The sequence below is a fragment of the Devosia subaequoris genome, from assembly GCF_014197055.1.
In the GTDB taxonomy this organism is placed as follows: Bacteria; Pseudomonadota; Alphaproteobacteria; order Rhizobiales; family Devosiaceae; genus Devosia; species Devosia subaequoris.
In genome coordinates this window covers 456,345-512,071 of the sequence record NZ_JACIEW010000001.1, presented here as the reverse complement: position 1 = coordinate 512,071, position 55,727 = coordinate 456,345, and the positions used below count along the sequence as shown (strand labels likewise).

Sequence of the window (55,727 nt, the reverse complement as noted above, 5' to 3'; positions counted from 1 at the left end):
GCGCCGAGGCTCACCCGGCCCGCGACCGCGCCACTATTGAGGCCCGGCTGCGCCAGCAGATCGCAGTGCTGCGCGACGATGCCAGGCTGCCACAGGACCGGCTGGCGCAGGAAGCCCTGCTTTTGGCCACCAAGGCCGATATCCAGGGAGAGCTCGACCGGCTGCGCGCCCACATTGCCGCTGCCCGCAAGCTGATCGAAGGCGGGGGCGCAGTGGGCCGGCGCCTGGATTTTCTCAGCCAGGAGTTCAATCGTGAGGCCAACACGCTTTGCTCAAAGGCAAACGCAGTGGAGCTGACGGCCATCGGTCTTGACCTCAAGGCGGTGATCGATCAACTACGCGAACAAATTCAAAACGTCGAATAGAGTGGGTCAGATGGATTTTCAGCGCCGCGGCGTCATGTTGGTGATTGCCTCTCCGTCAGGCGCAGGAAAGTCATCGATTTCGCGCTCCCTGTTCCAGCAGGATCCCAATATCCGCCTGTCCGTTTCGGTGACGACGCGTGCGCGCCGCAGCGACGAAGTGGACGGCACGCATTACCATTTTATCGACGTGCCCACCTTCAAGCGCATGCAGGCCGAGGACGGATTGCTCGAATCCGCGGAGGTGCACGGCAATTACTATGGCACGCCGCGCGCTCAGGTCGAAGAGCAGCTTGCCGCCGGCAACGACATCCTCTTCGATGTCGACTATCAGGGCACCCTGCAGCTCTATGAGAAGTGCCGCCACGATATGGTAACGGTCTTCATCCTGCCGCCTACAATTGAAGAGTTGCGCGCCCGGCTTGAGCGTCGCGCTCAAGATAGCGTGGGCACCATTGAGAAGCGTCTGCGCAACGCCCGCATCGAACTCGATCACGCGGGCGAATATGAATATGTCATCATCAACCGGGATCTGGAGCAGTCGGTCCAGAACGTCCGTTCGATCCTCGCCGCTGCCCGCCTCAAGCGCGAGCGTCAGGTGAATTTTGCAAGTTTTATCATAGACTTGCAAAGTCAGATTGACTCACTCTGAGAGGCAGTCGGATCGGTGGGAGAGGGCATCAGCTTGATCTTCCCGCCGGTGCCGGAGACTCCTTCAAAGCCCTCGGCTGTATCCGGGACAGGGGACCTAACCTTCCGCCCTCAACCTCGGCAAGGCCCTCGCCATGGCGAGAAAGGCTTCGATGGGCAAGGTTTCGGCCCGTTCGTCGCCCTTGAGGTCAGCGGCGGCCAGCAGGGACTCCACCGGCACGCCGAGTGATTTCAACGACTGCCGCACCATCTTGCGGCGCTGACCGAAGGCGGCCTTGGTCACCTGTTCGACTTGTCTGACCGGCAATCCCTCTTCCACGGGCTTGGGGACGATATGCACCACCGCCGAGGTAACGCTCGGTGGCGGCACGAAGGCCTGCTTGCCCACATTGAAGGCGATGCGTGCTTCACTCCGCCAACCGGCAAGGACGCCGAGGCGGCCATAGTGATTGTCACCGGGCCTGGCCACGATTCGCTCGGCTACTTCGCGCTGGAACATCAGCGTCAGGCTTTCGAAAAAGGGCGGCCAGGGCTCCATGGTGAGCCAGCCGGTGAGGAGCTGCGTACCGATATTGTAAGGCAGATTGGCCACGATCCGTGTGGGGCCGTCGGCCAGACGGCGATAGTCCATCTCCATGGCATCGCCGCCGATTACGGTCAGTCGGCCCGGATAGGCGTCGGACACTTCGGCCAGGGCCGGCAGGGCGCGGGCGTCTCGCTCAATGGCAATGACCTCGCGGGCGCCTTCGGCGAGCAAAGCGCGGGTCAGCCCGCCGGGACCGGGACCGACCTCGACCACCCGCACGCCCTCGAGCGAACCGCCGACACGGGCGATGCGCGCGGTCAGGTTGAGATCGAACAGAAAGTTCTGTCCCAGTTCTTTCTTGGCGCGCAGGCCGTGGGCGTTGATGACCTCGCGTAGCGGGGGGAGATTGTCGATCTGGCTCATGCTTTAGGGGCCGTCATGATATGCGCCATGGCCAGGGCCGCGGCAAAACTGGAAACAGAGGCCTTGCCGGTGCCGGCCAGGTCAAATGCGGTGCCGTGGTCGGGCGAGGTGCGCACGATGGGTAAGCCGAGCGTGACATTGACGCCGGCATCGAAGGCGACGGTCTTGATCGGGATCAGCGCCTGATCGTGATACATGGCCAGCACCGCATCATATTGCCGCCAATGGGGCGGATGGAACAGCGTGTCGGCGGGCAGGGGACCAACTGCCGCAATGCCATCGGCCTGCGCGTCTGCAATCGCGGGCGCAATAATCTCCACGTCTTCGCGGCCAATCGAGCCGCCCTCGCCGGCATGGGGATTGAGCCCCGCCACCGCGATGCGAGGCCGTTCAAGATGGAAGCGCTGCCGCAGATCATGTGTCATTACCCGCAGCGTATCGAGGATCAGCTTGCGATTGATCAGCCCCGGCACATCTTTGATCGGCACGTGAATAGTCAACGGCACAGCGCGCAGATCCTCGTGCGCCAGCATCATAATCGGCAGTGGAGGCCTGCCGCCCATGGCGCAGAGATCGGCCAGGAACTCGGTATGTCCGGGATGTTTGAACCCGGCATGGTAGAGCGCGCCCTTGTGAATGGGGGCCGTCACCACGGCCCGGCAATGGCCGGTCATCGCTGCATGGACGGCCTCGGAGATCGCATTGATTACCACGGGTGCGGCGCGTTCATCGGCTACGCCGGGCAGGTCGGCCACCATGCCCTCGATATGCGCCACGGGTAGCGCCTGCGCGAAGGTCTCGGCTGCGGCATCCGGACCGGCGGTCGCAATGGCGACATCAAGGCCAAGGCGCTTTGCGCGGGCCTTGAGGAAATTGGCATGTCCGTAAACAACGAAAGGGGGAAGACTGAGAGCCTTGCGGCGCGCGTAAAGCGCCAGGATCAGGTCTGGGCCGATGCCAGCCGGCTCCCCCATTGTGACGGCCACAGGCGCGGTCATGCTGTCCCCCAAAGGCGAGGCGGCCGCAAGACATTGCGGCCGCGAAATGGCCCTGGAGTGGGCCGCTGTTTAGCGCGCGCGCCTACTGGTAGAAAATCTTGGCCTGGCTGCGCAGGCGTTCAAGATAGGCTTCAGCTTCCTTGGCCAGGGCGTCGCCACCGACATCTTCACGAAGGCCGCCTTTGACGAAGGTCAGGTCTTCGGCCTGCACTTTCTCGCAGACAGCCAGCATGGACAGGCCCGCCTCGACCGCGCGGGGCTTGCTGATGCCCCCGACATTGAGGCCAGCCAGTTCCTTGGCAATCGCGTCAGGCATCTGCGTGGCGTGTCGGCGACCGATATCGACGACGGCAACGTCGTTATAGGCCAGCGAGAGTTCGACAGCCGTATCGCAGCCGGCAAAGCTGGAACGGAAACGATTGGCCTGGCCAGACCGGCCACCGCCCCCCACAAAGATGACCTCCTTGAGGATATAGTCGAATTTCTGGAAATCGGCGATCTGCTCGGCGGCGCGCTGATCCAGTTCAAGCTCGGAAATTTGCACCTGCGGGGTGATCGCGGCTTCGGTCACGGCATTCCAGGCAATGGCGGCGCGCAGGCGGTCCTGCAGGGTCTGGGAACTGACACCCCCCTGTTCCAGCATCTGGGTCAGCCGGTCGCGGCTGACATTGAGATTGCGGGCAATCTGGAGAAACGCGTCATCGACCTGCGCATTGGACACATTGATGCCCAGCCGCTTGGCCTCCTGAACCTGAATAGCCTCGTTGATCAATTGCTGGGTAGCGCCGCTGCGGCCGGTATTATTGCCTTCCATGCGGAACAGCCGGAGGCGCTGATCAACCTGAATATCGCTGATTGGCTCGCCATTGACCGTCACCACGGTCGCTGCCACGGCGGGGGCAATGCCACCCAAGGTGAGGGCAAGTCCGATGAACATCGCGCCAAGGGCGCGCCGAAATTCAGCAAAGGTCATGGTCGGGTCCGCTTGTCTTGTGACGCCTTCAATGCGGCGTCGGAGCCAGTCTTGTCAATTGGGCGATGATTGAGGCCAAAATCGGAACGGCCCGAACCGGTCAGGTCCAGCCGTCCTCCTTGCGAAGCAACACTGTCACACCGATGACGATGGCGACAAGGGCCGGGCCGATGGCGGCAAAGAGCGGGTCCAGCACGCCGGTCGCGCCGGCCCGATCTGCCATTTCGGTGATGATGAAGACGACAAAGCCGAGCACAATGCCATAGAGCACCGCCGGCCCAACCTGCGCATGGCGGCTATAGCCGGCGGTAAAGGCAAAGCCGATCAATAGGGAGCCCGTCAGCACCAGCGGCAGAGCGAGCAGCTTGATCAGCCGCATCGAGGTCGAGGCATAGATCGAGGGGTCGCTGACCCCGCGTTGCAGCAATTGGGCCAACTCAAAAAACGTCATGTCCTCGGTCGAGGCCAGCTTGAGGCTAATTTCGGCCGCGGTGGATTGGGTCGGCACACGAACATTCTGCTTGATCTGTATCGGGCCATCCGGCGCGCGCAAACTGGCTTCGGGAAAGATCCAGAAGCCTCCCTCAAGGATGGCTTGGTCCGCTTCGATACGCGGCGTTTCGCTGGGGCCCAGATGAAACAGCGTCACATCAGCCAGCCGGGAGCCGCCTTGCGACATGCCGCGCCCCATCAAGACATAGTGCACGTTGTCGCCGCGTTGCTCCAGCCAGACCTCGCCTGGCGGGGTCAATTGCGTCACTTGGCCCGGCGGGGTAGGGGCCAGTTCGCGATTGATCGTGGTGCTGATGGTCTCTGCACCGAGGGCAATCACCAGGCTGGCGACAAATAGCACCGCGACGGGTGCTCGCAACACGCGCCAGATCGAGAGCCCACTGGCTTTGATCACCGTCAACTCATGCCGCATTTTGAGGTCGATCAACCCCAATATGGTGCCCATCAACACCGTCACCGGCAGGGTCTTGATGGTCCAGCGCACCGCGCTCATCGCTACCATGACGATGGCCATGTGCACGCCGCGCTCGTCGGCCACATGGCTGAACCGCCAAGTATCAAGCGATTCGACCAGTGCGATCAGCCCGTAGAAGATGAAGACCGTGGCGGCGATACGGCTGGTGAGGCGGGCGATGATGACCCTGTCGATATGGCTGATCATGCCGGTTTCGCCTCCATCGGGCGCCGCGGCCAGAGCCGCATGGCAAGGATGATGCTGCCGGCCAGGATCAGCAGGATTGCGCCCGTACCGCTGCCCAGCGGGCTATAGGCGCTGATGCCGCGCTCGCCAAACGCCACGAGCAGGACGAAGGCCTCGAGCGGCAGCTTGATGCGCATGCGGTTGCCATTTGGGAAGCCGGCCAACGCGACGACCAGCAGCACCAGCCCCAACACTCGCAACCCTTCGGCGGAACGGTCGAGCAGGCGCTTGACGATTTCGGGAGACCAGCCGGCTTCGAGCCCCTGTGCGATCAGCCCGAAACTGTCGGTCTCCGAAAGCACGTCGACATAGGCAATTTGCTGGGCCAGGCTTTCCACGCTCACATCGTAGCGGGAAAAGCGGATCTCCGAATAGCGCCCATCGGCCTCTGTGTGCTGCAGCGTGCCGTCGCGCAATTCGAGCACGTAGTCCTCGCCGACGCTGACCACGCGGGCGGAGGCCGCGATATAGGTGCGGCGCGTTTCCGGATCGCGTCGGTCATCGGCAAAGAACTCGGTGATTTCCCCGCCATCGGCGCGCCCGCCGATCAGCAGCACGACGCCGGGCGTGACCTGGGTGAACCGGTTCGGCTTGAGCGTCGAACTGACAAGGTCAGCGGCCACTTCCGCCGACAGCTTGTTGAGCTGTTTGTTGGCGAGCGGCTCCACCACATGGGCGAGCAGCAGCACCATCGCCACCGCGACGCTGCAGGTGACAATGCTGGCCCGCCAGAGCCCGCTCAATCCGTTGCTGGTGTGGATAATATGCAGCTCGTGGCTGGTCTGCAGGGCGCTAAGTGCCCGCACCACGCCAATCCCCACGCAGATATAGAAAAACGACAGGGCAAGCGGCGGCATGGTGTAGAGCGCCTGCAGCGCCAGCGTGCCGAAGCCCTGACCCTTGACCGAGACCACGTCGAAGGAGCGCAGGCAATTGACCAGCCAGAGCAGAAAACACATGATCCCGAACAGGATCAGCGCATCGCTCGCAAACAGGCGCGTCAAATAGCTGGTCAGTCGTCTCATATGGGTCCGAGGCTGGCACCCGCGCAGATTAGCGTGGGATGAATCGCGCCGCACCTTGCGGCAGTTCCTGGTTCGGCACAATCTCCCATTCCGTCACAGATGAGCCCACGCATGCCAGCTTGGCGCGTGGCGAACTGGTGCCGCCAGCATGCGGCAGATATTGTGGAGCCATGGCCGAAGTCCTGTTTTATCATCTCGAAGCCCGCCCGCTCGAATCCGTGATGCCGCTGCTGCTCGAAAAAACCATCGAGCGGGGCTGGCGCGCCGTTGTCGAGGTCGGCTCACGCGAACGTGCCGAGGCGCTCGACGCCCATCTCTGGACCTATCGCGATGACAGCTTTCTGGCGCATGGTTTGGCCGGTGAGGAAATCGACGCCCAGCAGCCCATTCTGATCACCACCGAGACCGACAATCCCAATGGCGCCACCGTCCGGTTTTTTGCCGATGGCGCGGTGCCCCAATCGGGCGAGGGCTATCAGCGGCTTGTATATCTCTTCTCGGGACACGATCCAGAGGCTGTGCAGACTGCACGCGACGCCTGGAAGGCCCTGCGGGGCGGCGCTGATACCCTGACCTATTGGCAGCAGGACGCCACCGGCCGCTGGGAAAAGAAGGCGAGCGCATGACGCCTGACCTTTCGACGCCCAGCCAGCACAAGCTGCACGAAGACCTTTTCGCCATGCTGATTGGCACAATGCTGGTGTCGCTGGGCATTGCCTTTTATGCCCAGGTCCAGCTCACCACCGGCAGCAGCGCCGGCCTTGCGTTGTTGCTGCAATATATCACCGGCATCCCGTTCGGCTGGCTGTTCTTTGCCATCAACTTGCCATTCTACGCACTGGCCTGGTGGCGCATGGGCCTGCCCTTCACTCTCAAGACCATCGCCAGCGTGGCCATGGTGTCCTACTTCACCAGCCAGATTCCGGCTTGGATCGGCATTGAACGCATTGACCCGCTATTTGCCGCGCTGGTCGGTGGCGGGTTGATGGGCCTGGGTATTCTCTCGCTGTTCCGCCACAAGGCGAGCGTCGGCGGCATCAATATCCTGGCGCTGTTCCTGCAGGAAAATTTCGGCATTCGCGCCGGCTATTTTCAGCTCGGCGTCGATGCGGTGATCTTGGTCATCGCCTTCTTTGTGCTGCCGTTTGATCGGGTGCTCTATTCGATCCTGGGTGCTTTGGTGCTCAACATGATCATCGCCCTGAACCATCGTCCAGGGCGATATGTCGGTTTCAGCTAAGCGCCGGCAGTGGGGTCACTCTTGTCCGGTGTCCTCGCCGGTGTCCCCCCAGCCGGCAATATCGTAGACGTAAAGATTGAACATCTCTGCCGCCAGTTCGTAGCAATAGGTCACTTCGCTGGCTGACGGATCGTAATAGGCGTTGGCTTCGCCGCACTGCGTCGCCCGAAACGTCACTGGCTGTGGCAGCGCATATACATTGGTGATTTCCTCAGCGGCCCGTTCGAGCAAGCCCTCTTCCTGAAGCGCGACAGCAAAGTCTTCATAGTCTCCCGCCTCGTCATAGATCACCTCAATGGGCGCGCTCACGTCTCCGTTCAACTCGAACTGCGAGAGCAGGGTGCCCCATGAGACTGCGGCTTGTTCGTAGGTGTAGGAGCAATTTTCTTGCTGCTCGGCCGCCAGCTCGTAATTGTCGGCAGTTTCCCCAAAATTGTCGGGATCCTTGCCAACCATCAAACAAACCATGGCGTATGCGCGCTGAATGTCGAGGCTGTGCTCGTCGTAGTAAGAGAACTCATCGACGCCGGAGCCTGTGGAGTTGACCGCGTTGAAATACCAGCCGTCCGAGGCATCGATCAGCGCGTTGAAGGCGTAGTCCTGATCTTCATCATTGAGCAGCCAGAGGGTGGCCAGGGTGTCGACGGCGTCTTCCTCCTTGCCGAGCACCGGAATGCCCAGTTCACCCACCAGCATGTGCCCCACTTCGTGGTAGATGGTGAAAGCGGCGTCGTGCATGGCGAAGGCCATGGCGTCGTTGAGGACTTGGTTTTCCTCGTCCTGCGCGTGAGTGGCGACCGGGATCATAACCGCGAACGCAATCAATGCGGTCGCTGCCGTTGCTAGCTTATTCATGAGATTTCCATTGCGCGGCTTACCGCCGCTCCCCCGACCATGCTTCAATTGCCGCTGGGTTCTGCCCGCTGGTCCAGATGAAGTTGCATGAAGTCCTGCATCAACTCATAGCAGAAGATAATTTCAGTTGTCGCGGGGTCATAGAATGCATTGGGTTCGCCGCAGCGTCTCGCCGTGAACCGTACTCGACCCTCCAGGCGGTAGGCGCGCCGCAGCTCCTCGGCGACATCATCGAAAATGCCACTGCCACGGAAGGCACGCTCGGCCAGGCGGAGCCGTCTGCCGCCATCGTGGTAGGTCACATTGACCTGCGTGCCTGAATTGCCCTCGGCAATCAGTTCGTCGAGACTGCGATTGACCAGTTCATAGTCGAACAGGCAGGTGTGCTGCCGCTCCGAAGGAATGTCATAGGCGCTGGCAATGGAGCGAAAGGCCGTGCGGTCCGCGCCGACCATCAGGCAGATAATCTGCATGGCCCGGTGCCGATCAGGACTATAGCCCGAGGCATAGTCCTCACCGCCGAAGTAATCGCCATAGCTCTGGCCGGTCAGCACCCAGCCAACCGCCGCATCTTCAAGCGTCTGATTGGCCTCGGGCGTATTCTTCTTGAGCAGGATCCAGGTGGCGATGTTGTCGGCGGCGTCTTCTTCCTTGCCCAGGACGGGTAGGGCCAGCTTGTCGATCAGCAGATGCGCTACCTCATGATAGAGCGTGAACAGGCTGTTGTTGACAGCAAAACGCAGCGTTTCGGCGCGCTCCTGCTTGGTAAGCCCAGACAGGTCCTGCGCCGCAGCGGGCAGCGGGCAGAAGGACAGGAAGAGCACAGTGATCAGGGCAGGCAGGCGTATCATATCTTGCCTCGGGAGGTTCAGCTTCCAGCAAATGCCAGCGCTGCGCGCCCGTCAACAACCTATGGCCCCAATGGTGAAGACACGGCTCCCTTATGCCCGCTCGGCGTCCTCGAGTTCTGCGCTGAATTCGAGCCAGCTTTCTTCAAGCGCTTCCAGATCGGTGCTGAACCGCGCCTTGTCCTTGCCCAGGGCGATCAACTTGTCCGGCGGGCCGTCATAGACCTTGGGGTCCGCAAGCTGGGCCTCGATCTTGTCGATCTCGGTCCTGAGCCGCTTCATCTTGTTTTCGGCGTCGGTGATCTTCTTCTTGAGCGGCGCCAATTCGGCCCGTCGCGCCGCGGCTTCCTGGCGGGACTGCTTGCGGTCATTGACGCCCGACCCGCCACCTGACTTGCCCTCCTTGTTCGAGGTGATGCTGCGCTGGTAGCTGTCCAGATCTTCGTCCAGCTCCCGAATGGTACCGTTTTCGGCGATCCAGAGCGTGTCGCAAGTGGCCTCGATCAGATGGCGGTCGTGCGAAATGATCAGTACGGCGCCCTGATAGTCGTTGAGCGCATAGACCAGGGCATCGCGGCTATCGATGTCGAGATGGTTGGTCGGTTCGTCCAGGATCATCATCGACGGCCCCGAAAAGGTGATCAGGCCCATCAAGAGGCGCGCCCGTTCGCCACCGGAAAGGTTCTTGGCCTTGGTGTCCATGCGCGAGGTGGTCAGGCCCATCTGCGCCAGTCGGCTCCGGCGCTTGGCCTCATTGTCGAGCGGCATCAGCGCGGTGACATGCTCCAGTGGAGTCTGCTCAGGTTTGAGCTTGTCCATCTGGTGCTGGGCGAAATGGGCGATATCGAGCTTCTTGTTGATCTTGAGCTGGCCATCCAGCACCGGAATGTCGCCGGCCAGAAGCTTGGCGAAGGTCGACTTGCCATTGCCATTGACGCCGATCAGCGCGATGCGCGCATCGGGATCTATGCGTTGGGTGATATTCTTGAGGATCACCGTATCGCCATAGCCGGTCGACACCTTGTCCAGCGTGATCATCGGGGTTGGCAAATCCACCTTGGGCTGCTGGAACTGGAACGGGGCGGCATGTTCGTCGAACATCGCCTCGGGCGGCTTCAATTTTTCGATCATCTTGACGCGCGCTTGCGCCTGCTTGGCCTTGGTGGCCTTGGCCTTGAAGCGGTCGACGAATTTCTGCAGATGGGCGATCTGGTCCAGCGTCTTTTCCCGGCTCTTGTTGTTGAGCTCCATCTGCATGCGACGGGTCTCTTCAAAGGTGTCGTAATTGCCCTTGTAGAAGGTCAGCTTGCGGTGTTCGAGATGCACGATCGAATTGACCGCCTTGTTCAGCAGGTCGCGGTCATGGCTGATCAGAAAGACCGTATAGGGATAGGTGGCCAGGTATTTCTCCAGCCACAGCGTGCCTTCAAGGTCGAGATAGTTGGTCGGCTCGTCGAGCAGCAGCAGGTCGGGCTGGCTGAACAGTACCGCAGCCAGGGCGACGCGCATGCGCCAGCCGCCGGACAGCTGCCGGGTCGGCGCATTCTGCCGGTCCTGTTCGAACCCCAGACCCTTGAGAATGGATGAGGCGCGCGCCTCGGCGCTATGCGCGTCGATATCGGCAAGGCGCATATGGATTTCGCCAATCCGGTGCGGGTCCGTCGCCGTCTCGGCTTCGGCCAGAAGCGCTGTGCGTTCCTTGTCGGCGGCCAGCACTACCTCGAGCACGGTCTCTTCGCCCGCCGGGGCTTCCTGCGCGACCGCGCCGATACGCGCCTTTTTGTTGACCTCGGTGGAGCCGCTATCGGCGCTGATATGGCCCTGGATCAGGTGGAACAGCGTGGTCTTACCGGTGCCGTTCTTGCCGACAAAGCCGGCCTTGGCGCCATCAGGCAGGACCAGCGAGGCATCCTCGAACAGGGGGCGGCCCTGAATGCGATAGGTCAGGTTATTGATCGTCAGCATGCCATAATCTCGCCGACCCTATAAGCAAGGTCAGCGGTCCATAAAGTCGTTTGCAATGTTGCTGTGCCAATACAGCGCGCCCGAGGAGATGTCTAATGCGCAAACCCTTCGCGTCCATATCGCTGGCGCTGGCCGCAACACTATGTTGCGGGGCGGTGCTGGCCCAGGAAGCGGCCAGCTTTACCCAGCTTTCCGCCTGCCGGATCGACGTCGAACGCGTCCTGTTGAAGGCGACGTTCCAGGGCAGTCCCTGCTGGGCGGTGGAGCCCGCGCAACTGGCAGAACCGCGTGGCACCACTGTTGCGGTGCATCTGCCCACGCTCAGCACTGCTGAAATCTGCACCATGAACATCGTGCCCGTCAGCACTGAGCAGGTGATCGAGGCGCCCGAGCCGACCAGCGACCTGGAAGTGAGGGCCGCCACGCCGCAGAACGACGTGATGGCGCGGGGGCTGATCGAGGTCAGCCAAGGGCAGGGGAACTGCCTGGAAGCAAAGGGCTGAGAAGGCGGCAACTTGCCGTCTTGCGCCTTACACACGCACCCGCTAAAAGGCGCCACCTTTCCAAACGCATCAAGCAGGAACATACCGCCATGGCGCTCGAACGCACCTTCTCCATCATCAAGCCCGATGCCGTCCGCCGCAACCTGATCGGCAAGATCGTCGCCAAGTTCGAAGAGAACGGTCTGCGCCCCGTCGCCATGAAGAAAATCCACATGACCCGCGAACAGGCCGAAGGCTTCTACGCGGTCCACAAGGAACGCCCCTTCTTCGGTGAACTGGTCGAGCAGATGATCGCCTCGCCGGTTGTCGTGCAGGTCCTGGAAGGCGAAAACGCCATCCTCAAGAACCGCGAAATCATGGGCGCCACCAACCCGGAAAACGCCGCTGAAGGCACCATCCGCAAGGAATTTGCCTTGTCCGTCGGTGAAAACTCCGTGCACGGTTCGGACGCTCCGGAAACCGCTGCCCAGGAAATCAAGTTCTTCTTCTCCGACGACGAAATCGTTGGGTGAGGCCTGACGGCTGGCCAAGGCCAGCCGGCAAATCGCTCCGGTGGAGCGATTTGAGGGACGAACGCCCTGGGGCCCGCGAGGGGCCGGGCCGATGTCTCCGCCACCACAAATTTCAGGCCGCCCGCCGGGCGGCCTTTTTGCTTGTTCGTGCTATAAGGCATTGAACACGACCCGGGTCACTCCGCCACAAGGGCGGAACCCCATTGCTAGACACCAATAATCGGTCGGAGCATCCCGTCGCATCGGGGCACGGCACGCATGGTGTAATCCGCTCCGAAAGAACTGCTTTGTCCCTACCCGATACCATTATTGCCCCCATCGCCCAGGCCCTCGTGGCCAAGGGCTATGACAGCCTCACCCCGGTACAGGCTGCCGTCATTGAAGAAGGCGCGGATGGGCGCGACCTTCTGGTTTCCGCCCAGACCGGCTCGGGCAAGACCGTTGCCTTTGGCATGGCGATTGCGCCGACCCTGTTGGGCGACGACCTCATCCTGCCGCCTCCCGGCGCGCCGCTTGCGCTGGTGATCGCCCCGACCCGCGAATTGGCCATGCAGGTTCGTCGTGAACTCGACTGGCTCTACGCCAATATGCACGCCCAGTCCGCCGCAGGCGTTGGTGGCATGGACCAGCGCACCGAGCGCCGGGCGCTGGAACGCGGCGCCCATATCGTAGTCGGCACTCCCGGCCGCCTGCGCGACCATATTACCCGCGGGGTGCTCGACACATCGGCGCTGCGTGCTGTGGTGCTCGACGAGGCCGACGAAATGCTCGACCTCGGCTTCCGCGAAGATCTCGAGTTCATCCTCGCTGCGGCACCGGAAGAGCGCCGCACCCTGCTGTTTTCGGCTACCGTGCCCAAGCAGATCGCTGAATTGGCCAAAACCTTCCAGCGCGATGCCCTGCGCATCACCGCCGCCAGTTCCGGCTCGCAACACGCCGATATTGACTACAAGCTGATGGCGGTGCCCGCTGCCGAGCGCGAGAATGCCGTCATCAACACACTGCTCTGGTACGAGAGCACCAATACTATCGTCTTCGCCTCCACCCGCGAAGCGGTGAAACACCTGTCGGCCCGGCTGCACAATCGCGGCTTTGACGTAGTGACCTTGTCGGGCGAGTTGAGCCAGGCCGAGCGCACCAGCGCGCTGCAATCCATGCGGGACGGGCGCGCCCGTATCTGCGTGGCCACCGACGTTGCTGCTCGCGGCATCGACCTGCCCAATCTCGACCTGGTCATTCACGCCGACCTGCCGATGAATGCCGAAACGCTGCTACACCGCTCGGGCCGCACCGGCCGGGCAGGGCGCAAGGGCACCTGCGTGGTCATCGCCCCGGCCCATCGCAAGCGCGTGGCGCTCTCCATCCTGCGCACCGCCAAGGTCGATGCCGAAAACATAGCCCCGCCCAGCGCCGCCGATATCGATGCGCGTTACCGCGAACATATCCTTTCGGCCGAGACGCTAAGCGCAGCGGCAACAGAGGACGAGGCGCCGCTGGTGAGCCAATTGCTCGAGCGCCACAGCCCCGAGGCGATTGCCGCCGCCTATGTGCGGCTGCAATTGGCGGCGCGTCCGGTTCCCGAGGATGTGACGGCATTGGCGCTCAATGAATCCGGCTCGCGCGAGCCGCGCAGCCGTGAGGCCTTTGTTGGTGGCAGTTGGTTCAAGGTCAATCTGGGCCGCAAGCAGCGGGCCGAGCCACGCTGGCTGCTGCCGATGATCTGCAAGGCCGGCGGTGTCACCAAATCGGCCATTGGCTCGATCCGTATCTTCGATACCGAGAGCATTTTTGAGATTGCTGCCGACAAGGTGGACAATTTTCAGCGCGCTCTGGGGAAGAATGGAACGGGCGAAAAGGGCGTGCATATCAACACCGTCGACGGTCCGGGCGAGCGCCCCGAGCGTCCACAGTCCAAGCGCCGCCCACCCGGCCCGCCGGAAAAATACGATCCGATGAAGGCCCGGCCCGAGCGCGCCGACCGCAAGGAGCGCTATGCCAGGCCGAAGGCGGACAACGACTTCGAAGCCATGATGGAAACCCCGCGTCCGCCGCGTGAGGCCAAGCCGGCAAAGGCCGGCAAGCCATTTGCCGCCAAGGGCAAAGCGCCGAAGGACAAGGGAAAGCCGCAATGGTCAAAGCCGGTTGCGGACGGCGAGGCCCGCCCGCCCAAGAAGAAGGCGGCCAAGGGTAAGGACCACAAGAAGAACCGCAGCGAAATCTAGCCGGTTGCAGGCTGGGGCCTTAACCGCCCCAGCCGCTTCCGATCCGCCCAGCAGGATTGAGACATTTCTGCCACGTTTCGGCGTCGCGTTTGCCGGACTGTCCTGGGCACATTTTGGGATGGCTTTTGTTGGTGGCTGGGGAGTTACTCGAGCAATTTCATTGCTTTGGGCGCGAAGCGTGAATCAAATTGGCAGGTCGTTGACTCACTCTGTCAGGCTCTTGAAACAATCCCCGAGCTCATCCCTGCCATCGCGCCCTTGTTATGGCAAAATTGTGAATGGCCAAATCACTTCGTTTGCTTACCCTTCGACGAAAGGAAATTTGCCGAGTTTGCGTCGCCGGCCCCGCAACATGGAGACTTACAGCGTGCCCTTGCGTTGGCAGGAAGTGGCTTTGCCGCTGATTACAATCACCCTTCTCATTGTCCTCAAATATATCCCTCTGACCGACCACCTGCCGCTGTCCCGGGCGGCCGGTGTGGTGGCATTTGGTTATGCTGCTTTTCTGGCGCTGCGGTTGGTGCAACCTGAGGAGGCGGTTACGGTTGACGGCGGCTGGGCCGAGTTGCGACCTTCCATGGTCGAATATTTCGCCTGCTACGGTGCCGCGGCGCTGGCTGCCATTCTGCTCTTTGCCGTGATCATCATGGGCCATGCCGCCGACACCACGCAGCTGATCGCCACCTATATCGCCGTGATTCTCCTCGCGGCCGGCTCACTTGGCATCGGCATAGCGGGCCTGTTCACCCAAACCCGGTGGGACCATCGCAATGTCACCCATCGCAATGCGATGGGCCGCGAGACCAGGCTTGAGTGGACCGAAGTGCGTTCGGTGCGTCCCAATTGGCGCGGCATCACCATCACCGGAACCTCTGGCCACATCACCTTTTCGCAGTTTCACGCCGGCGCAGCTCAACTGGCCAAGCATGCGGCCACCCGCGCGCGCCGCAATTCCGAATCCGCCGCCAAGGCTTTCGCAACCTGATCCTGGGGGCAGGGGCGAGCCATCACCGTCCCTGATCCCTCCTATAACTACATTGCGATTGTCGCGGAGCAGGGGCGGCGCTACCCTTGCAGGATGAACGCCCCCATTGCCCAGCGCACCATCCGCTCCGTCTGCCCGCATGACTGCCCCTCCGCCTGCGCGCTTGATGTCGACATCCTTGCCGATGGCACCGTCGGTCGCGTCCGCGGTGCCAAGGATGATCCCTATACGGCCGGAGTGATCTGCGAGAAGGTCGCGCGCTATGCCGAGCGCATTCACCACCCCGAGCGCCTGACCCATCCCCTGCGCCGCGTCGGGCCCAAGGGGGCAGCGCAGTGGCAGCGCATTTCCTGGGACGAAGCGCTCGATGAGATCGTGCAGCGCTTCCTTGCGATTGAAGCTGAGCATGGTGCCGAGGCCATCTGGCCCTATTTCTACGCCGGCACCATGGGCCATGTGCATCGTGACGGCATCGAGCGGCTACGCGCCCTGCGCGGCTATTCGCATCAATATGACACCATCTGCACCGGTCTCGCCTGGCCTGGCTATATCGCCGGCACGGGCCTGTTGGGCGGAGTCAACCCGGAGCAGATGGCCGAGAGCGATTGCGTCGTCATCTGGGGCACCAATGCGGTCCATACCCAGGTCAATGTGATGACCCACGCTATCAAGGCCCGCAAGACGCGTGGCGCCAAGCTGGTGGTCATCGATATCTATCGCAACGCCACCATGGAACAGGCGGATATGGGCTTGGTGCTGCGCCCTGGCACCGACGGCGCGCTGGCGGTCGCCACCATGCATGTGCTGCTGCGCGATGGTCTGGCCGACCGGGACTATATGGCCCGGTTCACCGATTTCTCGCCCGAGTTCGAAGCCCACCTCGCAACCCGCACGCCTGAATGGGCGGCCGGCATTACCGGCCTGTCCGTCGCGGAAATCGAAGGCTTCGCGCATCTCGTCGGCAATACGCCGCGCTCCTTCTTCCGGCTCGGCTTCGGTTTCTCGCGCCAGCGCAACGGTTCGACCGCTATGCATGCGGCACTTTGCATTCCGGCCATGACAGGAGCCTGGCAGCATCGCGGCGGCGGCGCCTTCCACTCCAATTCGGGCACCTGGGCACTCGACAAGTCACGGCTCACCGGCCAGCACCTGCAACAGGGCGCGCCGCGCCTGCTCGACATGTCCGAGATTGGACCGATCCTGACCGGCGACGCCAAGGCGCTGCAGGGCAGAGGGCCGGTGCACGCCATGATCGTGCAGAACACCAATCCGGCCAGTGTGGCGCCTGACCAGAAGCTGGTACAGCAGGGTCTGAGGCGCGAGGATCTGTTCCTTGTCGTCCATGAGCAATTCATGACCGAAACGGCCGAGCTGGCCGATATCGTGCTTCCAGCCACCATGTTCCTCGAGCACAATGACTATTACACCCGTGGCGGCCATACGCGCGTGCTCTTTGGACCCGCCGTGGTCGATGCGCCCGGAGAGGCCCGCTCCAACCATGAGGTCATCAACGCCATCGCCCGACGCCTGGGCAGCGACGATCCGATCTTCCATGCCAGCGACCGCGAAGTGGTGGCGGACACTTTTGCCCGCTCCAGTCTTCCGCCGCTCGAAGCAGTAGAGACGACCGGTTTCGTCGATCGCGGGCGGCCGGACGACGAAGCGCGCTTCGCCAATGGCTTTGCCTGGCCCGATGGTCGCTTCCGCTTTGCGCCGGACTGGCAGGCGGTCTCAGACAAGAAGGGCTATCGCTGGGTCTGCGACCCAGCCATCATGCCGCGCTTTGCCGACCATTGGGCCATTACAGAAGCAACGGGTGCGGACCACCCGTTCAAGCTAGCCACCAGCCCGGCGCGCGCCTTTCTCAACTCCTCGTTCAACCAGACCCCGGGCAGCCTCGGGCGCGAAGGCGAGCCGAGCGTCTTCATTCACCCGGAAGACGCCGAGCGGCTCGACATCTCCGACGGCACGCCGGTCGTGGTCGGCAATCAACGCGGCGCGGTGCAATTGACCGCCCGCCTTTCTGACGGGCTGCGAACCGGCGTACTGATCGCCGAAGGGTTGCATCGCAACAAGGCCCATCGTGGCGGGCAGGGGATCAACATGCTCACCAGTGCCGAACCTGCCCCACCCTTTGGTGGCGCCCCGTTCCACGACGCTGCGGTGTGGATCAGGATTACAGATTAGGCGCCCTTGTCAGGCGAAATACGCCGTCCAGAAGAAATATCCCGTCATCCCGATTCCATAGACGATCACGCCCATGCGGATCCACAGCGTCGGGATGAACTGCGCCAGCCGCGCCGCCGCATAGCCGCCAATGGTGACGCCCACCAGCGCGATCGAGCCATGGTACCAGTCGATACTGCCATTGAAGGCAAACCGCGCCACGGCCACTAGCGCCACGATGGACGAGATATAGAGCTTCAGCCCGTTCATGGCATGAATGTCTGTCATCCCCGCCATGGCGAGGAAGGCCAGCAGCAGGATACCGAGGCCCGCATTGAAGAACCCGCCATAGACGCAGACGGCAGCCAGCAGGGACAGGATCAGCACGGCTCCCAGGGCTTTCATGCCGCGCCGCTCGCCACCACGGGCCCTCAGCGCGGTATTGATCTGGTTGCCGAACACGAACAGCGCGACGGCAAAGGCCATCAGCCAGGGCACCACCAGCGAAAACTGTTCATCTGACACCACCAGGAGCAGTTCGGCGCCCACATAGCCGAACAGTGCCGAGATGATCCCATAGAGCACCAGCCGGTCCTTGTAGCCCGCCACGGAGCTCCAATAACCGATAGCGCCGCTGACATAGCCGGGCAGGGCCGCATATGTGTTGGACGCATTGGCCAGTACTGGCGGTACGCCGGAAAACAGCAGTGCCGGAAAGACGATAAACGAGCCGCCACCGGCGAGCGAATTGAGCGCCCCACCCAACAGGCCGGCAACAAACAGCAAAAGCTCGGTCATCATCCCCTCAATCGTGCGACGGACGTAATTAGCGCCCAAATGGGGCCGCGCCTAATGCAATTGTCTGATCACACCATCACCGCCAGTGATATGGCCGCCCTTGACTCGGTAGCGCTCGGGGCGCAATTACCCCAACGGTTGCCGGCGCCTGCCGCTCGCGGATCACGTGATCCATGGTGAAGTCCGGCTCGATGACGATGATCCCTTCGGTAGTTTCTCCCAAGGCGCATCATGGCAATGCGGGCTCCCATGTGACTAGTCGCCTCCATTCGGAGAGCCCGAAACATGTCGTTTTCCCTCGATACCCCGTCCGCCCAAACCCTTAAATCCGAGGCCAAGGCGCTGCGCGAAACCCGCGCCCGTACTGGCCAGCCAATCACTCATAACGCCGCCCTCGAAGAGACCGCGCGCGCCCATGGCTATCGCGACTGGAATACCGCCCGCGCCGCCTTGCCCGAGCGTGTCGCCGTACCTTTCCAGGTCGGCATGCGCGTAAGAGGCTTCTATCTCGAACAGCCCTTCAAGGGCCTGCTGATCGGCGTGCAGCTTGCGCACAACATGCAGGCCTTTACGGTCACTATTCAGTTCGATGAACCGGTCAATGTCACGCCGAACTTCATGTTCACCGCCTATCGGCAGCGCGTGGTGTCCACAGTAGATCTGCGCGGCATTTCGCCGGCCCTGCGCGGCAATGGCCAGCCACAGATGCGATTAATGCACGAGTAGCGCACCTACTGCGCCGGGGCGGTGGCTTCTGCCGCCTCGGTCCCTGCCTCCGCTGCGGCGCGCGCTTCCAGCTCTTCCGCTGGGACCCGCGTCCAGTCCTCTCCGCGGCAGACCACATTGAACAGCACGCAGCCATTGAGCCGTATTGTGTCCGGGCCCGTCATTTCGAGATAGCCCGTATAGGTCTTGCCGTCCTCAGGATTGTAGATTTCCCCGTCATAGGTAGAGGGCTGCTGCCCCTGCCACAGCGTGAGGATTTGCAGCCCCAGCATGGGCCGGTCCCGCAAGGCCGGATCTTCATTGCGGTAGTCGAAAAATTCCTCCGGCGCCATGGCGGCCGCGGCTTCGGCCTCCGCCCCGCTCAGCAAGCCCTCGGGCACCACAATGCGCGACAGGTGCCCACAATATCCTTCCGGGCAAGCCTTGATGGTGATCTCCGATTCCAGCGCGGTGCGCCAGACCCCCTCGATCGGCGCCTGCGCTTGCGCCAGGGCGCTCACTGTCCCGACCAGAAGGCTCGAGACCACAACAACCAGATGCGCCAGGGAACGCCGGGATCTGTTTAACACCGTCATCTGCTCTTCGCCTCTTGTCTTGGTCCCGGTCATCCAGCCGACTCGAATCCTGCCGCCACCATACCGCCGATTTAAGTCATGAATGCACGCGCATACCAACCGAATTGCGGCCCTGGAGTTCCCCATTCGTCCACAGGCAGCAAGTCCTTGTGGCGCCCCGGACAAAAACCACTTGCCATCCTGGGGTGGGGCCGCTAGACCCGAGCCCGTTGGAGAGGTGGCCGAGTGGTCGAAGGCACACCCCTGCTAAGGGTGCAGATGGGCAACTGTCTCGAGGGTTCGAATCCCTTCCTCTCCGCCACTCCCCCAGAAAAAATTTCCCCGAAATCTCTGCCTGCGTGATTCCGCGTGGTCGCTCCTCTGCGCCGGACATTAACAAAAAAGGCCGCTCATGGGTGAGCGGCCTTTCGAAACGGGGGATGTGAGGGGAGGGGCGCGCCTAATTATCCAGCACGGCCTGCAGGAATTCGCGGGTGCGCTCTTCATTGGGGTCGGTGAAGAGGTCTTCGGGCGCGCCTTCCTCGCGGATGCGGCCTTGGTCGAAGAAGCAGACGCGATCTGAAATTTCGCGGGCAAAGCGCATTTCGTGCGTAACCAGCAGCATGGTGAGGTCGTGTTCTTCGGCCAGCTTGCCGATCACGTTGAGCACTTCGCCCACCAATTCGGGATCGAGCGCGGAGGTCGGCTCGTCGAACAGCAGGATATTGGGGCGCATGGCCAGCGCCCGGGCGATGCCGACACGCTGCTGCTGGCCACCGGAAAGCTGGTGCGGGTATTTTCGCGCCTGGTCAGCCAGACCCACCAGGTCGAGCAATTCTTCGCCGCGCTGCTTTGCCTCCTGCTTGGACAGGCCCAGCACCCTGACCGGCGCTTCGGTGATATTGCGCAGCACGGTCATGTGCGGGAACAGGTTGAACTGCTGGAACACCATGCCCAGCTGGGTGCGCATCTTGCGCAGGTGCGCTTCGCTCGCCGGCACAAGAGACCCGTCCGGACCCTTTTCGTGCCACAGCGGTTCGCCACCCACGGTCACGACGCCGCCATTGATGTCTTCGAGCGTCATCAGAATGCGCAAAACGGTCGACTTGCCCGACCCGGACGGCCCTATGATGGAGACCTTTTCGCCCTTCTTGACCTCGAAATCGAGCTCGTTGAGCACGGTCAGGTCGCCGAAGCGCTTCACCACCTTGTCGAATTTGATGATCGGTTCGTCGGTCATTTCAAGGGGATCCCCTGCTTGGGCAGCCAGTTGTCCAGCAGGCGCACGCCGGCCGAGGCCACCAGAGTCATGATGAGATAGATTGCGCCGACCAACGAAAGCGGAACTAGGTAGTTGAAAGTCCTATCGCCGATGATGCGGGCGACGTTGAGCATTTCGAGGACCGTCACCACCGACAGCAGCGGCACGTCCTTCATGATCGACACCAGATAATTGCCCATTGCCGGAACGATGCGCGGGACGGCTTGGGGCAAGATGATGTGGGTGAAGGTGCGACGGCCCGAGAGATTGAGCGCGCGCGCTGCCTCGTGCTGGCCCTTGGCCACGGCCTCGATGCCGGCGCGATAAACTTCCGAGGTATAGGCCGAATATTGCAGGCCCAGAGCCAGCGCACCGGTCATGAAAGCGGGCAGCGTTATGCCGAATTCGGGCAACACGTAATAAAGAAAGAACAACTGGATCAAAAGCGGCGTGTCACGCAAAAACTCGGTGACCACGGCGGCAGGCCAGGAGATGATCTTGAGCGGCGCCGCTTTGAGCGCTGCCCAGACGAGCCCCACGACGAGGGCGATGAAGAAGCCCAGTACGGTGGCCTGAATGGTCACCCACATGCCGATCAGCAGGATGGGCAATATCGAAACGGCAAACGCCCAGCCCGAGGAGGTGTCCCATTCAATTCCAAAGAGCATATTTCTACCTCGCTCCGGCGCGCCAGCGGCCCACGAACCGCTCGAGCAGTTTCATCATGGCGGTCAAAACCAGCGCCAGCCCGAAATACATCAGCAAAGCCAGGGTGTAGATCGTCGTCGAATCCTGGGTGAAATTGCGCAATTGCTCTGCGCGAAACGCCAGATCGGACAAGGAGATAAGCGAAACGAGCGCGGTATCCTTGAGATTCTGAATGGCGAGATTGCCGAAGGGCGGCATCATTTCGGGGATGGCCTGGGGCAGCGCCACCCGCCATAGGGCCTGTCGCGGCGTGAAATTGAGCGCCCTGGCTGCCTCGTGCTGATCCTTGGAGACGGACTGGATGGCCCCGCGCACCACTTCGGCGCCATAGGCACCGATATTGAGCGACAGCGCCAAGACACCGGCGGCGACCGGGGGGAGGCGCAGATCGATGCCGATAGCCTGACCGGCGACCGGAAGTGCGAAATACAGCCAGAAGAGTTGCACCAGTAGCGAGGTGCCGCGGAATATCTCGATATAGCCTATCGAAATCGCCTTGATCAGCGGGTTATGGGCAAGCTTGCCGATGCCTGCGGCGAACGCAAGGATCGCTCCGAACACCGTTGAATAGATCGTCAGCTCGATGGTCACCCAAGCCCCCAGCATCAGGGGGTTGAGATATTGGGTCCAATCCATGAAGGCGTTCTCAACCTAGCTTTTTTATTGTTGTCGCTGGTGAAGCTTAAACCAATTTACCGGCGGGCGCCAAGCAAAGGGCGCCCGCCGGCAGATCAGATCATGAACCGAAATTACTCGGTGCAGAGCTCTTCAGTGCTCATGTCGAACGAGCGCGAGGTGTCGGCATCGGTAAAGCCGTAGCCCGAAACCGTATTCAGCCATTCGTCGGTCTGCTTGTACTCTGCCAGAACTTCGTTGACCGCGTCGCGCAGCTCTTCATTGCCCTGGGCAAAGACAAAGCCGCCCCAGGAACGCTGTTCGGTGCCATTGATCACCGGATCGGTGAAACCTTCGGCGACTTCTACCGAGTCGCTCTGGCCGGCCAGTTCGCTGGCGGTCAGGCCGGTCGCGGCATAGGCGTCGGCGCGACCGGTCGAAACGGTCGAGATCGCGTCGGCGTTGGACGAGATGGTCACAAGCTGGTCTTCCGACACACCCAGAGCCTGCATCATGTCGAGCTGGTTCGCGCCGGCCATGATAGCGACCTTCAGATCGGAATTTTCGGCAAAGTCAGCATAGCCGCTCAGACCACCGGGATTGCCTGCGGGCACCAGAAGACCCTCACCATAAGAGGTGTTGGGCTCCGAATAGATAACCGTAGCGCAGCGGGTCGGGATGATGGCCATTTCGGCGGCAACCATGTCGAACCGGTCGGCCTGGAGGCCCGGGATCAGCGAGGAAAAGTCGGTGGTGATCCACTCGATATCGGTCACGCCGAGTTCCTCGGCAATGTGCTTGGCCACGTCCGGGCCGGCGCCCATGGCTTCACCGGTAACCGGATCGATATAACCATAAGGAATCTCATTGGCGACCGCGATGCGGATCGAACCCGATTCCTGGATTTCAGCCAGCGATGCGGCGCTGACAGCGGTAGAGGCGAGAGCCGAAGCGGCGATGGCGGACAGCGCCATGACAGCGGTTCTTCCGAATTTAGTCATGTGTGTTCTCCTCATTTCTTCTTCTTCGGGCGGGTTAAACCGGCTGCTGCCCATCCCTGCAGCCGGCATGGATCAGGCTGCCGCGTGCAATTTGTGTTGCGGCGCGGCGGCCCAGTCTTCGATGAGGCCCTTGTGCAGGGCCGCGATTGTGGCTTCGAACTGGTCGGGCTCGACGATGACCTGCAAGTCGACCTTGCGCAGTAGATCGTGCACGCCGAGCGGCTCGATCCCGGCATCCGACAAGGCGCGGATGGCCTGGGTCAGCACCTTGGGTGAGCGCAGGTCGCGGCCAATGGCCGAAACCAGTGCGATCTTGCGCAGGGCGATCTCCGCAGTCGGGAAGGCATTGGACAGGTCGGTTTCGACCCGCTTGATCGCCTTCATCGACCCCTTGAGGTAGTGAGTGATGGTATTGGCGTTGGAGGTCTTGGCAATAATCCAGACCTTGTGGCGCTTCAGGGCTTCCAGGATTTCGGCGTCATAGCCCTTCACCCCGACCATGTCCTGGTCGTAGAACTCGAAGGCATAGACATTTTTCAATCCGGTCACGATCTCGACCTGAGGTGACTGCGCATCGAGGTCAGAACGGATCACCGTGCCGGGATGTTCCGGCTCAAATGCATTTTTCACACGCAACGGAATACCGGCTCGGCGCAGGCCCTTGGCGGCGCGGGGATGGATCGCTTCCATGCCCATATTGGAGAGCTGGTCAGCCACATCGTAATTGGTTTCGCCAATCACGCGCACCGCGTCGGGCGAAACCAGCCGCGGGTCAGCGCTCGAGAGGTGGAACTCCTTGTGGATGATTGCCTCACGCGCCTTGGTCACGACTGTCAACCGCGACAGCGTCACCTCCGAATAGCCACGGTCATAAGTGCCCATCAGCGCTTCGCTGCATTGGGCATAGCCGGTGACAATCGGCAGCTCCGTAGCGAGGTCGACATCGGCCAGGGCGCGCTCAATGGCTTCATCAAGCGTATACTGCCCCTCGTCGCGCCAGCCGGTGAGGTCGATCATCCGGGCGCGGACACCATGGAGGTTGAGCAGCAGTGCGGTGTTGAACGCGGAATGCGCTTCGCCTAGTGAGGCCAGCATTTCGCGCACGGTCAGCAGATGCTGCTGCAGCTGAAAATGCCCGAAAGAGCACAGCCGCTGCAGGTCAATCAGGCAGGAGCGAACGCCTTCGACGCGCTCCCGCGCAAAGCGATTGGCCGATTGCCTGGCGCCTTCGTCCGAGAAGATACGCTCGTTATGGGCGAACATCTTGTCGGCCACGGCGCTGAGCGCATCGCCCCAGCCCCAGCCGCTCTCGGCGCTGGCAAACAGCGCATAGACGCCGGGCTTGCCGGATTTCTTGTGTTCAAGCAGCTCGTCTGTCATCCCGGCATAGGCCGAGACCACGAAGATGCGCTGGTAGAGATCGGCACCCTTACGGTCACCAATCAGCACGGTGTTGAGCAATTCCTCGGTGCGGGACATCGAGGTGCCGCCGATCTTCTCAACGGTATGGCGTGGGCTTTCGGTCGTCATGCAGTCTCCAACCGCTCCCTTGTCGGGAGCGGAGCCATCTGGTTGGTCGTAGGGCGTCTCAGGAACCGGCCTTAGCCGATCTTGCCGCTCTCAATGCTGATCGGACCCTTGGGATCACGCGAACTCAGAAATGCCGGGCGCGGGTTTTTGGCAGCGAAGGGCTGCACCACCCGATTGGACCAGGCATTGTAGACGAAGAAGGCGTTCGAGCGCGGGAACGGTGTGATATTACCGTTCGAGCCATGCATCGTGTTGCAGTCGAACAGCACCACGGTCCCGGCCTTGCCCGAGGCGTAGTCGATGCCGTGTTCCTTGGCCATTTTCGTCAGCGCGTCATGCGAAGGCACACCGATTTCCTGCTTCTTGAGCGAGGTCTTGTGGTTGTCCTCGGGGGTTTCGCCGGCACAGGCGATGAAGTTCTTGTGCGTGCCCGGCATCAGCATCAGCGGACCATTGAGCGCGTCATTGTCCGTGAGCAGGATCGAGGCCGAAATGGCACGCATGCGCGGCATGCCGTCTTCGGCGTGCCAGGTCTCAAAATCCGAGTGCCAGTAGAATTCCTTGCCGGTAAAGCCCGGCTTGTAATTCAGGCGGGACTGGTGAAGGTAAACCTCGTCATCGAGCAGGAAGCTGACGGCGCCGGCAATGCGGCGGTCGCTAGCGAGGCGCGCGAACAGCGCATTCTCTTCATCCAGCCGGAAGACGGTGCGCACTTCATTCGAGCCGGGCTCGGTGATCACGTTATCTTCTGCAATTTTTGCCTCGCCCGAACGCATATGGGCGGATTCTTTCTGCAGTGCGGCGACTTCCGCCGGCGAGAAGACATCCTTGAGGACCAGATAGCCGTTCTTCTCAAAGCTCTCGGTCTGCGCGCGTGTCAGCGGCGCTTCCGGGGTCCAGTTGCCCCAGACGACGGGGTCTTTGCGCTCCTGCCATTTTTCGGCGGGCAGGCGGGTGGGGTAGTCATCGTGATTGGCGGTGTCGAAAGCTGACTGGGTCATGGTTCTCGCCTTTCAGTTTGTGTTTTTAAGTATCTGGACGCTTACGCGTCTTCGGAGATCGGGGCGTAGGAGCCGTCTTCGCGGTGCACTTCCTTGCCGGTCACCGGCGGGTTGAAGCAGCACGCCATCACCATCTCGCTCTTGGCGGTCAGGCGATGCTTGTCGTTCAAGTTTAGCGCGTACATCACGCCCGGGCGAATCTGGTGCACCACGCCGGTATCCAGTTCCTCGATCGAGCCCTCACCCGAGATGCAATAGACGCTCTCGAAGTGATGCTTGTAGTGAAACACGTGGCTGGTGCCTTCGTGAATGCGGGTGATGTGAAAACTGAATCCCATCTCGTCGCCGGCCAGCAGCAGTCGCGTGCTGTCCCAGCCATTGGAATTGACGAGGCGGTCGCCCATCCGGGCGGATTCGAGATCGCGTACAATCATTGCTGAAAAATCCTTATTCGGCCGCGGCGCGGCGGGACCCCAGGACCGCGTCAAAGGCGGTCTCCATGATGTCGATGCCGGCGGTCAGCTGGTCGAGGGAGATGGTGAGCGGGCAGAGCACCTTGACCACTTCGTCAAAGCTGCCAGAAGTTTCGATGATCAGGCCCTTGGCGAAGCAGGCCTTGCAGATGGCAGCTGCGTTTTCGCCCGAACCGGCGTCGACGCCGACCATCATGCCGCGGCCCTTGGTGGTCAGGCCATGTTCATCGGCAATGGCGGCCAGGCGCTCGCCGAGATAGCGGGCCTTCTCGTTCACATCAGAGATGAATCGGTCGTCGGACCAGAACTTCTCCAGCGCCGCAGCAGCCGTCACGAAGGCATGGTTGTTGCCGCGGAACGTACCGTTGTGCTCGGCAGGCTTCCAGATATCGTGCTCCGGCTTGATCAGCGTCATGGCCAGCGGCAGGCCCATGCCCGAAAGCGACTTGGCCATGGTGATGATGTCGGGCGACAGCCCCATGCCGTCGAACGAGAAGAATCCGCCCGTACGGCCACACCCGGCCTGGATGTCGTCGATGATGAACAGCGCGCCGTGCTTCCGGGCAATCGCCTGGATCTGACGCAGCCATTCGGGGGAGGCGGCATTGAGCCCGCCTTCGCCCTGCACGGTCTCGACGATGATCGCCGCCGGCGCATCGATACCGCTGGACGGATCGCTCAACTGGCGCTCAAGCAGGTCGGCCGTGTTGATGTCCGGACCGTGATAGCCGTCATACGCAGCGCGGGCAACACCGGAGAGCGGCATTGCTGCGCCACCGCGGTGCTTACCATTGCCCGTTGCGGCCAGAGCGCCCATGGTCACGCCATGAAAGCCATTGGTAAAGGAGATGATATTGGTACGACCAGTGACCTTGCGGGCCAGCTTCATCGCCGCTTCCACCGCGTTGGCGCCGGTCGGGCCAGTGAACTGCAACTGATGCGTCATGCCGCGCGGACGCAGGACCAGCCGCTCGAAGGTCGAGAGGAAATGTTCCTTGGCGTCAGTGAACATGTCCAGGCCATGCGCAATGCCGTCATTGGAGATGTACTCGATCAGCGCCGATTTCAGATCCGGGTCGTTATGCCCGTAATTGAGCGTGGAGCAGCCGGCGAGAAAGTCGGTGTAGGCCTTGCCATTGGTGTCGTAGATGGTCGAGCCGATGGCACGGTCGAACACCTTGGGGAAGCTGCGCGAATAGGACCGCACGCGGCTTTCGACGCGCTCAAAGGTGTTGATAGGCGTGACTGTTGCTGTGGTGGCCATGGGAAACGTCTCCTGGACGTGGATGGTCAAAGGGATTAGGTCTAATTGGTGTGTGATCAGGCGCTCGTAAGCGCCGTCACCTTCTCGGGGCTGAACGGACCGATGCTGACCGCGTATTCGCTGTCGTGCAGTCCGTCGAAATGGGCGTCTTTTTCGAACAGTTCGACCTGGCGCAATTGCGCGTCGAGCTTGCGGGCGATCGCTTTGAACAGGCCCCAGCTTGGCTCGTTGTCATGGGTGATGGTGCATTGCAGCGTGGTCACCGCGCGGCACACCGGGCGAGCGAGCACATCGCCGATCAGGCGCCGGCCAAGTCCTTGGCCGCGTGCGGCATCGCTAACGCAGACCTGCCAGACGAAGTAGGTGTCGGGCTGCTCGGGCGGGATATAGCCTGAGAGCCAGCCGACCACCTTGCCGTCCTGCTCCGCGATGGCACAGGTGGCGGCGAAATGGGTGGACTGCAGTAGGTTGCAATAGAGCGAATTGTCATCGAGCGCGCTGGTGGCACCAATGAGCTTCCACACCTTCGAACCATCTGTGCTGATGGGGGCGCGAATGCTCGCTTGCGGGGCACTTGCGGTTTGCCGGTGGAGTGCACCGGCATCGAACAGCGCTGAGTTGCCGTAAATCATGGAGCCGAAAGTTAGCTTGTTAAAACTAAATTTCAACCCAAGCGGCGTGATAAAATTTGCCGATGGCGTCATGATGGTGACGGGAAACTGTGATCTGCCATACGAAATCAAGGGCTTGCGCGGAGTGAGTCGCGCAGAAATATTTTCTGTGTCCGCCATTTTTGCTTAGTCGTCTGAAAACAGGTTAGATATAGCTAAGGAATGCTAAACCTCCGTGATGGCGCTTGGGTTCCCCGGATTATGACGATAATGTGGTGAGGAAGAGTCTGGAGTAGGTTGTTGGAAGATCGGACCAAATCGGCCCTGACGGCGATGCGTAAAATCCTGCGCGCGACCGAGTCGAACTCCAAACAATTGATGCGTGAAACCGGGCTGACACCGTCCCAGCTTATCTTCATGCAGATATTGGATGGCGAGCAGGAAAAGACTGCCGGTCACGTGGCGAGCCGCATGGGTATCACCCAGGCGACCACCACGGCTTTGCTGCAGAAGCTCGAAACGTCCGGCATGATCCAGCGTCGGCGCGGTGAGAAGGATCGCCGCCAGGTTCTGCTGTCTCTGACTGACAAGGGGCAGAGGGTGCTGGCTATCGCACCTGACGGTGTGCACGCCCAGTTCCACAAGCAGTTCTCAGGTCTCAAGGAGTGGGAACAGATCATGCTGATCGCCGCGCTCGAGCGGGTGGCAGACATGCTTGGTGGCGATCACCCTGATGCGGCAGCAGTGATCGACCATGTGGCCGAACTGGCCGGTGAAGTGCCGTTCGAGCCGGAATAGGCTTATTCCCTATCGCTCGTCCCGTCCCGGACCTTCACGGTTTCTCGAATACGGCGTCAGGGCAAACGGCGGCAGCCACGATTCCCTGCGGATCGTCCACAGCTCGTACGTCGGACGGAACTGATCGATGGCGTCCAGGGCGCCCAGATTGATCTCGATTTCATCCCCGCTCACGGAAAACACCGAAGAACCGCAGCGCGGGCAGAAATGTCGCCCCTGGTATGAGCGCGTCTCGCCGGTACTCGTCACTGCGTCCACGGGAAAGATGGCGGAGGCGTGAAACAGAGCACCATGGTGTTTTCGACAGTCAAGGCAATGGCATAGACCCACCCGATAGGGTGCGCCCGTTGCTTCGAAACGTACGTCGCCACAAAGGCATCCACCACTTGTAAGTTGCTCGCCAACCACCTCTCGGCCGCGGACCATTTTGCCCCGAATGGCGGGATGCAAAAAATATGGAACCAATGCGCGCCTACCTCGTTCAGCTTAAACTGGAACGCGATTGAAACATATCGAAGACCGGTAAAAGACCCCGAAGGTGCAACCACCTCCGGGGTTTTTTGTGCGCACCGCCAGCCGGTTCTAATAACGGCCGCCCATCTCAGTCAGGATGGGCCGCAGCTGCCCGTGATGCCGCGCGAGCAATGCCTCCGCCTCTGCGAGGTCGCTGGTGCCACTGGCGATGAGAATGGCCGGCTTCACAGCCCCCGCACTGGCGGCAAGGGCTGACTGCGCTTTGGCCTCGTCCACTCCGGCAATCGCCGCGACGATGCCGCAGGCTCGGCCGCGCAGCTTCTCATTGTCCGCGATCACATTTACCATATAGCCGTCATGCACATGCCCAAGACGAATGGCCATCAACGTCGAGAGCATATTGAGGGCGATTTTCTGCGCCGTTCCTGCACCCATACGTGTAGATCCGGCGATGACTTCAGCAGGGGTCGGCAGGCAGATTGCGGCGTCAACAAGATCAAATAGCCGCGCGCCGGCATTATTTGCGATACCGATCGTGCTGGCCCCAGCCGCCCGAGCCACTTGGATGGCAGCCAGCGGGTAGAGGGTCTGCCCGCTTGCCGTCACGGCAATCAGGCAATCATTTTCATTCAGCGCCAGCGCCTCGGCCGCTTCTCTCGCGGCCGTCGCATCATCCTCAGGTCCGCCACGCATCTCGCGCAAAGCGTCCATGCCGCCTGCCAGCAGCACCACGATCCGATCAAAAGCGATGCCATAGGTGCCGGGCAGTTCCAATGCGTCGGCCAGCGCCATCAGGCCCGAGCTGCCGGCTGCAGCATAAACCAGCCGCCCGCCTTTCCCCAACGCGTCGGCCGCCAGATTTGCGCCCCGGACAATCTCGGGAATTGCGGAGACAACGCATTGGGCAGCCTCCGCCTGACCTGTTGCCAGCAAGGATAGGATTTCTGCGTCACTCTTTAGCTCAAGGCCGATGGCTTGCGCATGCCGGGCTTCGGTCTGCCTGTCTGTCATCCGCTGCTCCTGTCTAGCCGTAATGCCAAAAAAATACCACTTAGCTCCATCAAGTCGCTAAGGGATAAAGCGCCGGGTTCAAAAGTGCAATATCCACAGCGAGATGGGTATGGAAGTGCAAATTTGCTAGAATGGACTTGGTAAATGGTATTTTATTGGTATTGTGTGCGCAGCGCCATTCTGGCGCGTAGGGCTCGCCGGTTTTGCAACGGCCGGCCAAGGAGGTCGCTTGACTGAACAGTCCGGCACGATGTTTGGCGAAGGTCCGGTGGTGCTGCCGATCGGCGGACCGCTCTACTTGCAGCTCAAGCGCTGGATAGAAGATGCCATAAAGCGCGGACATATCAACCCCGGGGATGCCTTGCCTTCCGAGCGGGACCTGGCTCAGCGCGCCGATGTATCCCGGGTTACCGTGCGCAAGGCGGTTCAGCAACTGGTGCACGAAGGGGTTCTGGTGCAGCGCCACGGCTCAGGCACCTTCGTTGCGCCTGAGACCCAGCGCGTTGAACAATCCCTGTCCCAACTCACATCCTTTACCGAGGATATGGCGCGCCGCGGCATGGCCGTGCGAGCCGAATGGCTCGAGCGCGGGCTTTACGTGCCCTCACCGGAAGAAACCATCATTCTGGGTCTCAGCGCGGGCGACCGCGTGGCGCGCATTGCGCGTCTGCGGCTGACCGGCGAAACCCCCCTGGCCATTGAGCGCGCCAGCCTCTCGATGGCTGTGTTGCCGGAGCCGATGAGCATTACGGATTCGCTCTACAAGCACCTCGAGAAAACCAATATGCGGCCGGTACGCGCCATTCAGCGCATTCGTGCGTCCAATATTGCGGAAGAGGATGCCCATTTGCTGCAGGTGCCGGTCGGTTCGGCCGGCCTGCATATCGAGCGCATATCCTATCTGGGCACTGGCCGCGTCGTTGAATTCACCCGCTCCATCTACCGGGGCGACACCTATGATTTTGTCGCCGAGCTTCGGCTTGGCGATACCAGCAATGGAGCCCTCAGATCGTGACCACCCAGACCCATATGCGACAGGAAATCGATCAGATCCCGCAGGTGGTGGCCGGCTTCCTTGATGCCTCCACCCCAACCCTGGACGCTGCTGCTGCGCGCCTTCGAGACCTCGATCCGGCCCTGCTGGTGACAGTGGCGCGCGGCTCCTCGGATCATGCTGCGACCTATCTCAAATATGCCTTTGAACTGACGTTGGGCCTGCCGGTTGCTTCGGTTGGTCCCTCGGTCGCCTCGATCTATGGCAAGGATCTCCGCCTTGACCGGGCCGCCGCCATCGCCATTTCCCAGTCCGGCAAGAGCCCCGACATTGTGGGCATGGCCCAATCGGCCAAGCGCAATGGCGCCACCACTATTGCCATCACCAATACGGCTGGCTCGCCACTGGCAGAGGCCAGCGACTTCACCATCGATCTGCATGCCGGTCTCGAAAAAAGCGTCGCTGCAACCAAGACCTTCGTGACCTCAGTGGTCGCCGGTCTCGCCTTGCTGGCCCGCTGGAGCGAGGACGCTGACCTCACCCGTGCTGTCGCGGCCTTGCCCGAGAGCCTTTCGCGCGCCGTTGCCTGCGATTGGTCGGAGATGGTCGGCGCACTGGATGGTCACAGCGCCCTCTATGTTCTTGGGCGGGGCCCCGGTTTCGCCATAGCCAATGAGGCGGCTCTCAAATTCAAGGAAACCTGCAACATTCAGGCCGAATCCTATAGCGCCGCCGAAGTGATGCATGGCCCCGTGGCCATCGTGACGCCAGGCTACCCGGTCCTTGGCCTGGCCGCGCGCGATGCCGCCGAATCCTCGGTTGCCGACATGGCCCACAAGCTGGCCGGGCAGGGCGCCAAAGCGTTCCTGACCAGCGACTTGCCGGGGGCAGCCAAGCCGCTCCCATTCGCTGCCACCGGCCATTCGATCACCGATCCGCTGGCGTTGATTGTCTCGTTCTATGGCTTTGTCGAAGCGCTGTCGCGCCATCGCGGTCTTAATCCAGACGTGCCGCCGGCGCTCAAGAAGGTGACGGAGACCGTATGAGCGACCTGTCTGCAATCTCAGGCGCCCGCATTTTCGACGGCGAGAGCTGGTCCGACGACGCGGCGTTGCTGATCGAATTCGGCTATGTCACCGGCATCGTCGCCAAGGACGATATCCCCGAACACGCCGAGCAGGTGGTGCTCGATGGCGGCATGATTGTGCCCGGCTTTGTTGACTTGCAGGTCAATGGCGGGGGCGGGGTGTTGTTCAACAATGCCCCGACCCTCGTTTCCATCCACACGATCTGCGCCGCCCATGCGCAGTTCGGTACTACCGCCCTGCTGCCCACGCTGATTACCGATACCGCCGAGATTAATATCAAGGCCATCGCCGCCGGCGTTGCCGCAGCGGCAGAGCGCGTTCCCGGCTTTATTGGTTTGCATCTGGAAGGGCCGCATCTGGCACTTGCGCGCAAGGGAACGCATGATCCATCCCTGATCCGCCCGATGGACGAGGCAGATCTTGACCGGCTCTGCGCGGCAGCCGAGTCCCTGCCAAACCTGCTCTGCACCGTGGCGGCCGAAACCGTGCCACCCGAACAGATTGCCCGGCTCGCCGCCTCCGGTGCCATTGTCAGCATTGGTCATTCCGATGCCGGCTACGAGCAGACCATGGCGGCCTTCGAGGCCGGGGCCAGCATGGCCACCCATTTGTTCAATGCCATGAGCCAGCTCGGCAATCGCGAGCCGGGTGTCGTCGGTGCGGTGCTGGACAGCAAGGCGGTGCATGCCGGCCTGATCGCCGACGGCATTCATGTGCATGCCGCCTCAATGGGTGCTGCACTGCGCGCAAAGCAGGGGCCGGGGCACATCTTCCTGGTCACCGATTCCATGTCGCAAACCGGAACCGACCTCAAGACCATCGAGCTAAACGGCCGCACCATTACCCGCGCCGATGGCGCGCTGCGCCTCGCCGACGGTACACTTGCCGGCGCTGACCTCGACATGATCGACGCGGTCAATTTCGTCATCGATCGCCTCGGACTGGCTCCGGACGAAGCTTTCCGCATGGCGGCGCTCTATCCTGCCCGCGCCATCGGCGCCGACGATCGTCTGGGCCATTTGCGCCCATCGGCCGAGGCCAGCTTCGTACACCTTTCAGACGCCCGCCGGGTCCAGTCCACCTGGATCGGCGGAACGAAGGTCTGGCAGGGCTGAACGGGTTGACCCGTCGCCCTGTCTTTGCCGTGCTGGCTGCTAGCCCCGCCCGATATAGGGCATGGTCGTGGCCATCACGGTCATGAACTGCACATTGGCCGAAAGCGGCAGGCCCGCCATATAGCGCACTGCATCGATCACATGGGCTACATCGAAGGTGGGCTCCGGCGCCATGGTGCCATTGGCCTGCAGGGATCCGGCGCTCATATTGCTCGTCATGTCGGTCGCCGCATTGCCGATATCGATTTGCCCGCAGGCGATATTATAGAGCCGGCCATCGAGCGAGATGGATTTGGTCAGTCCGGTGATGGCGTGCTTGCTCGTCGTATAGGACGCCGCTTGCGGGCGCGGCACATAGGCCGAGATCGACCCGTTATTGATAATGCGTCCGCCCTGCGGGCTCTGGTCGCGCATCATCCGGAACGCGCCTTGCGCCACATAGAACGCACCATTGAGATTGGTGTCAATCATCTCGCGCCAGGTCGCCACATCCAGGTCGCCGAAATTGGCCGCTGGCGCAAATCGGCCCGCATTGTTGAATACCAGGTCGAGACGCCCATGGCGGGCAGCGATACCGGAGAACATCTTATCAACCGAATTCGGTTGGGTCACGTCACAGACATGGCCGCCGAACCCGTACTCTGCACTATTCGCCTCGACCAACTCCGCTCGCCGACCGCAAATCACGACCCGCCAGCCGTCCTGGGCGAGGCCCCGTGCCACCCCCAAACCGATTCCTGATGTCCCCCCGGTGACCAGCGCGACTCTATCGACCGACATGCTCTACTCCCAACGCCTTTCACGACTCCGCCACAAATGGGGCAAGCCGCCATATTTTCCGTTCAATGCATTTGCGTGTACCCCGCCCACCTCGGCAAAGCCGCACAAACCTTATGATTTTAACGCTTTGTTCAATTCAATTAACAGGTCGTTTCCAAGTGTGTGCTGAATCTGCAACAACTCCTCTGCAACCACATTGTGACAACCCCAAAACCGGCTTGCCGCGATTGCGTCAGCTTTTTGCATGCGTAGAGTGGGTCTTGCGAATCCATGCATGGGATCGTTTGTCGGTCGCAACGCGACGGCAACACACAGCACCACGAATTGTGTGGTCGCGTTTCGACAAACCGCTGGGTAACCGGCACCAAAAAATGACTGACTTTGGAGGTCAATTAATGAAACTCAAGAGCCTTATCCTCGGTTCTGTTGCTGCCGCTGGTCTTTCGACCGCTGGCTTCGCTGCTGATCTGGGTGTCCTCACCTCGCTCGACGTCTGTGACTCGCTCGGCATCTCCGGCCTGACCATCTCGTCGGCTGACAACTGCCTGCAGATCACTGGCGAAGTGAAGTACGAATTCAACTGGGGCGACTATAACGGTACGTTCCCGGGCATGGGCACTGCTACCCACGCGGGTACCCGCAATGTCATGGACAACGACAGCGTCACCGTTAATGGTGTGGTCTATGACAACGACTGGTCGAGCGATGTCGACTCCTGGCTGAAGTTCGTCGGCACCGCCTCGAGCGACTTCGGTCCGGCTTCCGCGACCATCAAGATCAAGAACGAGCACAAGGTAACCGTCGTTAACGAAGGTTACGCTGTTCCTGCCGCAGGTGGTGCTGCCGTCTACACCGCTCCGGCCGCTGCCAATGCCAACGTTGTGATCGACGAGGCTTATGTCTCGATCGGCGACACCACCGTGATCATGGCTGGTAAGAAGGGTTCCGTTGCCAACTTTGGTGATGACGAGCCGTTCAACTTCCTCGGCCTGTTCAACTCGGATGCCGTCGACAAGGGCGTGATGTTCGCCAAGGATCTGCCCTATGATGGCGGTCACGTGATCCAGGTCGTGTCCGATCTCGGCAACGGTGTTGTCGTTAAGGGTGGCCTTGAGAACCTCGACAGCAACGCCACTGCAGCATTCGGCGTCGGCGGTTACTATGACGCTGTCGCCGGTGCACAGAACGCGGGTACTCTGGTTGGTGTTGTCGAGTATGCTGGCGACGGCATCACCGCACACGTCACCGGTATGGCCGGTGGTATCCTCGACGGTATCGTCGAGAACTGGGCTGTCCACGCTGGCGTGACCGGCACCTTCGACATGTTCAAGGTTCGTGCTGCCGGTGCTTACAGCGCCAACAACGCTAACGACACCCACTGGAACGTTCTGGCTTCGGCTGAAGCAACCTTCGACATGTTCAAGATTGCTCTGTCGGGTGAAGCTGCTGGTGGTCAGAACGCCGGCGTTGCCGTTGCCACCCAGACCGGCATCGGCGGCTCCATTGGCGCCACCGTCACCGAAGGCGTGAGCATCAACCTTGGTGGTAAGTGGTTCGACGAAGACAACAACGTCGCCAACAACGAAAGCTACCAGGTTGCCGCCCAGCTCGTGGCTGCCGTCTCTGAAACCATCAAGATCACCGGTGAGATCGGCGTCTACGGCACCAACAAGGCCGCAGCAGTTGCAACCGCTGGCCAGACCGACTTCTACGGCGCTGCCGAACTGGCTTGGGCTCCGGGTGGTGGTTTCACCTCGTCCGTCAAGGGCGAAGTGCACCAGAACGGCGCTTACAAGGTTACCTTCAAGGCTGCCAAGGCATTCCAGTAATCCTCGGATTACAACGGAATTGGGAAAGGCCCGGCTCTGCCGGGCCTTTCTTTGTTCTGGTCTAGGTAAATAGTCAGGCAGTTGTTCTCCGCGCCAATCCTGCGAATGCAGGATCGTTTGTTTTCAAGCGCTGCGATTGATTGTCGGCGATCCACTTTGGTAGCCTAAGCTTCGTTTTTCCTTTGTCCCTGTCTGCAAATCATCTAACCTTTTGAAAATTGCGGTTTTCCAATGGATTCGGGATGATCAGGGACCTCCTTAAATGGGTGGCGCCGGGCGTTGTGACAGTGCTGGGTGGCACGATTGCAGCCCTGGCCATGGCAACGCCAGCCATGGTGGACAATCTGGCAGCTAAGAGCAGGGCGGCGCTCGATGCCTCTGGGTCCAATTGGGCGCATCTGTCGATCTCTGGGCGACAGCTTCTCCTATCGGGCACAACCTCTTCCGACACGGAACGTGATCTCGCCCTGACAAGGCTAGCCGCCTTGACTGGTGTCGGTCGTATCGACCAAACCGTCACCATTGCGCCTCTCGCGGCTCCCTATCGTATTAATTTGGCGGTTGAAGATGGCGCTGTAAGCCTCTTTGGTAGCGTGCCAAATGAGGCGCTGCGTCAGTCGCTGATGTCGATGCCGGGGCTGACGGCAGTCGATCTGCAGATCAGGTCGGGCCAGCCGAACGAGCAGAAATGGCGCCAGGGTGTCGAGTTTGCCCTTGCGCAGGCCGCGTTTGTCGATTCCGGACATTTCGAGTTGTCGGGCCTTACGCTCAACGCCATCGGCCGTGCCAGCTCTGAGCGGGCGCTTGGCCATTTGCAGATGGCGCTCGCCGAACTTCCAGACGGCATTGGCAGCGGCGAAATTATTGTCGAGCCGGTGCGGGTGACCCCCTATATCTGGCGCGCTGAATACGATGGCGAGCGCATTGCCATTTCCGGCCACGTGCCGGAACAGATGCTGGTCGATCGCTTGCGCCTCGCCGATGTCTCAGGGGTGCCGATTGCTACCGGCCTATCCCTGGGGTCCGGCGCGCCGGACGGCTTTGCCGAACAGGCCAAGCTTCTGGTCGAACAACTCGCGCTGCTTGATCGGGGCGAAGCCCGGATCATCGATGGCGTGAGCCACCTTACCGGCGTGCCCCCCACCATTGAAGTGGCGCAGGCCGTCTCCGAGGCCCTGTCGGGCCCCAATTCCATTGTGGAACTGCAGCCGCCGCGCATTGGGGACTACTGGATCAGCATCAATCGCCAGCCCTCCAATGTGCTGGTCTTCGATGGCTACGTGCCCGATGAAGCCACGCGCGCACAATTTGCCGAGGTTGACGGCGCAGATGTGTCGTTCCTTAAATTCGGGGCCGGCGCACCGGAGGCCTATCACCGCGCTGTGGATTTTGGCCTCGAATTGCTCTCGCATCTGTCTGAAGGTCGCTTTGCCTTGGCGGGCACTCGTGTTTCGCTCTCCGGGCTCGCCCAGACGCCGACCGACTACCGGGCCATTCAAACTCTGCTCGATGAGGGCCTGCCCCAGGGGCTTGAATTGGGCGATATGGCTTTCCAGGCCCCCCCGGCGGCCAGCTACAGCTTCGCAGCGCGTCGCGATGCCAGCGGGGTTGTTACTCTTGAAGGCCTGTTGCCGAACCCGCAGGTAGAAACTGAACTGCTGGCACTGGCAGGTTCCAATGCCCGTTCCAACGCCAGCTTTGCCTCGGGAGAAACACCCAACTTCGTCGCCTCAGCCGAGCAGGCAATGCAATTCCTGCCATGGTTGCGAAACGGTGTTGTGCGTTTCGATGGCACAGCCTGGTCGGTCGAGGGCGAGCCGGCCTCAGCGATCGACAAGAGCTCTATTGAAGCAGAGTTTGCCGTTCGTGGCCTCGCCCAGTCCGGTTGGACCCTGGCCCTTACGAACCCTCAGCCAGAACCGGTGATTGCAGTTCCCTTCGTGTGGTCCGCCGAGCGCTTGCCCGATGGCAGCTTCTTGTTTGCCGGCAATGTACCCGCAACTTCTCTGCAGGCCTACCTCAAGGTTCACGTCGGCACCCGCGTTGCCGATACCAGCCGCGTCGCCCTGGGGGCGCCCGACAACTTCGCCGCCGAAGCCCGCGCCGCGGTCGATGCACTGCTCGCTTTGCAAGAGGGCAGGGCGGCCTTCGATGGCACGAACTGGACACTCGCCGGAGAAGCGGCGACGGCGGACGCTCGCAACGCCAGTCTCGAACTGGCTTCGGTGCTCAACATCGGTGATGGCGCGGCGATTAATGCACCGGACCCCGTCAACGACGCGCCCTATCTCTGGTCGGCCAGCAAGGCGCCCGATGGCAGCATCGTCTTCAATGGCGCCGTTCCGGCCGAGTCGCTGCAGCGTTTTCTGGCCGTGCGGGGTGGCGATGCGGTGACCGACAACACCACCATCCGCCCGGATGCGCCGGAGTCGTTTTCGAGCGAAGTGCTGCAGGCGCTCGATCTGCTGGCCCTGCTGTCCGATGGTGAAGTCGCCTTTGATGGAACAAGCTGGACAGCGAACGGCGTCGGTCTTACCGCCGATGTTCTGGCCGATGCCGACGCGGTTCTGGGAACCGCAGCGCCCCGCTGGTCTATCGCCTTGCTCGAGCCGCAGATATCAACTGTCGAGCCGGTTGAGCCCGAAGTCATTGAGGCGACGACTGAAGAGCCGGTCACTGAACCTGAGCCCGAACGCACGCCTGCCGAGGAGCCCGTTGCGACAGACACGCAGGAAACGCTGGCGGATGCGCCCGCCATTGATCCGACCTACACCTTCTCCGCCACGCGTACGATCGATGGGGCGGTCAGCCTGTCTGGCTCGGTTCCGGCCGCGGCCACGGCCAGCTACGCGGCAGCATTGACCGGTGCCGACGCAAGCGCCTTGCGGGTTCGGGCAGGGGCGCCCGATGGGTTTGTCGGCAATCTCCAAACAGGTCTCCGGGCTCTGTTACAGTTGCAGACGGGCCAACTTGCACTTGCCGACAATGCCTGGTCCCTTTCAGGCGAAGCACCCTCTACAGCGGTCAAGGCCGAGATTGAGGTTCAACTCGCAGCTCTTGATGGTGATTGGTCCGCCTCAATCGCCGCGCCAACCAATCTGGCGCTCTGTCAGGCCCGCCTGGCCGAGCTTTCCGCTCACAATGCCATTCTCTTCCAGTCCGGTGCCGCCATCATTTCGGCCAGCGCCAGCGCAGAGCTTGACGCCTTTGCCGAGGCGCTCGTGCTTTGCCCCAACGCGGCCATTGATGTAGAGGGCCATACCGATAGCGACGGCGACGACCAGCGCAATCTGGCCCTTTCCGTCGCCAGGGCCGAAGCGGTGGTCAATGCCCTGATCGATCGCGGTGTTGCTCCCGAGAGGCTCTATGCCATCGGCTATGGCGAGGCGCAGCCTGTTGCCGACAATGCGACCGCAGCCGGCAAGCGGCAGAACCGGCGCATCGTTGTTTCGGTGCGCGCTGTCGACGGCGCGGTCTGAGCCCGTCGCCATGGCGCTATTCGGGGCAACGCTGCTGTTCCTCCTGGGTTATTACTGGCCATTTATGGCTGGGGCCGCGCTTGTCGGGCTGGTGACAGGCTGGCTGAGCCTCAGCCGCAAGGAACCGGAATGATCCCGCTCGACCACATCATCGAAGTGGCCTTGCTGGTCCTTGCCGCCTATTTGGGAGGGTGTCTGATTGGCTATGGGGCCCATTTGGCCGTGCGTGCCTACCGGTCCCGGCCACAGCTCGCTCCGGCCGTCGCCGTGAGCGAAGACAAGCCTTTCCCCGCGACGAAGACTACGCCCGCACCCGCCGCACGCTCAGCCGCCCGGCGTCTGGCTGGCGCTGTCGAGCGCGAAGATACCGAGCCGGTTCAGGTTTCCGCCTCGTCCCAAATGCGCCCGCCGGATTTGCCCGCGCCGCGTGATGGCAAGGCCGATAGTCTCCGCGCAATCAAGGGGATAGGGCCGAAAACGGAATCAGCACTCAACGATCTGGGAATCTACCACTACGATCAGATCGCAGCGTGGACCGGTGCGCATATCGACTGGCTCGAAGGGCGCATCGCGGTCAAAGGCCGCATCCGTCGCGAGCAATGGGTTGAGCAGGCTGTGTTGCTGGCCACCGCAATCGCCTGATCGTCAGGCCGCCCGCCCCCTGACCAGGCCCACCTCAAACACGAACGCCGCGACTGCCTCGATTTCGGCCTGCTGGTCGAACAGGGCGGGTGACCCCTGTCCCGCTATTGTCAGCGCCACGGCCTCGGGCCGGCGATTGACCATTTCCTCATAGGTTTCGCGCCGCAACTGGTCGGTCAATTGCGTACGCAACAGCATCAGTGGGGCACAACGGAGCGCGTCATAAAGGGGCCATTGCGCCACCAGAATATCGTCGAAGCCGATCTCCCTGATCTGCTCCAGTAGGCGTGGGTCGAACAGCGGCCGGGCCCGGCCGCGTTTGTCGAACCAGTGGCTGCGCAGGGCAAGGCCATCCAGTTCAGCTTCGGAATGTCCTGGGTAGTCACCGCCCAGCATGCGCCGGAAACCGTTGGTGACCGCCTTGGCGCCTCGCAGCGCTTCCACATGCGCCAGATTGTTGCGCAGCCGCACAATGCCGCGCGAATCGGTCACCGGGCCGGAATCAAGCAGGATCGTTCCGCCAATCAGCAGCGGATGCTTTGCGGCGAGCGCCATGGCCACCTGGCCGCCATGTCCTTGTCCAAGCACAACGGCTTTGTCGATGCCAAGTGCCGCCAGCACGTCGGCAAGGTCGGCCGCATCGGTCAGCGTGCTGTAGGGCGTCTTGCGCGGTCGGTCATCCGCTCGGCCCCGCCCCGGCAGGTCGATCAGCACCATCGGCCAGTCGCCGTTGCCGAGCCGCTGAAAATGGGCCGCAAAAGCAGAAAAATCGCTCATGTTCCGGTGGTAGCCGGCCAGGCAGACCAGCGGCATGCGGCCCCGGCGAAAATCCCCGCGCAGGTGAACGGCCGCGCGTGTGCGTGCATCGCTCAGGCAAATTTTGGTCGCAGGCAGTCCGGCGAAGGCCGGGTGACCCTCGGGGACCTTGCGACGGCGGCTGAACAGCGGTTCCATGATGTCATCTAGCCGCGTGAAGCTGCTTGAAACAAGGCGTTTCACCTGCCTTGTGGCGCGACGCTGTTGAAAGTATGGTGCGGCCCGGTCGGCGCCAACAGGCTCCGGGCCGATCACCTATCTCAAATCTGCACCGGCGGGCAAGCCGGACCCCAACTGAGGAATACCGACAAAATGCTGCGAGGTTCGATTACGGCGCTCATCACCCCCATGCACGACGGGGTTGTTGATGAGAAAGCCTTCTCCAGCTTTGTCGAATGGCAGCTTGCCGAGGGCACGCATGGCTTGGTACCGGTCGGCACCACTGGCGAAAGTCCCACGGTCAGCCACGAAGAACATCGCCGTGTCGTGGAAATCTGCATTGAAGTCGCCAATGGCCGCGTGCCGGTGGTGGCCGGGGCCGGCTCCAATTCGACCGCCGAAGCCGTTGCGCTGGCCAAGTTTGCCGAAAAGAGCGGCGCCAACGCCGTGCTCTCGGTCGTGCCTTACTACAACAAGCCCAACCAGGAAGGGCTGTTCCAGCATTTCTCTGCTATTGCCAGCGCCATCGGTATTCCGGTCGTTCTCTATTCGGTCCCGGGCCGCACAATTGTCGATCTGAGTGTGGACACCATCGCCCGCCTGCACGATGCCCACGCCAATATTATCGGCGTCAAAGATGCAACGGGCAGCATGGAACGCGCCACCATGCAGCGTAACAAGCTGGGAAAGGAGTTCATCCTGCTCTCCGGCGATGACAGCACCGCGCTCGGCTTCAATGCCCATGGGGGGCACGGCTGTATTTCTGTGACGTCCAATGTCGCCCCGCGTCTTTGTGCGCAGATGCAGGAGCTGTCCCTTGCTGGCGACTTCAACGCCGCCCGCGACATCAACGACAAGCTGGCTTTCCTGCACAAGGACCTGTTCATGGAGCCCAATCCGGCACCAGCCAAGTATGTCGCGAACCGACTAAACCTGTGCGCAAACGAAATGCGCTTGCCGTTGACGCCCATCAGCAAGTCAACGCAGGACGCCATGGACTTTGCAATGCGCCACGCAGGCCTTATCTAGGTTCGATGGCAGCAAAGAACGACAAGAACAAGAATGGTTGGATCAGTCACGGACAGGTGGCTGAGAACCGTCGCGCACGCTTCGATTACGAGATTGGCGACACAGTGGAAGCTGGCATCGTTTTGACCGGCACGGAGGTGAAGTCACTGCGTCTCGGCAAGGCCCAGATTACCGAATCCTACGCTTCGCCCGAGCGCGGCGAACTCTGGCTCATCAATGCGCACATTCCTGAGTATTTGCAGGCCAACCGCTTCAACCATGAGGAAAAGCGCCCGCGCAAACTCCTGGTTTCGAAAAAGCAGCTGGCCAAGCTCGACCAGGAAGTTGCCCGCTCCGGCAACACCATCGTGCCGCTCAAGCTCTATTTCAACGATCAGGGCAAGGCCAAGCTGCTGATTGGCGTCGGCAAGGGCAAGAAGAATTACGACAAGCGCGCCACCAGCCGCGACCGTGACTGGAATCGTGACAAGGCCCGCATCATGAAAGAGGGTGGACGCGGCTGAGAGCGAGCCCAGGGCACCACGCTCAAGCGGCGGCGTCTTTCAGGCCTCGACGGGCTTTTGCACTTGCGGGCGCCCAACCGTCTTGGCCAGCTCTGCCACATCCATGAAGAAATCGGCCTGACGCCGCAGATCGTCCGAGATCATGGGCGTTGGTGTCGTCAACGTGGACACTACGGTAACCCGCTTACCCCGGCGCTGCAGGGCCACCACCAGCGCTGTGAAGTCACCATCGCCGGAAAACAGCACCAGGTGGTCGTAGTAGGGAGCCTGCTCGAGCGCGTCCACGGTCAACTCGATATCCATATTGCCCTTCACCTTGCGGCGGCCCATGGAGTCGGTGAACTCCTTGGCCGGCTTGGTGACGACCGCGTAGCCATTGTAATCAAGCCAGTCGATCAGCGGCCGGATCGAGGAATATTCCTGATCCTCTACCAGCGCAGTGTAATAATTGGCCCGCAGCAAATAGGCCTTGGCGCCGAATTCCGCGAGCAATTTGCGATAGTCTATGTCGATGCCAATCGCCTTGGACGTGGCATAGAGATTTGCCCCGTCGATAAAAAGAGCAATCTTTTCGCGCGGATCAATGGCCATGAATGATCACTCCCGTAGGGGGCAGGGGGGCCACCCTTGTTGAAAATGCCGTCAAAGACGGGTGCTAAAATAAATTCCACAGAGACCTTTAAATCTTAAGTTCGGTAGTCGCACATTCCTGTGCCTGCGTAAAGCAACACGCGCATTTGTGTCTCAGGGGCTCGCAAGCCTTGTCATTGTGCCCGCCATCGTGTATTGCGGCCCTTCATTCCCCCAAAGTGTGGAGACGTTCGTGGCCCGCGTCACCGTTGAAGACTGCATTGAAAAGGTCGAAAACAGATTCGATCTCGTCCTCATGGCCGCCCATCGCGCGCGCATGATTTCCTCCGGCGCCCAGATCACGGTGCCGCGCGACAACGACAAGAATCCTGTCGTTGCCCTGCGTGAAATTGGCGATGCGACGATTTCGCCCGAGGATTTGCACGAGGACCTGATTCACTCGCTGCAGAAATATGTCGAGGTCGATGAGCCCGAAGACAGCGCAGCGCCGATGATTGAAAGTGGCGATGATGACGCCATCAATTTCGATACCATCAGCGAAGAAGAGCTGCTGCGCGGGATCGAGAGCCTGGCGCCTCCGGAGCGTCGCGACGACTGATTTGCGTTGCGCTCGCGCGCCTCGCGATTATATCAGGGAGCGTCCGGTATGTGCCGGGCGCTCTTTTCATTTCTGTCACAGGCGCTAAGCTCGTCAGGGCGAGCGGGCGGCTAATTCCATGATGCGTCAGTACGAGCTTGTCGAGCGGGTTCAGGCTTATAACCCGAACGCCGACGAGCAATTGTTGAACAAGGCCTATGTCTACGCCATGCAAAAGCATGGCTCGCAGAAGCGCGCCTCAGGCGACCCTTATTTCAATCATCCGCTCGAAGTCGCAGCCATCCTGACAGAATTGAAACTCGATGACGCCTCCATCGCGGTGGGGCTGCTGCACGACACCATCGAGGATACCGACGCGACTCGCGCCGAGATCGACCAGATGTTCGGCGGCGAGATCGGCACCATCGTCGATGGTCTGACCAAGATCGATCGCCTCAATCTGGTTTCGCGCGAAGAGGCGCAGGCCGAAAACCTGCGCAAACTACTTCTGGCTATCAGTCAGGATGTGCGGGTGTTGCTGGTCAAGTTGGCCGACCGCCTGCACAATATGCGCACGCTGCAATTCATGGCGCCGGAGAAGCAACGCCGCATTGCGCAGGAAACTATGGATATCTATGCCCCGCTGGCCGGGCGCATGGGTATGCAGGACATGCGCAACGAGCTTGAAGACCTTAGTTTCCGCATTCTCCAGCCCGATCACTACACGGCCATCACGGCTCGCCTCGAACAAATGCAGGCCGATAATCGGGAAACCATCGACACCATTACTGCCGAATTGACCGAGCGCCTGGGCGATGCCGGCATCGCCGCGCGGGTCAAGGCGCGAGTCAAGTCGCCCTATTCGATTTTCTCCAAGATCGAGCGCAAGTCGATTGCCCTTGAACAGCTTTCCGACATGATCGGCTTCCGTGTCATCGTCACGTCAGCCGAGGAGTGCTACCGCACTGTCGGATTGATCCATACCACCTGGAAGGTCGTGCCGGGCCGGTTCAAGGACTACATTTCGGTCCCCAAGCACAATGATTATCAGTCGATCCACACCACCATTGTCGGGCCCAGCCGGCAACGTGTGGAACTGCAGATACGCACGGAAGATATGGACAGCATCGCCGAATTCGGCATTGCCGCCCATGCTCTCTACAAGGATGGCGCCTCGGCCAATCTGGGGCGCATCGAGATGGAATCGCATGCTTATGGTTCGCTGCGGCAAACGATTAGCCATCTGACCTCGGGCATTTCGACCGAAGACTTTCTGGAATACACCAAGCTCGAGCTGTTCCAGGATCAGGTGTTCTGTTTCACCCCGCGGGGGCGTTTGATCGCCCTGCCGCGTGGTGCCACGCCCATCGACTTCGCCTATGCTCTGCATACTGATATTGGCGATACCTGTGTCGGCGCCAAGATCAACGGTCTCATTCTGCCATTGGTCACCCAGCTCCGCTCCGGCGACGAAGTTGAAATCCTGCGCGACCAGAACCATCGCCCGCCCTCGAACTGGATCGGTATTGCCGCCACCGGCAAGGCGCGCGCCGCCATTCGCCGCGCTGTGCGTCAGGCAGCCGCCCAGCGCGCCTATGCCTTGGGCGAGCATGTTCTCAGCATGATGCTGGAACGCGAAGGCGTCATGCTCGACGAAAGCGAAGGCACCACCCTGGCCGAGGCGCTCGAATACGGTAATAAGCGCGACCTGCTGATCGCGGTCGGCGAGGGCAAGGTCGGCTCCGAACCGCTTGCCGCCGCCCTGGCGCAGGTCAAAGGCATTCGCAAGCGTCGCCGCAAGCTCGACCTGCCTGTGGCCGATACGGCCGATGGCTGGTTCGCTTTGCGCTCGACCGACGATTTCAGGTTCCGTGTGCCGGGCGGGCAGCGTCCTGGATCGCGCGCCAAGGCGGCCATGGCGCAGCTGGACTTCCATACCCCGGTGACTATTTCGGGCGAGGGGATTGTGCCCGGCGATCGCCTGGTCGGGATTCTCGAACCGGACAACCCGCTTGTGGTCTATCCGATCCACTCTGACGCCCTCATCGCCAAGCACGACAGCGATGTCGCCTGGGTTGACGTTCGCTGGAACCTGACCAAGGGCGAGGAAAAGGCCTATTCGAGCGTGATCTCGATGGAATCGGTTAACAAGCCCGGTTCACTGGCGCAGATCACGTCTGCCATCGCGGCTTGCGATGCCAACATCAACAATCTGGTGATGCGCATGATCTCGCCCGACTTTCACCAGATGATCTTCGAAATCGAAGTGCGCGACCTTGCGCAACTCACCGATGTTCTGGCAACGCTCAAGCGCAGTCCCGGCCTGTCCGCTGTTCAGCGCGCGGGGCTACGAGAAGCGGGCATGATTTCGACCCTTGAATGGGACGGCAACATCGATAGGAGCGGTCGCGATGGATAAGGACCAGGTTTTGCAGATCTTCCGCGATTGCGGCGCCATGCTGGAAGGACATTTCATCCTTTCCTCGGGGCTGCGGTCACCGGTCTTTCTGCAAAAGGCCAAGGTTTTCCAGTACGCGGATCAGACCGAAAAGCTCTGTAGCGCCCTCGCCGAGCGGATCAAGGCCGAAGTGCCCGGCGTCACCAAGGTGGTTTCGCCGGCCATTGGCGGCATCATTCCCGGCTATGAAACTGCGCGCCAGCTTGGCGTCCCGGCGCTCTACACCGAGCGTGTGGAGGGCCAGTTTGAACTTCGCCGCGGTTTTGAGATTGGACCCGACGACAAGGTGATCGTGGTCGAGGACATTGTCTCCACCGGCCTTTCCATCCGCGAATGCGTTGCTGCCCTTCAGAATATTGGTGCCAATGTCGCGGCGGCTGCCTGTCTGATCGACCGCTCTGGTGGCGAGGCCGATGTCGGCGTGCCGCTGGTCAGCCTGATCGAGTTCAAGGTTCCAGCCTATCCGGCCGATCAACTGCCGCCTGAACTGGCCGCCATTCCGGCGGTCAAACCCGGCAGCCGCGGCATTCAGGGGGTGAAATGATCGTCGGCCTGGGCTCCGACCTGATCCAGATCCACCGCGTGGAACAGACGCTGGCAAAGTTCGGCGACCGCTTCACCAATCGCTGTTTCACCGAGATCGAGCAGAAAAAGTCCGATCGCCGGGCCCAGCGCGCCGCTTCCTATGCCAAGCGCTTCGCTGCCAAGGAGGCCTGTTCCAAGGCTTTGGGTACCGGCCTTTCCCAAGGCGTTTACTGGCGCGATATGGGCGTGGTGAACCTGCCTTCGGGCAAGCCGACCATGCAGTTGACCAATGGCGCGGCGCGGGCGCTGGCGCGCCTTGTGCCCGAGGGACATGAGCCCCATATCCACCTCACCATCACCGATGACGCGGGCCTGGCGCAGGCGTTTGTCATCATCGAAGCCCTGCCGATCCGCTAAGCCCACCATGCGGGCCTTTCAAGCAAGTTGACCCCAGCCGGCCAAACGCATAACCCTTCGGCACCGCATTATCGGGAAAAACCATGACTCAGCCTGCTGACAAGTCCACCAAGAAATCCGCCACCAATGAGTGGGTGGAGACCTTTGTGGTCATCATCGAAGCGCTGCTGATCGCCATCGTCTTGCGGTTTTTCCTGTTCCAGCCTTTCTCCATCCCCACCGCTTCAATGCAGCAGACGCTGATGATTGGCGACTATTTCGTCGCCAACAAATTTGTCTGGGGCTATGGCAAGCATTCCTTCTCGCTGGGACGCTACGGCAATTTCACCCTGCTCGACTTCGAACTGCCGATCTCCAACCGCATTCTGGGCCGCGAGCCCAACCGCGGCGATATCGCCGTGTTCCGGCCCGTGCCGCAGAACATGGAATATATCAAGCGCGTGGTCGGCATGCCCGGCGATCGCATCCAGATGCAGGATGGCCGCCTTTACATCAATGGCGAGATGGTCGAGCGCGAAAAGGTCGGTACCACAATGGACACCGACAGTAGCGGCGATACCCGCGAAGTGACGGTCTATCGCGAGACCTTCCCCGAAGGCTCCACCCACCTGATCCAGGAGATCGGCGACAATCTCTCGCTCGACAACACGCCCGAATATCTCGTGCCGGCCGGGCACTACTTCATGATGGGCGACAACCGCGACCGCTCTGCCGACAGCCGCGTCTTGAGCCAGGTGGGCTATGTCCCCTCGGTCAATCTGATCGCCAAGGCCGAAGCGCGCTTCTTCTCGATCAAGGACAATCTGCCCCCCTGGCAGATCTGGCAATGGCCGGCCAATGTGCGCTGGGATCGCATGTTCCGCTCCGTCTATGGCGACACGCCATACGACACCACGGCTGGCCAGTGAGCCGCCGCGACAAATCCCACGAAAAGCTCCAGTTCCGGCTAGGCTACCGCTTCGCCGACCCCGATCTGCTGGACCGCGCGCTGACCCATTCGAGCGCCATTTCGCCGGGCAAACGCATCGAACGCTCCTATCAGCGCCTCGAATTTCTCGGCGACCGTGTGCTCGGCCTGGTGGTCGCGGACATGCTCTATCGCCGCTATCCCAAGTCGAACGAGGGTGAGTTGAGCCGCTCGCTCAATACGTTGGTGCGCAAGGAAACCTGCGCTGAGATCGCCCGCCAGCTCGATCTGGGCAAGGAGATGATCCTGGGCGAGAGCGAAGCCCGCTCCGGCGGCGCCGACAAAGACGCCATTCTGGGCGATATCACCGAAGCCATTATCGGTGCCATCTATCTCGATGGAGGGCTGGAGCCGTCCCGCAACTTCATCGAGCGCCTGTTCGAGGAGTTCCTCGCCGACGGTCAAGCCAATCGCGCCGATGCCAAGACGACGCTTCAGGAATGGGCGCAGGCCCGCGGGCTCGAACCGCCCTCCTATGTCTTGGTTGAGCGCACCGGTCCCGATCATGCGCCTGAATTCACAATTGGCGTCGATTTGACGGGTTTCGATCGCATCGAAGCCACCGGCCCATCCAAGAAGATTGCCGAACACCGCGCTGCTGAATTATTTCTGGTCGACCAGAAGGTCTGGAAATCCAAGACATGAACACGCCAACAGAACTCGCCGACACTTCCTGTGGCTTCATTGCGCTGGTCGGCGCGCCCAACGCCGGAAAGTCGACCCTGCTCAATGCGCTGGTCGGCACCAAGGTGTCCATCGTTACCCACAAGGCCCAGACCACGCGGTCCCAGGTGCGTGGCGTGCTGACCCTGGATCAGGCGCAACTGGTCTTTGTCGATACCCCCGGTATCTTTGCCCCGAAAAAGCGCCTTGAGCGCGCCATGGTGGAAAACGCCTGGGGCGGGGCAGGGGACAGCGACATCGTCGCCTTCCTTATTGATGCCGATCGCGGCGTCACCCCGGAAATCGAAACCCTGCTCGAGGGTCTGGAGAACATCCGCCAGCCCAAGGTGTTGATCCTGAACAAGATCGACACCGTCAAGCCCGAAAGCCTGCTGGCGCTTTCAAAGACGCTCAACGACCGCCTGCGCTTTGAAGCCACCTTCATGCTCTCCGCCCTCAAGGGCCACGGCGTCCAAGATTTCATCGACTGGTGCGTCAAGCATATCCCGCCCGGTCCCTGGCATTTCCCCGAGGATCACCTGACCGACCTCACCATGGCGATCACCGCCGCCGAGGTGACCCGCGAAAAGCTATTCCTGCGCGTCCACGACGAGATCCCCTACAATTGCACGGTCGAAACCGAGAGCTTCAAGATCCAGAAGGACGGCTCCTACAAGATCGACCAGGTGGTCTATGTCAGCCGCGACAGCCACAAGAAGATCGTGCTCGGCGCGGGCGGCCAAACCATAAAGGCCATCGGCGCGGAAAGCCGCAAAGAACTGATGGCGATGTACGACGTGCCCATCCACCTTTTCCTGTTCGTCAAGGTCCGCGAAAAATGGGCAGACGATCCGGAGCGCTATCAGGAAATGGGCCTGGAATTCCCGCATGGGAAGGGGTGAGAACCCCTTTCCATCCTCTCCTCGCTGGAGAGAAAAATAGATGGAATGGACCGGTGAAGCCCTGCTCATAGGCGTGCGCCGCCACGGCGAAACCAGCGTCATTGCCGATGCCATGGTTGCCGGGCGTGGTCGCTATATGGGCCTCATTCGCGGCGGGCAGTCGTCAAAACTCTCGGCCACCCTCCAACCCGGCAATACCGTCCACCTCACCTGGCGCGCCCGTCTCGAAGATCACCTCGGCACCTTCACTGTCGAAATGCTCCAGGGCCGTGCCGCCGGCCTGATCGCCGACCGCAAGCGGCTCTATCTCGCGCAGACCATTTTCGAGCATCTGCACCTGCTGCCCGAGCGCGACCCGCACGACCGCCTGCTCGGTATGGCGCTGCAACTCATCGACCATGACCCGGACGGGGTGACCCTGGCGCGATTCGAGCTCACCTTGCTCGATGAACTCGGCTTTGGTCTCGACCTTGCCAATTGCGCTGTCACTGGTGTCACCGACGACCTCACACACGTTTCACCGAAATCTGGCCGTGCCGTCTCCCGTGCCGCGGCGGAGCCCTATAAGGACCGCCTGCTCCCGCTCCCGAGCTTTCTGGCGGCGCGCGGCAATGCCTCGCCCGACGATATCCGCAAGGCCTTCCGGCTTACCGGCCATTTTCTCGATCAGCACCTCTGGTCCGCCAGGCAGATTGATCCGCCGCCCACGCGTGATCCACTGATCAAGATGCTCAGCCGGGAGTGACCGCGCTGCGCGCACCGGGCGGCACAATGACATTGCAGACCCCTCAACCGCCTCCAAGGGGCACCTTCTCCCTCAAGGAGAAATGGAAAAGCCGCGGATTTCCGGGAAAAACCGGCCCCGCGATCGTGCCCTTGCCCGCCCGCCCGCTATACTCTGCTCCTGATTCGTTCCCATGAACTGAGCCAAGCATGTCCGACGCCGATACCCTTCCACCGCCAGACGATCACCGCATTGTCGATCTCAAGCAGGCGCTTGAAGAGCGGTATCTGAGCTACGCCTTGTCAACCATCACCCAGCGCGCTCTGCCCGACGCGCGTGACGGTCTCAAACCCGTGCATCGCCGTATCATCCACGCCATGCGCCTGCTGCGGCTCGATCCGAACCAGGGTTACAAGAAATCTGCCCGCATCGTCGGAGACGTGATCGGTAAGTTCCACCCCCATGGCGACCAGTCGATCTACGACGCGCTGGTGCGCCTGGCCCAGAATTTTGCTCTTCGCTATCCGCTGGTCGACGGTCAGGGCAATTTCGGCAACATCGACGGCGATAGCGCCGCGGCCATGCGTTACACCGAAAGCCGCATGACCGATGTGGCGACGCGCCTTCTGGAAGGCATCACCGAGAACGCCATCGACTTCAGGCCAACCTACGACGGTGAAGACGAGGAGCCGGTGGTGCTCCCGTCCAATTTCCCGAACCTTTTGGCCAATGGCTCCACCGGCATCGCGGTGGGCATGGCGACCTCGGTTCCGCCGCATAATCTGGTTGAGCTGTGCAATGCCGCGCTCAAGCTGATCCACAACCCCACCGCGAGCACCGAGGAACTGGTCCACGCCGATCTGTCGGCGCCGCCCAGCATGGACGATCTGATCCGCGGACCAGATTTCCCGACCGGCGGACAACTCGTCGAAAGCCGCGCTTCGATCATTCAATCCTATGAAACCGGTCGCGGCGCCTTCCGCCATCGCGCTATCTGGGAGAAGGAAGAAAAGGGCAGGGGCGTCTACCAGATCGTCGTCACCCAGATCCCCTATGGCGTGCAGAAGTCGCGGCTGGTCGAAAAGATCGCCGAATTGCTGCTGGCCAAGAAGCTACCGCTGCTCAAAGACGTGCGCGACGAAAGCTCGGACGATATCCGCCTGGTGCTTGAGCCGCGCGCTGGCACAGTCGATGCGGTCATCCTCATGGAGCAGCTCTTCAAGCTCACCGATCTCGAACTGCGATTCAGCCTCAACCTCAATGTCCTCGATCACGGCACGACACCCCGGGTGATGAGCCTGGCTGATGCGCTGCGCGCCTGGCTCGATCATCGCAAGGAAGTGCTGGTACGCCGCTCTCAGTACCGGCTGGAGCAGATCGCCAACCGCCTCGAAGTGCTTGAAGGCTATATCATTGCCTATCTCAACCTCGACGAGGTGATCCGCATCATCCGCGAGGAGGATGATGCCAAGGCAAGCCTGGTTGCGGCTTTCGATCTGACGGACAACCAGGCCGAAGCCATCCTCAATATGCGCCTACGCTCTTTGCGCAAACTGGAGGAACTCGAGCTTCGCAAGGAGCATACAAATCTCACCGAGGAGAAGGGCAAGCTCGAAACCCTGCTCGCCTCCGACAAGCGTCAATGGGGCGAAATCGCTAAGCAGGTCGAGAACCTGAAGAAGGCCTATCCCCTGTTCGAGGCCGATGGCACCACCCCACATGCCCTGGGCGCGCGCCGCACCATCTTCGGTTCGGCCCCGGCTGCCGATGCTGCCGAAGTCTTCGAAGCAATGATCGAACGTGAGCCAATTACCGTCATCCTGTCCGAAAAGGGCTGGATCCGCGCGCCAAAGGGGCACAATGCTCCCGCTGATGAGAAGAGTTTCAAGGCCGGCGACCGTCTCAAGCTCGCCTTCAATTGCGAGACCACCGATAAGCTCCTGATGCTCACCACCGGCGGCAAAGTCTATACGCTGGGCGCCGACAAGCTGCCTGGCGGCCGTGGCCAGGGTGAGCCGGTGCGCATCATGGTCGACATCGAGGAGGGGCAGGATATTGTCGACCTCTTCGTCTATTCACCCGGCAAGCAGCGTATTGTTGCCTCCTCGGCGGGCTATGGCTTCGTCGTCAAGGAAGACGATCTGATCGCCAATACCCGCAAGGGCAAGCAAATCCTCAACGTGTCGCTGCCAGCCGAAGCGCGGCTCATCGTACCCTGCGACGGTGACCGCGTGGCCGTCATCGGTCAGAACCGCAAGCTTCTCGTCTTCCCCTTGAGCCAGCTCGCCGCCATGACCCGCGGCAAGGGCGTCCGTCTGCAGCGCTACAAGGATGGCGGCATTTCCGACATCAAGACCTTCTACGCCGCCGACGGGCTCACCTGGACGGACAGCTCCGGTCGGACCTATTCCAAGCCCACCGAAGAATTGGTCGATTGGATCGGCGACCGCGCCACCGCTGGTCGCCAACCGCCCACCGGATTCCCAAGGAACAATAGGTTCAAGGGGTGACGAGCGCTTGCCGAAGGCTGAATCAATAGCTTAGGCAAGCCGCCTAACTATCGCTGGAGACTCATCAAAATGATCCGCCACATCGTCCTCCTCCGCTTCCGTCCAGAAATTACGGCGTCCGAGAAAGCCGCGATCTACTTCGATCTTGAATCTCTGCGTGAACTTATCCCTGGCTTCCTGGGCATGAGCTTCGGTGGCAATGCTTCTCCCGAAGGCTTGCACCAGGGATATACCGAGGGTTTCACCATGGATTTTGCTGACGAGGCGGCGCGCGACGCCTATCTCGAGCATCCCGCCCACAAGGCGGCTGGTGGGCGCATGGTCGCCGCGCTTGAGGGTGGGCGCGACGGGCTGATCGTGTTCGACATGGTGGTCTGAGGCGCTAGTCTTCGAGGCGCATCCAGCCCAGCGAGCCGCGTTGCACTTCTAGCGGGCGATAATCACCCTTATAGGCCATCTTGGGCGAATCCTTCACCCAATAGCCAAGATAGACATAGCTGAGGCCGGCCGAGCGAACCTGGCCTATGTGATCAAGGATAAGAAATGTGCCCATGCTGCGCTGGGCCATGTCCGGATCGTAGAACGAATAGACCATGGAGAGCCCATCCGGCATCACGTCGGTCAGCGCCACAGCCACCAACGGCTGATCGGGCAGGTCGCGCAGGCGATACTCCACCAGCACCGATTGTACCGGCGTGTCCTCGACCATGAATTCATAGTCCTGGTAGCTCATCTGGGTCATGCCGCCGCCCGCATGGCGCGCATCGAGATAGCGCTTGAACAATTCATACTGCTCGATGGTGGCAACGGTCGGCTGCACCGCCACTACAATATCGGCATTGGCCCTGGTGACGCGGCGAAAGCGCTTGTTTGGCGCAAACTCCTGCGCCACGATCCGCACCGACAGGCAGGAATTGCAGCCCTCGCAGGCGGGACGGTAGATCAGGTTCTGGCTGCGGCGAAACCCGTTGTCGCTGAGCAGTTGGTGCAGCATTGATGCTCGCCGTCCACTCAGATGCGTGAACAGTTTGCGCTCCATCTTCCCGGGAAGATAGGGGCACGGCATCGCGGCGGTGAGAAAAAGCTGAGTCGTTTCCGGCGTCTGGTCGGTCATTCACAGACCTATCGCTGCATATTGGGTCAGATTAGCAGCTTTCCTGCCCGGCAAGCAACGGCTCACTCGCCACCGTGATAGGCATCCTGCTCGTACATGCGTTGGCGCTGCCAATGCCGCATCATCGGCGAGCGGCGCACCATGAGCGTGCCCATGATGAAATCGTGGATCATCTGCCGGCGTGGCGTGAACAGGGCAAACAGCAAGGTTACTGGCCAGCTGATCCAAATGGTAATCCAGAACACCAGGGCATGCAGGATCGCCATCCAGCCATCCAGCGGTTGGCCGCGCGTCGGGGTCAATACGATATCCATCATCTGCATGCCCACGGTGGCACGGCGAGGCGAACCCAGCGTGGCGGCATAATAAAGGATGATCGCGGCCGGAACGGCGAAGACCAGCGAGACCCAGGCCAGACCAAAGGTGAAGAAGCCTAGGATGGCACCAACCAGACTGATCACCAGCACCAGCACCAGGAATGACATGAGGATCACATCGATGACGTAGGCCGTAGCCCGCCGCGTCAGCAGCCCGTCGAACAGCTCGGGGGCGGTGGAGGGATCGGGCAGGTAGGGGCGGGCAGTTGCGTCCTGTGTCATGCAGCAAACATTGTCACCCATTGTCCGGCTTGCAAGAGGCAAGGGCACATAATTGTGACCGGATCAGTTCCCCAACCTCCGGGCCATCTCCAGCGCGTAATAGGTGAGAATGCCGTTGGCCCCGGCGCGCTTGAACGCCCAGAGGCTTTCCAGCACGGCCGCGTCGCGATTGATTGCCCCGGCGGCGCCGGCCATCTCGATCATCGCGTACTCCCCGCTCACCTGGTAAGCGTAAATGGGCACGCTGAACGCATCGCGGGCACGCCGGATGACATCGAGATAGGGCATGCCGGGCTTGACCATCACGCTGTCAGCACCTTCGACAATATCCTGCTCGATCTCGCGCAGCGCTTCGTCGGAATTGGCATAGTCCATCTGATAGGTGCGCTTGTCGCCCTTGAGACGGCTCCCGGAACCAACAGCCTCGCGGAACGGGCCGTAAAAGCACGACGCATACTTGGCTGAGTAAGACATGATCTGCACATGCTCGAAGCCTTCGGCGTCGAGTGCGGCACGGATTGCAGCCACCCGCCCATCCATCATGTCGGACGGCGCGATGATATCGGCGCCCGCCCGCGCCTGTGCAAGTGCGGACTTGACCATCACCGCGACAGTCTCGTCATTGAGGATTTCGCCGTCCCGCACCAGCCCGTCCTGGCCATCGCTCGAATATTCATCGAGTGCCACGTCGGCAATCAGACCAATCTCGGGCACGGCCTGCTTGATTGTGCTCAACGCGCGGCACATCAGATTGTCCGGATTGTAGGCCTCGGCACCATTCTCGCTGCGCAGATCATCGGGCGTATTGGGGAAGATCGCCAGCGCGGGGATACCGGCATCGCGGGCTTGTCGGGCAGCATCGACCATCAGGTCGATGGACAGCCTCTCAACCCCCGGCATGGTCCTGATCTGCGTCTTCTCGTTCTGCCCCTCGATGACAAAGAGCGGCCAGAT

56 protein-coding genes, 1 tRNA gene and 1 pseudogene (2 of these 58 cut by a window edge) are annotated in these 55,727 nt (G+C 61.3%); 31 read left to right on the top strand and 27 right to left on the bottom strand.

Annotated features, from left to right (window positions below; genetic code table 11):
• Together GGR20_RS02520 and gmk are read left to right on the top strand one after the other, a co-directional pair.
• Positions 1-365 (top strand): annotated as a pseudogene (locus GGR20_RS02520) (YicC/YloC family endoribonuclease) (it extends 503 nt beyond the left edge of the window).
• Positions 366-375: 10 nt separating this feature from the next.
• Positions 376-1,014 carry a guanylate kinase gene (gmk, locus tag GGR20_RS02515; protein WP_246349361.1) on the top strand — a complete coding sequence of 213 codons (639 nt, stop codon included), beginning with the start codon at positions 376-378 and terminating at the stop codon, positions 1,012-1,014.
• A gap of 96 nt (positions 1,015-1,110) precedes the next feature.
• On the opposite strand, the gene rsmA is transcribed toward gmk, so the two are convergent.
• From rsmA to GGR20_RS02490, 5 genes are all read right to left on the bottom strand, one after another.
• On the bottom strand, positions 1,111-1,962 hold the full coding sequence (rsmA, locus tag GGR20_RS02510) for a 16S rRNA (adenine(1518)-N(6)/adenine(1519)-N(6))-dimethyltransferase RsmA (protein WP_183309641.1): 852 nt from the start codon (positions 1,960-1,962) through the stop codon (positions 1,111-1,113).
• Positions 1,959-2,960: a 4-hydroxythreonine-4-phosphate dehydrogenase PdxA gene (gene pdxA / locus GGR20_RS02505; RefSeq protein WP_183309640.1), complete on the bottom strand. Its 1,002-nt coding sequence runs from the start codon at positions 2,958-2,960 to the stop codon at positions 1,959-1,961. The genes rsmA and pdxA overlap by 4 nt, the downstream gene beginning before the upstream one ends.
• 82 nt (positions 2,961-3,042) lie before the next feature.
• Positions 3,043-3,933: a peptidylprolyl isomerase gene (locus tag GGR20_RS02500; protein ID WP_183309639.1), complete on the bottom strand. Its 891-nt coding sequence runs from the start codon at positions 3,931-3,933 to the stop codon at positions 3,043-3,045.
• 100 nt (positions 3,934-4,033) lie between these two features.
• The gene (locus tag GGR20_RS02495) at positions 4,034-5,107 is read right to left on the bottom strand and encodes an LptF/LptG family permease (RefSeq protein ID WP_183309638.1); all 1,074 of its coding nucleotides are present in this window, start codon (positions 5,105-5,107) and stop codon (positions 4,034-4,036) included.
• Entirely contained in the window at positions 5,104-6,171 is a 1,068-nt protein-coding gene (locus tag GGR20_RS02490) for an LptF/LptG family permease (protein ID WP_183309637.1), read from the bottom strand. Before GGR20_RS02490 ends, GGR20_RS02495 begins: the two co-directional genes overlap by 4 nt.
• A 170-nt stretch (positions 6,172-6,341) precedes the next feature.
• Here GGR20_RS02490 and GGR20_RS02485 point away from each other — a divergent pair, with 170 nt between their 5' ends.
• Together GGR20_RS02485 and GGR20_RS02480 are read left to right on the top strand one after the other, a co-directional pair.
• Positions 6,342-6,797 carry a DNA polymerase III subunit chi gene (locus GGR20_RS02485; RefSeq protein ID WP_183309636.1) on the top strand — a complete coding sequence of 152 codons (456 nt, stop codon included), beginning with the start codon at positions 6,342-6,344 and terminating at the stop codon, positions 6,795-6,797.
• Positions 6,794-7,411, top strand: a complete 618-nt coding sequence (locus tag GGR20_RS02480) for a YitT family protein (protein WP_183309635.1) — start codon at positions 6,794-6,796, stop codon at positions 7,409-7,411. Before GGR20_RS02485 ends, GGR20_RS02480 begins: the two co-directional genes overlap by 4 nt.
• A gap of 15 nt (positions 7,412-7,426) precedes the next feature.
• Here GGR20_RS02480 and GGR20_RS18915 read toward each other — a convergent pair whose 3' ends face one another.
• From GGR20_RS18915 to GGR20_RS02465, 3 genes are all read right to left on the bottom strand, one after another.
• Positions 7,427-8,266 carry a DUF4344 domain-containing metallopeptidase gene (locus GGR20_RS18915; protein WP_183309634.1) on the bottom strand — a complete coding sequence of 280 codons (840 nt, stop codon included), beginning with the start codon at positions 8,264-8,266 and terminating at the stop codon, positions 7,427-7,429.
• Positions 8,267-8,310: 44 nt separating this feature from the next.
• A complete protein-coding gene (locus tag GGR20_RS18910) occupies positions 8,311-9,117 on the bottom strand; it encodes a DUF4344 domain-containing metallopeptidase (protein ID WP_183309633.1) in 807 nt (268 codons plus the stop codon).
• A gap of 90 nt (positions 9,118-9,207) precedes the next feature.
• Complete coding sequence (locus GGR20_RS02465; RefSeq protein WP_183309632.1) at positions 9,208-11,079, bottom strand: ABC-F family ATP-binding cassette domain-containing protein; 1,872 nt, start codon at positions 11,077-11,079, stop codon at positions 9,208-9,210.
• A 95-nt stretch (positions 11,080-11,174) separates the two neighbouring features.
• Between GGR20_RS02465 and GGR20_RS02460 the strand changes: the two genes are divergently transcribed.
• The 5 genes from GGR20_RS02460 (at position 11,175) to GGR20_RS02440 (ending at position 17,488) form a co-directional block, all read left to right on the top strand.
• Entirely contained in the window at positions 11,175-11,582 is a 408-nt protein-coding gene (locus tag GGR20_RS02460) for a hypothetical protein (RefSeq protein ID WP_183309631.1), read from the top strand.
• An 89-nt stretch (positions 11,583-11,671) separates the two neighbouring features.
• A complete protein-coding gene (gene ndk / locus GGR20_RS02455; RefSeq protein WP_104894660.1) occupies positions 11,672-12,094 on the top strand; it encodes a nucleoside-diphosphate kinase in 423 nt (140 codons plus the stop codon).
• 287 nt (positions 12,095-12,381) lie between these two features.
• Positions 12,382-14,316 (top strand): DEAD/DEAH box helicase, encoded by a 1,935-nt coding sequence (locus tag GGR20_RS02450; RefSeq protein WP_183309630.1) that lies wholly within the window; start codon positions 12,382-12,384, stop codon positions 14,314-14,316.
• A gap of 367 nt (positions 14,317-14,683) precedes the next feature.
• Positions 14,684-15,301: a hypothetical protein gene (locus GGR20_RS02445; protein WP_183309629.1), complete on the top strand. Its 618-nt coding sequence runs from the start codon at positions 14,684-14,686 to the stop codon at positions 15,299-15,301.
• 93 nt (positions 15,302-15,394) lie between these two features.
• Positions 15,395-17,488: a molybdopterin-containing oxidoreductase family protein gene (locus tag GGR20_RS02440; RefSeq protein ID WP_183309628.1), complete on the top strand. Its 2,094-nt coding sequence runs from the start codon at positions 15,395-15,397 to the stop codon at positions 17,486-17,488.
• Between the two features lie 9 nt (positions 17,489-17,497).
• On the opposite strand, the gene GGR20_RS02435 is transcribed toward GGR20_RS02440, so the two are convergent.
• A complete protein-coding gene (locus GGR20_RS02435) occupies positions 17,498-18,265 on the bottom strand; it encodes a sulfite exporter TauE/SafE family protein (protein WP_183309627.1) in 768 nt (255 codons plus the stop codon).
• Between the two features lie 285 nt (positions 18,266-18,550).
• Between GGR20_RS02435 and GGR20_RS02430 the strand changes: the two genes are divergently transcribed.
• Positions 18,551-18,991 (top strand): glyoxalase superfamily protein, encoded by a 441-nt coding sequence (locus GGR20_RS02430; RefSeq protein ID WP_183309626.1) that lies wholly within the window; start codon positions 18,551-18,553, stop codon positions 18,989-18,991.
• Between the two features lie 5 nt (positions 18,992-18,996).
• Here GGR20_RS02430 and GGR20_RS02425 read toward each other — a convergent pair whose 3' ends face one another.
• Positions 18,997-19,599, bottom strand: coding sequence for a DUF2147 domain-containing protein (locus GGR20_RS02425; protein ID WP_183309625.1), 603 nt, complete (start codon positions 19,597-19,599; stop codon positions 18,997-18,999).
• 178 nt (positions 19,600-19,777) lie between these two features.
• On the opposite strand from GGR20_RS02425, the gene GGR20_RS02420 reads away from it, so the two are divergent.
• A tRNA-Ser gene (locus GGR20_RS02420) sits at positions 19,778-19,867 on the top strand.
• A gap of 138 nt (positions 19,868-20,005) precedes the next feature.
• On the opposite strand, the gene ehuA is transcribed toward GGR20_RS02420, so the two are convergent.
• The 9 genes from ehuA to ectA form a co-directional block, all read right to left on the bottom strand.
• Complete coding sequence (ehuA, locus tag GGR20_RS02415; RefSeq protein ID WP_183309624.1) at positions 20,006-20,785, bottom strand: ectoine/hydroxyectoine ABC transporter ATP-binding protein EhuA; 780 nt, start codon at positions 20,783-20,785, stop codon at positions 20,006-20,008.
• The gene (gene ehuD, locus GGR20_RS02410) at positions 20,782-21,474 is read right to left on the bottom strand and encodes an ectoine/hydroxyectoine ABC transporter permease subunit EhuD (protein ID WP_183309623.1); all 693 of its coding nucleotides are present in this window, start codon (positions 21,472-21,474) and stop codon (positions 20,782-20,784) included. Before ehuD ends, ehuA begins: the two co-directional genes overlap by 4 nt.
• Positions 21,475-21,478: 4 nt before the next feature.
• On the bottom strand, positions 21,479-22,150 hold the full coding sequence (gene ehuC / locus GGR20_RS02405; RefSeq protein WP_183309622.1) for an ectoine/hydroxyectoine ABC transporter permease subunit EhuC: 672 nt from the start codon (positions 22,148-22,150) through the stop codon (positions 21,479-21,481).
• A gap of 113 nt (positions 22,151-22,263) precedes the next feature.
• Positions 22,264-23,130: an ectoine/hydroxyectoine ABC transporter substrate-binding protein EhuB gene (gene ehuB / locus GGR20_RS02400; RefSeq protein ID WP_183309621.1), complete on the bottom strand. Its 867-nt coding sequence runs from the start codon at positions 23,128-23,130 to the stop codon at positions 22,264-22,266.
• Between the two features lie 72 nt (positions 23,131-23,202).
• Positions 23,203-24,660, bottom strand: coding sequence for an aspartate kinase (locus tag GGR20_RS02395; protein ID WP_183309620.1), 1,458 nt, complete (start codon positions 24,658-24,660; stop codon positions 23,203-23,205).
• A 71-nt stretch (positions 24,661-24,731) separates the two neighbouring features.
• Complete coding sequence (gene thpD, locus GGR20_RS02390; protein ID WP_183309619.1) at positions 24,732-25,661, bottom strand: ectoine hydroxylase; 930 nt, start codon at positions 25,659-25,661, stop codon at positions 24,732-24,734.
• A gap of 41 nt (positions 25,662-25,702) precedes the next feature.
• On the bottom strand, positions 25,703-26,095 hold the full coding sequence (locus GGR20_RS02385) for an ectoine synthase (RefSeq protein WP_183309618.1): 393 nt from the start codon (positions 26,093-26,095) through the stop codon (positions 25,703-25,705).
• Between the two features lie 13 nt (positions 26,096-26,108).
• Positions 26,109-27,398, bottom strand: a complete 1,290-nt coding sequence (ectB, locus tag GGR20_RS02380; RefSeq protein ID WP_183309617.1) for a diaminobutyrate--2-oxoglutarate transaminase — start codon at positions 27,396-27,398, stop codon at positions 26,109-26,111.
• Positions 27,399-27,454: 56 nt separating this feature from the next.
• Positions 27,455-28,030 carry a diaminobutyrate acetyltransferase gene (gene ectA, locus GGR20_RS02375; protein ID WP_183310044.1) on the bottom strand — a complete coding sequence of 192 codons (576 nt, stop codon included), beginning with the start codon at positions 28,028-28,030 and terminating at the stop codon, positions 27,455-27,457.
• Positions 28,031-28,309: 279 nt separating this feature from the next.
• On the opposite strand from ectA, the gene GGR20_RS02370 reads away from it, so the two are divergent.
• A complete protein-coding gene (locus GGR20_RS02370; RefSeq protein ID WP_183309616.1) occupies positions 28,310-28,807 on the top strand; it encodes a MarR family winged helix-turn-helix transcriptional regulator in 498 nt (165 codons plus the stop codon).
• 9 nt (positions 28,808-28,816) lie between these two features.
• Here the strand turns inward: GGR20_RS02370 and GGR20_RS02365 are convergent, their stop codons facing one another.
• Both GGR20_RS02365 and GGR20_RS02360 read right to left on the bottom strand, forming a co-directional pair.
• Entirely contained in the window at positions 28,817-29,233 is a 417-nt protein-coding gene (locus GGR20_RS02365) for a GFA family protein (RefSeq protein ID WP_183309615.1), read from the bottom strand.
• A gap of 156 nt (positions 29,234-29,389) precedes the next feature.
• Positions 29,390-30,292 carry an N-acetylmuramic acid 6-phosphate etherase gene (locus tag GGR20_RS02360; RefSeq protein ID WP_183309614.1) on the bottom strand — a complete coding sequence of 301 codons (903 nt, stop codon included), beginning with the start codon at positions 30,290-30,292 and terminating at the stop codon, positions 29,390-29,392.
• 250 nt (positions 30,293-30,542) lie between these two features.
• Between GGR20_RS02360 and GGR20_RS02355 the strand changes: the two genes are divergently transcribed.
• The 3 genes from GGR20_RS02355 to nagA are packed head-to-tail and all read left to right on the top strand — an operon-like array spanning position 30,543 to position 33,489.
• Complete coding sequence (locus tag GGR20_RS02355; RefSeq protein ID WP_183310043.1) at positions 30,543-31,307, top strand: GntR family transcriptional regulator; 765 nt, start codon at positions 30,543-30,545, stop codon at positions 31,305-31,307.
• Positions 31,301-32,332 (top strand): SIS domain-containing protein, encoded by a 1,032-nt coding sequence (locus GGR20_RS02350; RefSeq protein ID WP_253560065.1) that lies wholly within the window; start codon positions 31,301-31,303, stop codon positions 32,330-32,332. Before GGR20_RS02355 ends, GGR20_RS02350 begins: the two co-directional genes overlap by 7 nt.
• Positions 32,329-33,489 carry an N-acetylglucosamine-6-phosphate deacetylase gene (gene nagA, locus GGR20_RS02345; RefSeq protein ID WP_183309613.1) on the top strand — a complete coding sequence of 387 codons (1,161 nt, stop codon included), beginning with the start codon at positions 32,329-32,331 and terminating at the stop codon, positions 33,487-33,489. Before GGR20_RS02350 ends, nagA begins: the two co-directional genes overlap by 4 nt.
• A gap of 39 nt (positions 33,490-33,528) precedes the next feature.
• Here the strand turns inward: nagA and GGR20_RS02340 are convergent, their stop codons facing one another.
• Entirely contained in the window at positions 33,529-34,269 is a 741-nt protein-coding gene (locus GGR20_RS02340) for an SDR family oxidoreductase (RefSeq protein WP_183309612.1), read from the bottom strand.
• Between the two features lie 395 nt (positions 34,270-34,664).
• Between GGR20_RS02340 and GGR20_RS02335 the strand changes: the two genes are divergently transcribed.
• From GGR20_RS02335 to GGR20_RS02325, 4 genes are all read left to right on the top strand, one after another.
• Positions 34,665-36,098 carry a hypothetical protein gene (locus GGR20_RS02335; RefSeq protein WP_183309611.1) on the top strand — a complete coding sequence of 478 codons (1,434 nt, stop codon included), beginning with the start codon at positions 34,665-34,667 and terminating at the stop codon, positions 36,096-36,098.
• Between the two features lie 242 nt (positions 36,099-36,340).
• Positions 36,341-39,577 carry an OmpA family protein gene (locus tag GGR20_RS02330; protein ID WP_183309610.1) on the top strand — a complete coding sequence of 1,079 codons (3,237 nt, stop codon included), beginning with the start codon at positions 36,341-36,343 and terminating at the stop codon, positions 39,575-39,577.
• Between the two features lie 10 nt (positions 39,578-39,587).
• The gene (locus GGR20_RS18905; RefSeq protein ID WP_276511860.1) at positions 39,588-39,710 is read left to right on the top strand and encodes a hypothetical protein; all 123 of its coding nucleotides are present in this window, start codon (positions 39,588-39,590) and stop codon (positions 39,708-39,710) included.
• Positions 39,707-40,219 carry a helix-hairpin-helix domain-containing protein gene (locus GGR20_RS02325; RefSeq protein WP_183309609.1) on the top strand — a complete coding sequence of 171 codons (513 nt, stop codon included), beginning with the start codon at positions 39,707-39,709 and terminating at the stop codon, positions 40,217-40,219. The genes GGR20_RS18905 and GGR20_RS02325 overlap by 4 nt, the downstream gene beginning before the upstream one ends.
• A gap of 3 nt (positions 40,220-40,222) precedes the next feature.
• Here GGR20_RS02325 and GGR20_RS02320 read toward each other — a convergent pair whose 3' ends face one another.
• Positions 40,223-41,173 carry an alpha/beta fold hydrolase gene (locus tag GGR20_RS02320; RefSeq protein ID WP_183309608.1) on the bottom strand — a complete coding sequence of 317 codons (951 nt, stop codon included), beginning with the start codon at positions 41,171-41,173 and terminating at the stop codon, positions 40,223-40,225.
• Positions 41,174-41,347: 174 nt separating this feature from the next.
• On the opposite strand from GGR20_RS02320, the gene dapA reads away from it, so the two are divergent.
• A complete protein-coding gene (gene dapA / locus GGR20_RS02315; protein ID WP_183309607.1) occupies positions 41,348-42,223 on the top strand; it encodes a 4-hydroxy-tetrahydrodipicolinate synthase in 876 nt (291 codons plus the stop codon).
• Positions 42,224-42,228: 5 nt separating this feature from the next.
• Positions 42,229-42,726 (top strand): SsrA-binding protein SmpB, encoded by a 498-nt coding sequence (gene smpB / locus GGR20_RS02310; RefSeq protein WP_183309606.1) that lies wholly within the window; start codon positions 42,229-42,231, stop codon positions 42,724-42,726.
• A gap of 39 nt (positions 42,727-42,765) precedes the next feature.
• Here smpB and GGR20_RS02305 read toward each other — a convergent pair whose 3' ends face one another.
• Positions 42,766-43,317, bottom strand: a complete 552-nt coding sequence (locus tag GGR20_RS02305) for a LabA-like NYN domain-containing protein (protein WP_183309605.1) — start codon at positions 43,315-43,317, stop codon at positions 42,766-42,768.
• Between the two features lie 232 nt (positions 43,318-43,549).
• On the opposite strand from GGR20_RS02305, the gene rpoZ reads away from it, so the two are divergent.
• The 10 genes from rpoZ (at position 43,550) to GGR20_RS02255 (ending at position 53,438) form a co-directional block, all read left to right on the top strand.
• Positions 43,550-43,915: a DNA-directed RNA polymerase subunit omega gene (rpoZ, locus tag GGR20_RS02300; RefSeq protein ID WP_183309604.1), complete on the top strand. Its 366-nt coding sequence runs from the start codon at positions 43,550-43,552 to the stop codon at positions 43,913-43,915.
• Positions 43,916-44,033: 118 nt separating this feature from the next.
• Positions 44,034-46,313 (top strand): RelA/SpoT family protein, encoded by a 2,280-nt coding sequence (locus GGR20_RS02295; RefSeq protein WP_183309603.1) that lies wholly within the window; start codon positions 44,034-44,036, stop codon positions 46,311-46,313.
• Positions 46,306-46,896 carry an orotate phosphoribosyltransferase gene (gene pyrE / locus GGR20_RS02290; RefSeq protein ID WP_183309602.1) on the top strand — a complete coding sequence of 197 codons (591 nt, stop codon included), beginning with the start codon at positions 46,306-46,308 and terminating at the stop codon, positions 46,894-46,896. The genes GGR20_RS02295 and pyrE overlap by 8 nt, the downstream gene beginning before the upstream one ends.
• Positions 46,893-47,294 (top strand): holo-ACP synthase, encoded by a 402-nt coding sequence (gene acpS / locus GGR20_RS02285; RefSeq protein WP_183309601.1) that lies wholly within the window; start codon positions 46,893-46,895, stop codon positions 47,292-47,294. The genes pyrE and acpS overlap by 4 nt, the downstream gene beginning before the upstream one ends.
• Before the next feature lie 83 nt (positions 47,295-47,377).
• Positions 47,378-48,202, top strand: coding sequence for a signal peptidase I (lepB, locus tag GGR20_RS02280; protein ID WP_183309600.1), 825 nt, complete (start codon positions 47,378-47,380; stop codon positions 48,200-48,202).
• Complete coding sequence (gene rnc, locus GGR20_RS02275; protein WP_253560026.1) at positions 48,199-48,906, top strand: ribonuclease III; 708 nt, start codon at positions 48,199-48,201, stop codon at positions 48,904-48,906. The genes lepB and rnc overlap by 4 nt, the downstream gene beginning before the upstream one ends.
• Positions 48,903-49,826 (top strand): GTPase Era, encoded by a 924-nt coding sequence (era, locus tag GGR20_RS02270; RefSeq protein WP_183309598.1) that lies wholly within the window; start codon positions 48,903-48,905, stop codon positions 49,824-49,826. Before rnc ends, era begins: the two co-directional genes overlap by 4 nt.
• 40 nt (positions 49,827-49,866) lie before the next feature.
• Positions 49,867-50,571 carry a DNA repair protein RecO gene (gene recO / locus GGR20_RS02265; protein ID WP_183309597.1) on the top strand — a complete coding sequence of 235 codons (705 nt, stop codon included), beginning with the start codon at positions 49,867-49,869 and terminating at the stop codon, positions 50,569-50,571.
• Between the two features lie 188 nt (positions 50,572-50,759).
• A complete protein-coding gene (gene parC, locus GGR20_RS02260; RefSeq protein ID WP_183309596.1) occupies positions 50,760-53,060 on the top strand; it encodes a DNA topoisomerase IV subunit A in 2,301 nt (766 codons plus the stop codon).
• A gap of 69 nt (positions 53,061-53,129) precedes the next feature.
• Positions 53,130-53,438 carry a Dabb family protein gene (locus GGR20_RS02255; RefSeq protein WP_183309595.1) on the top strand — a complete coding sequence of 103 codons (309 nt, stop codon included), beginning with the start codon at positions 53,130-53,132 and terminating at the stop codon, positions 53,436-53,438.
• A gap of 4 nt (positions 53,439-53,442) precedes the next feature.
• On the opposite strand, the gene GGR20_RS02250 is transcribed toward GGR20_RS02255, so the two are convergent.
• From GGR20_RS02250 to hemB, 3 genes are all read right to left on the bottom strand, one after another.
• Positions 53,443-54,174, bottom strand: a complete 732-nt coding sequence (locus GGR20_RS02250) for an arginyltransferase (protein ID WP_183309594.1) — start codon at positions 54,172-54,174, stop codon at positions 53,443-53,445.
• Between the two features lie 62 nt (positions 54,175-54,236).
• Entirely contained in the window at positions 54,237-54,773 is a 537-nt protein-coding gene (locus GGR20_RS02245; protein ID WP_183309593.1) for an RDD family protein, read from the bottom strand.
• Positions 54,774-54,836: 63 nt separating this feature from the next.
• A protein-coding gene (gene hemB, locus GGR20_RS02240; protein WP_210283032.1) for a porphobilinogen synthase crosses the window boundary here: on the bottom strand, positions 54,837-55,727 show its 3' portion. 123 nt of this gene lie beyond the right edge of the window; 891 of the gene's 1,014 nt are visible here — the last part of the coding sequence; its start codon lies beyond the right edge, outside the window; it ends in the stop codon at positions 54,837-54,839.

Excerpts from the sequence above, each read along its gene's own strand:
- gmk (WP_246349361.1), top strand. The coding sequence starts at position 376 with ATGGATTTTCAGCGCCGCGGCGTCATGTTGGTGATTGCCTCTCCGTCA.
- rsmA (WP_183309641.1), bottom strand. The coding sequence starts at position 1,962 with ATGAGCCAGATCGACAATCTCCCCCCGCTACGCGAGGTCATCAACGCC.
- pdxA (WP_183309640.1), bottom strand. The coding sequence starts at position 2,960 with ATGACCGCGCCTGTGGCCGTCACAATGGGGGAGCCGGCTGGCATCGGC.
- GGR20_RS02500 (WP_183309639.1), bottom strand. The coding sequence starts at position 3,933 with ATGACCTTTGCTGAATTTCGGCGCGCCCTTGGCGCGATGTTCATCGGA.
- GGR20_RS02495 (WP_183309638.1), bottom strand. The coding sequence starts at position 5,107 with ATGATCAGCCATATCGACAGGGTCATCATCGCCCGCCTCACCAGCCGT.
- GGR20_RS02490 (WP_183309637.1), bottom strand. The coding sequence starts at position 6,171 with ATGAGACGACTGACCAGCTATTTGACGCGCCTGTTTGCGAGCGATGCG.
- GGR20_RS02485 (WP_183309636.1), top strand. The coding sequence starts at position 6,342 with ATGGCCGAAGTCCTGTTTTATCATCTCGAAGCCCGCCCGCTCGAATCC.
- GGR20_RS02480 (WP_183309635.1), top strand. The coding sequence starts at position 6,794 with ATGACGCCTGACCTTTCGACGCCCAGCCAGCACAAGCTGCACGAAGAC.
- GGR20_RS18915 (WP_183309634.1), bottom strand. The coding sequence starts at position 8,266 with ATGAATAAGCTAGCAACGGCAGCGACCGCATTGATTGCGTTCGCGGTT.
- GGR20_RS18910 (WP_183309633.1), bottom strand. The coding sequence starts at position 9,117 with ATGATACGCCTGCCTGCCCTGATCACTGTGCTCTTCCTGTCCTTCTGC.
- GGR20_RS02465 (WP_183309632.1), bottom strand. The coding sequence starts at position 11,079 with ATGCTGACGATCAATAACCTGACCTATCGCATTCAGGGCCGCCCCCTG.
- GGR20_RS02460 (WP_183309631.1), top strand. The coding sequence starts at position 11,175 with ATGCGCAAACCCTTCGCGTCCATATCGCTGGCGCTGGCCGCAACACTA.
- ndk (WP_104894660.1), top strand. The coding sequence starts at position 11,672 with ATGGCGCTCGAACGCACCTTCTCCATCATCAAGCCCGATGCCGTCCGC.
- GGR20_RS02440 (WP_183309628.1), top strand. The coding sequence starts at position 15,395 with ATGAACGCCCCCATTGCCCAGCGCACCATCCGCTCCGTCTGCCCGCAT.
- GGR20_RS02435 (WP_183309627.1), bottom strand. The coding sequence starts at position 18,265 with ATGACCGAGCTTTTGCTGTTTGTTGCCGGCCTGTTGGGTGGGGCGCTC.
- GGR20_RS02430 (WP_183309626.1), top strand. The coding sequence starts at position 18,551 with ATGTCGTTTTCCCTCGATACCCCGTCCGCCCAAACCCTTAAATCCGAG.
- GGR20_RS02425 (WP_183309625.1), bottom strand. The coding sequence starts at position 19,599 with ATGACCGGGACCAAGACAAGAGGCGAAGAGCAGATGACGGTGTTAAAC.
- ehuA (WP_183309624.1), bottom strand. The coding sequence starts at position 20,785 with ATGACCGACGAACCGATCATCAAATTCGACAAGGTGGTGAAGCGCTTC.
- ehuD (WP_183309623.1), bottom strand. The coding sequence starts at position 21,474 with ATGCTCTTTGGAATTGAATGGGACACCTCCTCGGGCTGGGCGTTTGCC.
- ehuC (WP_183309622.1), bottom strand. The coding sequence starts at position 22,150 with ATGGATTGGACCCAATATCTCAACCCCCTGATGCTGGGGGCTTGGGTG.
- ehuB (WP_183309621.1), bottom strand. The coding sequence starts at position 23,130 with ATGACTAAATTCGGAAGAACCGCTGTCATGGCGCTGTCCGCCATCGCC.
- GGR20_RS02395 (WP_183309620.1), bottom strand. The coding sequence starts at position 24,660 with ATGACGACCGAAAGCCCACGCCATACCGTTGAGAAGATCGGCGGCACC.
- thpD (WP_183309619.1), bottom strand. The coding sequence starts at position 25,661 with ATGACCCAGTCAGCTTTCGACACCGCCAATCACGATGACTACCCCACC.
- GGR20_RS02385 (WP_183309618.1), bottom strand. The coding sequence starts at position 26,095 with ATGATTGTACGCGATCTCGAATCCGCCCGGATGGGCGACCGCCTCGTC.
- ectB (WP_183309617.1), bottom strand. The coding sequence starts at position 27,398 with ATGGCCACCACAGCAACAGTCACGCCTATCAACACCTTTGAGCGCGTC.
- ectA (WP_183310044.1), bottom strand. The coding sequence starts at position 28,030 with ATGATTTACGGCAACTCAGCGCTGTTCGATGCCGGTGCACTCCACCGG.
- GGR20_RS02365 (WP_183309615.1), bottom strand. The coding sequence starts at position 29,233 with ATGGTCCGCGGCCGAGAGGTGGTTGGCGAGCAACTTACAAGTGGTGGA.
- GGR20_RS02360 (WP_183309614.1), bottom strand. The coding sequence starts at position 30,292 with ATGACAGACAGGCAGACCGAAGCCCGGCATGCGCAAGCCATCGGCCTT.
- GGR20_RS02355 (WP_183310043.1), top strand. The coding sequence starts at position 30,543 with ATGTTTGGCGAAGGTCCGGTGGTGCTGCCGATCGGCGGACCGCTCTAC.
- nagA (WP_183309613.1), top strand. The coding sequence starts at position 32,329 with ATGAGCGACCTGTCTGCAATCTCAGGCGCCCGCATTTTCGACGGCGAG.
- GGR20_RS02340 (WP_183309612.1), bottom strand. The coding sequence starts at position 34,269 with ATGTCGGTCGATAGAGTCGCGCTGGTCACCGGGGGGACATCAGGAATC.
- GGR20_RS02335 (WP_183309611.1), top strand. The coding sequence starts at position 34,665 with ATGAAACTCAAGAGCCTTATCCTCGGTTCTGTTGCTGCCGCTGGTCTT.
- GGR20_RS02330 (WP_183309610.1), top strand. The coding sequence starts at position 36,341 with ATGATCAGGGACCTCCTTAAATGGGTGGCGCCGGGCGTTGTGACAGTG.
- GGR20_RS18905 (WP_276511860.1), top strand. The coding sequence starts at position 39,588 with ATGGCGCTATTCGGGGCAACGCTGCTGTTCCTCCTGGGTTATTACTGG.
- GGR20_RS02325 (WP_183309609.1), top strand. The coding sequence starts at position 39,707 with ATGATCCCGCTCGACCACATCATCGAAGTGGCCTTGCTGGTCCTTGCC.
- GGR20_RS02320 (WP_183309608.1), bottom strand. The coding sequence starts at position 41,173 with ATGGAACCGCTGTTCAGCCGCCGTCGCAAGGTCCCCGAGGGTCACCCG.
- dapA (WP_183309607.1), top strand. The coding sequence starts at position 41,348 with ATGCTGCGAGGTTCGATTACGGCGCTCATCACCCCCATGCACGACGGG.
- smpB (WP_183309606.1), top strand. The coding sequence starts at position 42,229 with ATGGCAGCAAAGAACGACAAGAACAAGAATGGTTGGATCAGTCACGGA.
- GGR20_RS02305 (WP_183309605.1), bottom strand. The coding sequence starts at position 43,317 with ATGGCCATTGATCCGCGCGAAAAGATTGCTCTTTTTATCGACGGGGCA.
- GGR20_RS02295 (WP_183309603.1), top strand. The coding sequence starts at position 44,034 with ATGATGCGTCAGTACGAGCTTGTCGAGCGGGTTCAGGCTTATAACCCG.
- pyrE (WP_183309602.1), top strand. The coding sequence starts at position 46,306 with ATGGATAAGGACCAGGTTTTGCAGATCTTCCGCGATTGCGGCGCCATG.
- acpS (WP_183309601.1), top strand. The coding sequence starts at position 46,893 with ATGATCGTCGGCCTGGGCTCCGACCTGATCCAGATCCACCGCGTGGAA.
- lepB (WP_183309600.1), top strand. The coding sequence starts at position 47,378 with ATGACTCAGCCTGCTGACAAGTCCACCAAGAAATCCGCCACCAATGAG.
- era (WP_183309598.1), top strand. The coding sequence starts at position 48,903 with ATGAACACGCCAACAGAACTCGCCGACACTTCCTGTGGCTTCATTGCG.
- recO (WP_183309597.1), top strand. The coding sequence starts at position 49,867 with ATGGAATGGACCGGTGAAGCCCTGCTCATAGGCGTGCGCCGCCACGGC.
- parC (WP_183309596.1), top strand. The coding sequence starts at position 50,760 with ATGTCCGACGCCGATACCCTTCCACCGCCAGACGATCACCGCATTGTC.
- GGR20_RS02255 (WP_183309595.1), top strand. The coding sequence starts at position 53,130 with ATGATCCGCCACATCGTCCTCCTCCGCTTCCGTCCAGAAATTACGGCG.
- GGR20_RS02250 (WP_183309594.1), bottom strand. The coding sequence starts at position 54,174 with ATGACCGACCAGACGCCGGAAACGACTCAGCTTTTTCTCACCGCCGCG.
- GGR20_RS02245 (WP_183309593.1), bottom strand. The coding sequence starts at position 54,773 with ATGACACAGGACGCAACTGCCCGCCCCTACCTGCCCGATCCCTCCACC.